At 70.7% G+C, this 56,250-nt stretch carries 52 protein-coding genes (2 of these 52 running past the window's edge); 25 read left to right on the plus strand and 27 right to left on the minus strand.

Going from position 1 to position 56,250, the window contains the following annotated elements; translation table 11 throughout:
• Window positions 1-236 carry the beginning of a helix-turn-helix domain-containing protein gene (locus ACFWHU_RS09220; protein WP_387224497.1) on the minus strand. The gene continues 1,105 nt to the left of window position 1, outside the view, so 236 of the gene's 1,341 nt are visible here — the first part of the coding sequence; the start codon lies at window positions 234-236; its stop codon lies beyond the left edge, outside the window.
• A gap of 108 nt (window positions 237-344) precedes the next feature.
• On the opposite strand from ACFWHU_RS09220, the gene ACFWHU_RS09225 reads away from it, so the two are divergent.
• Window positions 345-2,306, plus strand: coding sequence for a DUF6350 family protein (locus tag ACFWHU_RS09225; protein WP_387224498.1), 1,962 nt, complete (start codon window positions 345-347; stop codon window positions 2,304-2,306).
• Window positions 2,307-2,399: 93 nt separating this feature from the next.
• On the opposite strand, the gene ACFWHU_RS09230 is transcribed toward ACFWHU_RS09225, so the two are convergent.
• The gene (locus tag ACFWHU_RS09230; protein WP_387224499.1) at window positions 2,400-3,440 is read right to left on the minus strand and encodes a hypothetical protein; all 1,041 of its coding nucleotides are present in this window, start codon (window positions 3,438-3,440) and stop codon (window positions 2,400-2,402) included.
• Window positions 3,441-3,793: 353 nt separating this feature from the next.
• On the opposite strand from ACFWHU_RS09230, the gene purN reads away from it, so the two are divergent.
• Window positions 3,794-4,399 (plus strand): phosphoribosylglycinamide formyltransferase, encoded by a 606-nt coding sequence (purN, locus tag ACFWHU_RS09235; protein WP_385791757.1) that lies wholly within the window; start codon window positions 3,794-3,796, stop codon window positions 4,397-4,399.
• Window positions 4,396-5,985 (plus strand): bifunctional phosphoribosylaminoimidazolecarboxamide formyltransferase/IMP cyclohydrolase, encoded by a 1,590-nt coding sequence (gene purH / locus ACFWHU_RS09240; RefSeq protein WP_387224500.1) that lies wholly within the window; start codon window positions 4,396-4,398, stop codon window positions 5,983-5,985. The genes purN and purH overlap by 4 nt, the downstream gene beginning before the upstream one ends.
• A 90-nt stretch (window positions 5,986-6,075) precedes the next feature.
• Here the strand turns inward: purH and ACFWHU_RS09245 are convergent, their stop codons facing one another.
• The 4 genes from ACFWHU_RS09245 to ACFWHU_RS09260 all read right to left on the minus strand — a co-directional run bounded on the left by ACFWHU_RS09245 (window position 6,076) and on the right by ACFWHU_RS09260 (window position 9,863).
• On the minus strand, window positions 6,076-6,642 hold the full coding sequence (locus ACFWHU_RS09245) for a peptidase inhibitor family I36 protein (RefSeq protein ID WP_387224501.1): 567 nt from the start codon (window positions 6,640-6,642) through the stop codon (window positions 6,076-6,078).
• Window positions 6,643-6,753: 111 nt separating this feature from the next.
• Window positions 6,754-8,280: a protein kinase gene (locus ACFWHU_RS09250; protein WP_387224502.1), complete on the minus strand. Its 1,527-nt coding sequence runs from the start codon at window positions 8,278-8,280 to the stop codon at window positions 6,754-6,756.
• On the minus strand, window positions 8,277-9,008 hold the full coding sequence (locus tag ACFWHU_RS09255) for an FHA domain-containing protein (protein ID WP_385791755.1): 732 nt from the start codon (window positions 9,006-9,008) through the stop codon (window positions 8,277-8,279). The genes ACFWHU_RS09250 and ACFWHU_RS09255 overlap by 4 nt, the downstream gene beginning before the upstream one ends.
• A gap of 261 nt (window positions 9,009-9,269) precedes the next feature.
• Window positions 9,270-9,863, minus strand: a complete 594-nt coding sequence (locus tag ACFWHU_RS09260) for a hypothetical protein (protein ID WP_385791436.1) — start codon at window positions 9,861-9,863, stop codon at window positions 9,270-9,272.
• 279 nt (window positions 9,864-10,142) lie between these two features.
• Between ACFWHU_RS09260 and ACFWHU_RS09265 the strand changes: the two genes are divergently transcribed.
• The 12 genes from ACFWHU_RS09265 to ACFWHU_RS09320 all read left to right on the plus strand — a co-directional run bounded on the left by ACFWHU_RS09265 (window position 10,143) and on the right by ACFWHU_RS09320 (window position 24,700).
• Complete coding sequence (locus ACFWHU_RS09265; protein WP_387224503.1) at window positions 10,143-11,009, plus strand: bifunctional methylenetetrahydrofolate dehydrogenase/methenyltetrahydrofolate cyclohydrolase; 867 nt, start codon at window positions 10,143-10,145, stop codon at window positions 11,007-11,009.
• 11 nt (window positions 11,010-11,020) lie between these two features.
• Complete coding sequence (locus ACFWHU_RS09270; RefSeq protein WP_387224504.1) at window positions 11,021-11,650, plus strand: DUF3017 domain-containing protein; 630 nt, start codon at window positions 11,021-11,023, stop codon at window positions 11,648-11,650.
• Window positions 11,651-12,010: 360 nt separating this feature from the next.
• Window positions 12,011-13,057, plus strand: coding sequence for an XRE family transcriptional regulator (locus ACFWHU_RS09275; RefSeq protein ID WP_387224505.1), 1,047 nt, complete (start codon window positions 12,011-12,013; stop codon window positions 13,055-13,057).
• 398 nt (window positions 13,058-13,455) lie between these two features.
• Window positions 13,456-14,445: a malate dehydrogenase gene (locus tag ACFWHU_RS09280; protein ID WP_078075454.1), complete on the plus strand. Its 990-nt coding sequence runs from the start codon at window positions 13,456-13,458 to the stop codon at window positions 14,443-14,445.
• 177 nt (window positions 14,446-14,622) lie between these two features.
• Complete coding sequence (locus ACFWHU_RS09285; RefSeq protein WP_387224506.1) at window positions 14,623-15,804, plus strand: DUF5954 family protein; 1,182 nt, start codon at window positions 14,623-14,625, stop codon at window positions 15,802-15,804.
• Between the two features lie 349 nt (window positions 15,805-16,153).
• A complete protein-coding gene (locus ACFWHU_RS09290) occupies window positions 16,154-16,642 on the plus strand; it encodes a phospholipase (protein WP_385791427.1) in 489 nt (162 codons plus the stop codon).
• Window positions 16,643-16,870: 228 nt separating this feature from the next.
• A complete protein-coding gene (locus ACFWHU_RS09295; RefSeq protein ID WP_387224507.1) occupies window positions 16,871-18,379 on the plus strand; it encodes an aldehyde dehydrogenase family protein in 1,509 nt (502 codons plus the stop codon).
• A 121-nt stretch (window positions 18,380-18,500) separates the two neighbouring features.
• Window positions 18,501-20,054, plus strand: coding sequence for a GMC family oxidoreductase (locus ACFWHU_RS09300; RefSeq protein WP_385791423.1), 1,554 nt, complete (start codon window positions 18,501-18,503; stop codon window positions 20,052-20,054).
• Complete coding sequence (locus ACFWHU_RS09305; protein ID WP_385791421.1) at window positions 20,054-21,118, plus strand: glycine betaine/L-proline ABC transporter ATP-binding protein; 1,065 nt, start codon at window positions 20,054-20,056, stop codon at window positions 21,116-21,118. Before ACFWHU_RS09300 ends, ACFWHU_RS09305 begins: the two co-directional genes overlap by 1 nt.
• Entirely contained in the window at window positions 21,115-23,166 is a 2,052-nt protein-coding gene (locus ACFWHU_RS09310) for an ABC transporter permease (RefSeq protein WP_387224508.1), read from the plus strand. Before ACFWHU_RS09305 ends, ACFWHU_RS09310 begins: the two co-directional genes overlap by 4 nt.
• Window positions 23,167-23,264: 98 nt before the next feature.
• A complete protein-coding gene (locus tag ACFWHU_RS09315) occupies window positions 23,265-24,221 on the plus strand; it encodes a glycine betaine ABC transporter substrate-binding protein (protein ID WP_385791419.1) in 957 nt (318 codons plus the stop codon).
• Window positions 24,222-24,343: 122 nt separating this feature from the next.
• Entirely contained in the window at window positions 24,344-24,700 is a 357-nt protein-coding gene (locus ACFWHU_RS09320; RefSeq protein ID WP_385791417.1) for a hypothetical protein, read from the plus strand.
• Between the two features lie 48 nt (window positions 24,701-24,748).
• On the opposite strand, the gene ACFWHU_RS09325 is transcribed toward ACFWHU_RS09320, so the two are convergent.
• The 5 genes from ACFWHU_RS09325 to ACFWHU_RS09345 all read right to left on the minus strand — a co-directional run bounded on the left by ACFWHU_RS09325 (window position 24,749) and on the right by ACFWHU_RS09345 (window position 29,109).
• Window positions 24,749-25,798 (minus strand): LacI family DNA-binding transcriptional regulator, encoded by a 1,050-nt coding sequence (locus ACFWHU_RS09325; protein ID WP_385791415.1) that lies wholly within the window; start codon window positions 25,796-25,798, stop codon window positions 24,749-24,751.
• A 63-nt stretch (window positions 25,799-25,861) separates the two neighbouring features.
• Window positions 25,862-26,440, minus strand: a complete 579-nt coding sequence (locus tag ACFWHU_RS09330) for a DUF305 domain-containing protein (protein WP_387224509.1) — start codon at window positions 26,438-26,440, stop codon at window positions 25,862-25,864.
• Window positions 26,441-26,531: 91 nt separating this feature from the next.
• Window positions 26,532-27,506, minus strand: a complete 975-nt coding sequence (locus ACFWHU_RS09335; RefSeq protein WP_385791412.1) for a DUF1996 domain-containing protein — start codon at window positions 27,504-27,506, stop codon at window positions 26,532-26,534.
• A gap of 270 nt (window positions 27,507-27,776) precedes the next feature.
• A complete protein-coding gene (locus tag ACFWHU_RS09340; RefSeq protein ID WP_387224510.1) occupies window positions 27,777-28,511 on the minus strand; it encodes an isocitrate lyase/phosphoenolpyruvate mutase family protein in 735 nt (244 codons plus the stop codon).
• Window positions 28,512-28,599: 88 nt separating this feature from the next.
• Window positions 28,600-29,109 (minus strand): carboxymuconolactone decarboxylase family protein, encoded by a 510-nt coding sequence (locus tag ACFWHU_RS09345; protein ID WP_387224511.1) that lies wholly within the window; start codon window positions 29,107-29,109, stop codon window positions 28,600-28,602.
• 191 nt (window positions 29,110-29,300) lie between these two features.
• On the opposite strand from ACFWHU_RS09345, the gene ACFWHU_RS09350 reads away from it, so the two are divergent.
• Window positions 29,301-30,731, plus strand: a complete 1,431-nt coding sequence (locus ACFWHU_RS09350) for a PLP-dependent aminotransferase family protein (RefSeq protein WP_387224816.1) — start codon at window positions 29,301-29,303, stop codon at window positions 30,729-30,731.
• 42 nt (window positions 30,732-30,773) lie between these two features.
• On the opposite strand, the gene ACFWHU_RS09355 is transcribed toward ACFWHU_RS09350, so the two are convergent.
• Window positions 30,774-31,442 carry a CatB-related O-acetyltransferase gene (locus ACFWHU_RS09355; protein ID WP_387224512.1) on the minus strand — a complete coding sequence of 223 codons (669 nt, stop codon included), beginning with the start codon at window positions 31,440-31,442 and terminating at the stop codon, window positions 30,774-30,776.
• Window positions 31,443-31,731: 289 nt separating this feature from the next.
• Between ACFWHU_RS09355 and ACFWHU_RS09360 the strand changes: the two genes are divergently transcribed.
• Together ACFWHU_RS09360 and ACFWHU_RS09365 are read left to right on the plus strand one after the other, a co-directional pair.
• Window positions 31,732-32,013 (plus strand): hypothetical protein, encoded by a 282-nt coding sequence (locus ACFWHU_RS09360; protein WP_385791404.1) that lies wholly within the window; start codon window positions 31,732-31,734, stop codon window positions 32,011-32,013.
• Between the two features lie 20 nt (window positions 32,014-32,033).
• Window positions 32,034-33,215 carry a glutathionylspermidine synthase family protein gene (locus tag ACFWHU_RS09365; RefSeq protein WP_385791402.1) on the plus strand — a complete coding sequence of 394 codons (1,182 nt, stop codon included), beginning with the start codon at window positions 32,034-32,036 and terminating at the stop codon, window positions 33,213-33,215.
• Window positions 33,216-33,279: 64 nt separating this feature from the next.
• Here the strand turns inward: ACFWHU_RS09365 and rocD are convergent, their stop codons facing one another.
• From rocD to ACFWHU_RS09385, 4 genes are all read right to left on the minus strand, one after another.
• Window positions 33,280-34,485 (minus strand): ornithine--oxo-acid transaminase, encoded by a 1,206-nt coding sequence (gene rocD / locus ACFWHU_RS09370; protein ID WP_385791400.1) that lies wholly within the window; start codon window positions 34,483-34,485, stop codon window positions 33,280-33,282.
• A gap of 141 nt (window positions 34,486-34,626) precedes the next feature.
• A complete protein-coding gene (locus ACFWHU_RS09375) occupies window positions 34,627-35,361 on the minus strand; it encodes a hypothetical protein (RefSeq protein ID WP_387224513.1) in 735 nt (244 codons plus the stop codon).
• A gap of 106 nt (window positions 35,362-35,467) precedes the next feature.
• A complete protein-coding gene (locus ACFWHU_RS09380) occupies window positions 35,468-36,373 on the minus strand; it encodes a hypothetical protein (protein ID WP_387224817.1) in 906 nt (301 codons plus the stop codon).
• Complete coding sequence (locus tag ACFWHU_RS09385; RefSeq protein ID WP_387224514.1) at window positions 36,366-37,007, minus strand: RNA polymerase sigma factor; 642 nt, start codon at window positions 37,005-37,007, stop codon at window positions 36,366-36,368. The genes ACFWHU_RS09380 and ACFWHU_RS09385 overlap by 8 nt, the downstream gene beginning before the upstream one ends.
• Window positions 37,008-37,076: 69 nt before the next feature.
• Between ACFWHU_RS09385 and trpS the strand changes: the two genes are divergently transcribed.
• Window positions 37,077-38,096, plus strand: coding sequence for a tryptophan--tRNA ligase (trpS, locus tag ACFWHU_RS09390; protein ID WP_385791394.1), 1,020 nt, complete (start codon window positions 37,077-37,079; stop codon window positions 38,094-38,096).
• A 315-nt stretch (window positions 38,097-38,411) separates the two neighbouring features.
• Window positions 38,412-39,008 (plus strand): 2'-5' RNA ligase family protein, encoded by a 597-nt coding sequence (locus tag ACFWHU_RS09395; RefSeq protein ID WP_078075436.1) that lies wholly within the window; start codon window positions 38,412-38,414, stop codon window positions 39,006-39,008.
• 68 nt (window positions 39,009-39,076) lie between these two features.
• On the opposite strand, the gene ACFWHU_RS09400 is transcribed toward ACFWHU_RS09395, so the two are convergent.
• Together ACFWHU_RS09400 and ACFWHU_RS09405 are read right to left on the minus strand one after the other, a co-directional pair.
• Window positions 39,077-39,832 (minus strand): decaprenylphospho-beta-D-erythro-pentofuranosid-2-ulose 2-reductase, encoded by a 756-nt coding sequence (locus ACFWHU_RS09400; RefSeq protein WP_385791392.1) that lies wholly within the window; start codon window positions 39,830-39,832, stop codon window positions 39,077-39,079.
• A 93-nt stretch (window positions 39,833-39,925) separates the two neighbouring features.
• Window positions 39,926-41,302 (minus strand): FAD-binding protein, encoded by a 1,377-nt coding sequence (locus ACFWHU_RS09405; RefSeq protein ID WP_387224515.1) that lies wholly within the window; start codon window positions 41,300-41,302, stop codon window positions 39,926-39,928.
• 166 nt (window positions 41,303-41,468) lie between these two features.
• Here ACFWHU_RS09405 and ACFWHU_RS09410 point away from each other — a divergent pair, with 166 nt between their 5' ends.
• Window positions 41,469-42,401 (plus strand): YihY/virulence factor BrkB family protein, encoded by a 933-nt coding sequence (locus tag ACFWHU_RS09410; protein WP_385791388.1) that lies wholly within the window; start codon window positions 41,469-41,471, stop codon window positions 42,399-42,401.
• 227 nt (window positions 42,402-42,628) lie between these two features.
• Here the strand turns inward: ACFWHU_RS09410 and ACFWHU_RS09415 are convergent, their stop codons facing one another.
• A complete protein-coding gene (locus ACFWHU_RS09415) occupies window positions 42,629-43,924 on the minus strand; it encodes a D-alanyl-D-alanine carboxypeptidase family protein (RefSeq protein ID WP_387224516.1) in 1,296 nt (431 codons plus the stop codon).
• Between the two features lie 151 nt (window positions 43,925-44,075).
• On the opposite strand from ACFWHU_RS09415, the gene ACFWHU_RS09420 reads away from it, so the two are divergent.
• Both ACFWHU_RS09420 and ACFWHU_RS09425 read left to right on the plus strand, forming a co-directional pair.
• Window positions 44,076-44,390 carry an SCO4848 family membrane protein gene (locus tag ACFWHU_RS09420; RefSeq protein ID WP_385791384.1) on the plus strand — a complete coding sequence of 105 codons (315 nt, stop codon included), beginning with the start codon at window positions 44,076-44,078 and terminating at the stop codon, window positions 44,388-44,390.
• A 36-nt stretch (window positions 44,391-44,426) separates the two neighbouring features.
• Window positions 44,427-45,737, plus strand: a complete 1,311-nt coding sequence (locus tag ACFWHU_RS09425) for a metallophosphoesterase (RefSeq protein ID WP_385791749.1) — start codon at window positions 44,427-44,429, stop codon at window positions 45,735-45,737.
• 43 nt (window positions 45,738-45,780) lie between these two features.
• Here ACFWHU_RS09425 and ACFWHU_RS09430 read toward each other — a convergent pair whose 3' ends face one another.
• Both ACFWHU_RS09430 and ACFWHU_RS09435 read right to left on the minus strand, forming a co-directional pair.
• Window positions 45,781-47,286: a sensor histidine kinase gene (locus tag ACFWHU_RS09430; protein ID WP_387224517.1), complete on the minus strand. Its 1,506-nt coding sequence runs from the start codon at window positions 47,284-47,286 to the stop codon at window positions 45,781-45,783.
• Window positions 47,283-48,014, minus strand: a complete 732-nt coding sequence (locus ACFWHU_RS09435; RefSeq protein ID WP_385791380.1) for a response regulator transcription factor — start codon at window positions 48,012-48,014, stop codon at window positions 47,283-47,285. The genes ACFWHU_RS09430 and ACFWHU_RS09435 overlap by 4 nt, the downstream gene beginning before the upstream one ends.
• A gap of 169 nt (window positions 48,015-48,183) precedes the next feature.
• Here ACFWHU_RS09435 and ACFWHU_RS09440 point away from each other — a divergent pair, with 169 nt between their 5' ends.
• Window positions 48,184-50,700, plus strand: a complete 2,517-nt coding sequence (locus ACFWHU_RS09440; RefSeq protein ID WP_387224518.1) for an MMPL family transporter — start codon at window positions 48,184-48,186, stop codon at window positions 50,698-50,700.
• Here ACFWHU_RS09440 and ACFWHU_RS09445 read toward each other — a convergent pair.
• Window positions 50,660-51,349, minus strand: coding sequence for a TetR/AcrR family transcriptional regulator (locus ACFWHU_RS09445; protein WP_385791747.1), 690 nt, complete (start codon window positions 51,347-51,349; stop codon window positions 50,660-50,662). The two genes, ACFWHU_RS09440 and ACFWHU_RS09445, sit on opposite strands and share 41 nt — an antisense overlap.
• Window positions 51,350-51,481: 132 nt before the next feature.
• On the opposite strand from ACFWHU_RS09445, the gene ACFWHU_RS09450 reads away from it, so the two are divergent.
• The gene (locus ACFWHU_RS09450) at window positions 51,482-52,252 is read left to right on the plus strand and encodes a nucleotidyltransferase domain-containing protein (RefSeq protein WP_387224519.1); all 771 of its coding nucleotides are present in this window, start codon (window positions 51,482-51,484) and stop codon (window positions 52,250-52,252) included.
• Here the strand turns inward: ACFWHU_RS09450 and ACFWHU_RS09455 are convergent.
• The 5 genes from ACFWHU_RS09455 to sdhC all read right to left on the minus strand — a co-directional run.
• Entirely contained in the window at window positions 52,235-52,762 is a 528-nt protein-coding gene (locus tag ACFWHU_RS09455) for a hypothetical protein (RefSeq protein WP_385791374.1), read from the minus strand. The two genes, ACFWHU_RS09450 and ACFWHU_RS09455, sit on opposite strands and share 18 nt — an antisense overlap.
• A 123-nt stretch (window positions 52,763-52,885) precedes the next feature.
• Window positions 52,886-53,665 (minus strand): succinate dehydrogenase iron-sulfur subunit, encoded by a 780-nt coding sequence (locus ACFWHU_RS09460; RefSeq protein ID WP_385791372.1) that lies wholly within the window; start codon window positions 53,663-53,665, stop codon window positions 52,886-52,888.
• Window positions 53,665-55,419 carry a succinate dehydrogenase flavoprotein subunit gene (sdhA, locus tag ACFWHU_RS09465; protein WP_385791370.1) on the minus strand — a complete coding sequence of 585 codons (1,755 nt, stop codon included), beginning with the start codon at window positions 55,417-55,419 and terminating at the stop codon, window positions 53,665-53,667. The genes ACFWHU_RS09460 and sdhA overlap by 1 nt, the downstream gene beginning before the upstream one ends.
• A gap of 20 nt (window positions 55,420-55,439) precedes the next feature.
• Complete coding sequence (locus ACFWHU_RS09470) at window positions 55,440-55,931, minus strand: succinate dehydrogenase hydrophobic membrane anchor subunit (RefSeq protein WP_381794744.1); 492 nt, start codon at window positions 55,929-55,931, stop codon at window positions 55,440-55,442.
• Between the two features lie 4 nt (window positions 55,932-55,935).
• A protein-coding gene (sdhC, locus tag ACFWHU_RS09475) for a succinate dehydrogenase, cytochrome b556 subunit (RefSeq protein ID WP_078075423.1) crosses the window boundary here: on the minus strand, window positions 55,936-56,250 show its 3' portion. Its footprint extends 66 nt past the window's final position; 315 of the gene's 381 nt are visible here — the last part of the coding sequence; its start codon lies off the right edge, out of view — the gene reads right to left on this strand; its stop codon occupies window positions 55,936-55,938.

Raw genomic sequence — 56,250 nt, forward strand, 5'->3', positions numbered from 1 at the left:
CGCTTCTTCTCGTCGAGTTCAGCCGCGTACGCGGCCAGCAGCCGTGCGTACGCCTCGCGCTTGCGCCCCAGGGGTGTCGTACGCCCGGTCTCCCAGGATCTGACGGTCCTTCGGGTGACCCCCACCGCCGTCGCGACCTGTTTCTCGGTCATGTCCATGGCCTCGCGCAGTCTGCGGCGCTCTTTCGGGGAGGGAAGCGTAGGCACCGAAGAGGAACTCGTGGTGCTCTGCGTCATGAAGAACTCCCCGCAGCACTGTACTGGCCGAAAAAGTACATAAACGTATATTGAGCGACACAACGGCTATCCGCCTGTTACGCGGTTTAAGCGCGTGTCGTTGGCAGCATGTGCGCCGTGACCCAAGTGAGCGAGCGCGGCACCACGTTGTCCTCGGCCTCCGCCACCGATGCGGGCAGGGCCGCCGCGCTGACCGCAGCGTTCCTCCGGGGAGCGTTCGCGGCGGCCCTCGGCCTCGGCTCCCTCGCCGCGCTGGTCATCGCGGCGTGGATCAGTTCCCCGTACCCCGACAGCGGTGCCGGTGGAGCCCTGCGCATCGCGGGGGCGCTGTGGCTGCTGGCCCACGGCGCGGAGCTCGTACGGCCCGACACCCTCTCCGGGGTGCCCGCGCCCGTCGGAGTCGTACCCCTGCTGGTCATGGCGCTGCCGGTGTGTCTGGTCTACCGGTCGGCGCGCGACGCGCTGGAGCCGGACGAGGGCCGGCCCCAACTCACGGCGCTCGGCGCGCTGTGCACGGTCGTCGGCGGATATCTGCTGGTCGGCTGGTCGGTAGTGCTCTACGCGCGAGGCGGGGCGCTCTCCACGAACACATTCCGTACGGCGCTCGAACTGCCCCTCGTACCGCTGCTGTCGGCCGCGGCGGGCGTGTGGGTGGCGAATGGCCTGCCGCTGGGGCCGCTGCTCGACCGGCTGCCCGGCCGCGGCCGGCCGGACAAGCCGACGGCGGCGACTGCGGGGAGGCGCCGCCGGGCCCTCGTCGCGATGCGGTCCGCGACCGCCGGGACAGCGGCGCTGCTGGGCGGCGGGGTTCTTCTCGTCGTCTGCTCGCTGCTGTGGCACGCGGACACCGCACAGGAAACCTTCCTGCAACTGGCGGCCGCCTGGTCCGGGCGGATCGCCGTGCTGCTGCTCTCCGTCGCCCTCCTCCCGAACGCGGCGGTCTGGGGCGCGTCGTACGCCCTCGGCCCCGGCTTCGCCATCGGTACGTCGGCGACGGTCACCCCGCTCGCCGTCACGGGCAGCCCGGCGCTGCCGCCCTTCCCGCTGCTGGCGGCCGTGCCCGCCGAGGGGCCCGGCATGGTCGTGACGTGGGCGGCGGGGGTCGTGCCCGTGGCGGCCGCGCTGGTGATCGCCTGGTTCACCGTCGAGGTCGCCGCCCCGCCCTATGCCGAGCGGGACGAGGCGTGGGGCGCGGGCGACACCGCGCTCGTGGCGGCGCTCGCGGGCGCCGGATGCGCGGTGCTGACGGCGGTGCTGGCCGCGGTCGCGGGCGGGCCGATGGGAACGGGGCGGCTGGCCGAGTTCGGGCCGGTGTGGTGGCTGACCGGGGCCGCCGCGCTGGTCTGGACGGTGGGCATCGCCGTACCGGCGGCGCTGACGGTACGGGCCTGGCGGCTGTGGAAGCGGCGCGGGACGGCCGTGGTGGACGCGGCGGGCGAGCCGGACGAGTCGGCATCGGTGGCGGAGATGGCGGAGATGGGAGCGGTGGCGGAGGCAGGCGCGGCGGGTGAGAGCGCGGCCTCGGGGGATGCCCCGCCGGACGCCTTGGCGGATGAGACCGCGACGAAGGGCGCCCGGCGGCGGCGGGCGCCGTGGCGGCGGGGAGCGGGAACGGCGGAGCAGGCCGCGGACGAGGGGTCGGAGCACGAGAAGGGGGACGGTACGGCCGGGGGCGGGGCGGAGGGCCCGCCAACGCCGGACGGCGCCGCCCCGGCGCAGGAGCCGTACGACTTCCTGCCGATGGACGCGTGGCACGACCGGGACGCGCGGGAGACGCGGGAGACGCGTCGGGCGGCGATCAAGCAGGCGTCGGGCGGCCCGATGGTCGACTTCCCGCCGGACGGGGACGGAGACGCGGACGGGGACGCGAAACGCGAGCCGCGCACGGACCCGGACCCGAACCCGGACTCCGAGCCCCACGCGGGCATGGAGCCGGACCCGGACCCGGAGCCCCACGCGGACCCGAACCCGGACCCGAACCCGGAGCCGGAGCCGTCGTCGGAGTCCGCGCCCGACTCCGAGTCCGTGGACGGGCCCTCGCCCGAGCCGGAGACGGAAAAGGCCGACTGACCGACGCCGACACCACTCGAACGAGCGGCGGCCCCACCTCTCCCGATACCGGGACGGGTGGGGCCGCCGACGTGTGTGCCGTGTGTTCCTCGGCTACTTCTGGACCCCGAAGATCGGGACCAGCGAGTCGGGAAGCTTGTCGTTGCAGGCCAGCTGGCCCGTCTTCGTCAGCGCGTCGTTCACGCACGTGTAGTAGTCGCGGTAGACGAGCTGCACGGTGAACGTCGCCGCCACGATCAGCAGCGCGATGGCCGCCGTGACGATCCCGCTCACCGCGGCGGTCGTCTGCGGCTTGTGCGCCGTCGTGCCCTGGGCGGGGGCGCCCGGAGGGGTGCCCGGTGCCGGCGGTGCGCCCGTGGTGGCCGGCGCGGAAGACGTCGTACCGGAGTCGGATCCCGAACCGGCGGCCGTACGCACGTCCGTACCGCCCGCCGCCGGGCCGTCGACCGACGGACGCGGCAGCGGCGCCTTGGCCCGCAGCGAACTGATGCCCCAGTAGAGCGCGAGCGCGCCGAGGAGCAGCGCGATCTCCGGCAGGTCGAAGAGGGCGAAGAAGAACGCCCACATGCCGGAGAGCAGCGCGTACCGGGCGCGCCGCTGGAACGGATCGGTCGGGTCCCAGCGCAGACCGCCCTTGCCCTTGCCGGGCTGGCCCTCCGGACCGTCCTGACGGCCGTTCGGGCCGTTCTGTCCGCCGCCCGGTCCGTTCTGGCTGCCGGGCCTGCCGCCGAAACCGCCCGACGAACGGCCCGGCTGACGGCTGCTCCACTGGCTGCCCCAGGACGAACGGTCACCGCCCGACGACTGGTCGTCCGGCGTCCCGTCCCCGTTCTGGGGATGGCGCGGCTGCCACGGCTGCTCGGGCCTGTTCTCCGGCGGCGGCGCGAACGGATTGTCGTCGGAGGACCCGGAGGACCCGGAGGACCCCGACGACCCGGAGGATCCGGACGACCCCGAACCTCCCGAACTCCCGGAGGATCCCGAAGAGCCTTCCGGCCCCGGAGTTCCGTCCGACCCCGAAGGGCCCTCCGGCCCGGTGGATCCCGCGGACGAGGACTGGCGTTCCCGCAGCAGGAGCACCGGCCCGGTGGGCTGCGGGACATGGAGTGCCGTGCGGTGTCGTCGGTCCGGCATCTGGTGAACGTCTTCCCCTCAGACCCTTGGCGCAAGGGGTCTTGTGTCGTATGGCCCGTCCTGGAGACAGGTCCGTGTCCCCAGACGCTACCTCCCGGCCGCGCCCCCGTCCCCCGGGGGCCGTTCGGTGTGCCGGTATCGTTGCTGACGGTCGGCTCCTTCGTAGAGTTCCCCGATACGGGAGACACGATTCGTTCGTACGACCACACAAAGCCGCACGACCCGCGAGGCTGTGCTCGCTTCCAGAAAGGCGTTCCGCCGTGGCCTCCCCGCCGTCCCCGCCCGCCCCCGACACCCCGGTCGACCCGACGGAACCGGGCTCCCCGGTCGAATTCGGCTCCCCGGCCCGGCTCGTGGTCCTCGTCTCCGGCTCCGGTACGAACCTCCAAGCCCTGCTCGACGCCATCGCCGACGATGCACAGGCGTACGGCGCCCGCATCGTCGCCGTCGGCGCCGACAGGGACTCCATCGCCGGTCTGGAACGTGCCGAGCGCGCGGGGGTGCCGACGTTCGTCTGCCGCCTCAAGGACCACGCGACGCGCGAGGAGTGGGATGCCGCGCTCACCGGGGCCACCGCCGCGTACGAGCCCGACCTCGTCGTCTCGGCCGGCTTCATGAAGATCGTCGGGAAGCGGTTCCTCGCCCGCTTCGGCGGTCGGTTCATCAACACCCACCCCGCCCTGCTGCCCAGTTTTCCCGGTGCCCACGGGGTGCGTGACGCGCTCGCGTACGGGGCGAAGGTCACCGGTTGCACCGTCCACTTCGTCGACGACGGCGTCGACACCGGCCCGGTCATCGCGCAAGGCGTGGTCGAGGTGCGGGACGAGGATCACGCGGACGGTGGCGTCGCTCTCCATGAGCGCATCAAGGACGTCGAGCGACGGCTGCTCGTCGATGTCGTGGGGCGCATCGCCCGGCACGGCTACCGCATTGAGGGACGAAAGGTAACAATCCAGTGAGCGTCGAAGAGACCGCCGGACAGGCCGTCGAAGGTACGAAGCGGCCCATCCGCCGCGCGCTGGTCAGCGTCTACGACAAGACAGGTCTGGAAGAGCTCGCCCGCGGACTGCACGCGGCCGGCGTCACGCTCGTCTCGACAGGTTCCACCGCCGGGCGGATCGCCGCCGCCGGTGTGCCCGTCACCAAGGTCGAGGAGCTGACCGGCTTCCCGGAGACCCTCGACGGCCGCGTCAAGACGCTGCACCCGCGCGTCCACGCCGGCATCCTCGCCGACCAGCGTCTCGCCGCGCACCGCGAGCAGCTCGCCGAACTCGACATCGAGCCCTTCGAGCTGGTCGTCTCGAACCTCTATCCCTTCCGCGAGACCGTCGAGTCCGGGGCCACCCCGGACGAGTGCGTCGAGCAGATCGACATCGGCGGACCGTCCATGGTCCGCGCCGCGGCCAAGAACCACCCGTCGGTGGCCATCGTCACCAGCCCCGCGCGGTACGCGGACGTCCTCGCGGCCGTACAGGACGGCGGGTTCGACCTGACGACCCGCAAGCGGCTCGCCGCCGAGGCGTTCCAGCACACCGCCGCCTACGACGTGGCCGTGGCCTCCTGGTTCGCGGCCGACTACGCCGCCGCCGACACCTCGGGACTCCCGGACTTCGTCGGCGCGACGTACGAGCGCAAGAACGTCCTGCGCTACGGCGAGAACCCGCACCAGCCCGCCGCGCTCTACACCGGCGGCTCCGGCGGAGGTCTCGCCGAGGCGGAGCAGCTGCACGGCAAGGAGATGAGCTACAACAACTACACGGACACCGACGCCGCGCGCCGTGCCGCGTACGACCACTCCGAGCCGTGCGTCGCGATCATCAAGCACGCCAACCCGTGCGGCATCGCGATCGCCGACGACGTCGCCGAGGCGCACCGCAAGGCCCACGCGTGCGACCCGCTGTCCGCGTTCGGCGGTGTGATCGCCGTCAACCGGCCGGTCTCCGTCGAGATGGCCGAGCAGGTCGCCGAGATCTTCACCGAGGTCATCGTCGCGCCCGGCTACGAGGACGGTGCCGTCGAGGTGCTGTCCCGCAAGAAGAACATCCGCGTGCTGCGCTGCGAGGGCGGTCCTTCGGCCCCCGTCGAGGTGAAGCCCATCGACGGCGGGGCGCTGCTCCAGGTCGCCGACCGGCTCCAGGCGGACGGCGACGACCCGTCGACCTGGACGCTCGCGACCGGCGAAGCGCTGTCGGCGGCCGAACTGCACGAGCTGGCCTTCGCGTGGAAGGCCTCGCGCGCGGTCAAGTCCAACGCGATCCTGCTCGCCAAGGACGGCGCGAGCGTCGGCGTCGGCATGGGCCAGGTCAACCGCGTGGACTCGGCGAAGCTCGCCGTGGAGCGCGCTGGAGAGGAGCGGGCCCGTGGGTCGTACGCGGCCTCGGACGCGTTCTTCCCGTTCCCGGACGGTCTGGAGATCCTGCTGGACGCGGGGGTCAAGGCCGTGGTGCAGCCGGGTGGTTCGGTGCGTGACGAGCTGGTGATCGAGGCGGCGAAGAAGGCCGGCGCGACGATGTACTTCACCGGGACGCGGCACTTCTTCCACTGACGTCGCGTCGGTCCCGCAACGCGTGAGTCTCCGTACGGAGATGGCCGCCCCCGTCGCGCCGGGGGCGGCCACCGTTCGTTCCGGCGCCTGTCAGCCGTGTACGGAGCTTGCCTTGTTGTCGAAGGAGCCGAGCGAGGAGGCGTACGCCGGGGCCGTCAGGCTGACGCGGGTGCCGCCGCCGTCGTTGAACTGGGCCAGCGAGGCGCTGTCACCGCGGTTCTGGTTGTTGCGCCAGGACGAGGTCTTGTTGTCGAAGCCGTAGTTGCCCAGGTTGTCCCAGTACTCGTCGCTGAAGATGAGGCGTCGGCCCTCACCGTTCGTGTACTGGTACAGGCACACCCAGCCGTTCGCGCACGCCGGGACGGCCCGCGCGCCGCGATCGCCGGCGCGTGCCGCCAGCGGGTCGGTGGCACGGTCGTAGCCCGACGCCCGGTCGGCTGCTTTCGTCGTGTCGTAGCAGCGGACGTCGTTCTCCGCGAACACGGCACACGCCCGCGCGCCCTGCCAGCCGTCCGCCAGGTTGATCCCGCGGCCGTCGAACGTGGCCCGGACTCCCTGGTCGGCCGTGGGGCCCGCCTGTGCGGTCCCGGCCAGGCCGGTGAGGGCGAGCGCGGCGCCGATCGAGAGCCCCGCCACCGCCGTACGGATCTTGCGCATGGTTTCTCCTCCCGCACCACCCGGTCCGGTGGTGCTTCCCCGTCGCGCCGCCCCCTTGGCGGCACGGCTTCATCGTTCCGCCGGGGGCTCGGGGGAGGTACCTCGGACATCTCAGGGTGCGGTGGCCGTGGTGGGTGCGGTGGCCGGGACGGCGGCGGTCGGTGCGGTGGGTGCCGTCCGGGGTGGTGGCGCGTAGTGGTGTGTCGAGCAGCTGGGGATCCATTTGTGCGACAGCGGGGCGTAGAAGCCGGCCAGATTTCCCTGGACGTCGACGTTCGTGCAGCCGATCCGTTCGTCGCCGTCGGCCGGGCGCGGCTTCCACTCCGGCTCCCAGAAGTACGCCAGGGCGTGATTCCTCTTCCGCTCACGGTCGTTGTTGAACACCGACTTGACCGGCCGGTCCCTGGTCCAGGAGCAAGTCTCCTCACCCGTCAGCCAGTTCATGTCGTCGTTCGTCCAACTGCACATCTCCCCCTCGCCGTTCCGCTCGCTGAAGAAGCAGGCCGAGCCGGCGGGGCAGCGCTCGTAGCCGTACGCCGACGTGTGCGGCGGTGGATCCCGCAGGGCCAGTACGGCGGCGGCGCCGAGCACGGCCGCAGCGGTGGTGACCGCGAGGCCCGCGCGGGGGCGCGCCGGCGGTCGCGGGCGCAGCCGGGGCAGCCGTGGTGCGCGGGAGGTGCCCGCCGCCCGTTCCGCCCGGCGGAGCAGGGACGCGGCGCCGTGCGCGGCGCGCTCCTCGTGGGTGCGTGCCAGACAGTCCGTGACGATCTCCCGCCAGGGTCCGGTCAGTTCGGGCGAGAGCCGTAACTCCTCCTCACCGCGTGCGTAGCGCAGCAGCGTCTCCTTGCGGGCGGTCCGGGTGGCGCCCGGCAGTGGCAACGTGTCCGTCAGGACGAGATGGGCGAGAACGCCGAAGGCCCAGATGTCCGTGCTGGGGCGGGTCCGCAGGCCGCGCTCGTTGATCTCCGACCACAGCAGCTCGGGCGGGGTGTAGTCGGAGGTGGTGAACATGGGGGAGTAGGCGTGCGTGCCGTCCAGCTCCGCCGCGAGATTGAAGTCGCCGAGGCGGGCGGTGCCGTCGGCCATCAGCAGCACGTTGCCGGGTTTGATGTCGCCGTGGACCCATCCCGCGTGGTGGAGCTGGTGCAGCCCCTCGCAGATCTGGGCGAGGAGAGCGGGCCCGGCGGCGGGCCTCGGGGCGCGGGAGAGCAGGGTCTCGAGGGAGCCCTCGGCCCGCTCCAGGACGAGCACGGTGGCGCCGTCGAGTTCTGGCGATTCGGGCGCGGAGACCGTCAGGGCCTCGTACATCCGGATCAGCCGTGGACGCTTCAGCCTGCGGTACGTCTCCAGCTCGCGGCGGGTGAGCTCCTGGAGATGGCGCAGCTGGCGCGGTGTGCGGGTGCCGGTGGGCAGGAACTTGAGCGCGGCGTGGGAGGGGAGGGCGTCGTCGCCGGGGTCGCCTGGGGTGCCGGTGCCGGTGCCGGTGCCGGTGGCGGTGGCCTCGGCGTCGGTGGCGTCCGTCGTGCGCCGGGCCGCGTACACACTGCCGAAGGCGCCCGAGCCGATCGGCTCACGCACCTCCCACGCACCGACGCGGAAGCCGTACGGGACGGAGACGGCCAGCGACTCCCGCCTCATGGCGCCGACGCCCCCGCCTCCAACACGGCCAGCTCCGCCTCCCGTACGAGATCGAACCGGAGCGCGAGCGAGACCAGGGACTCCTTCTTGCCGTTCAGCCGCGGCCCGCAGTCCGCCGACTCCGGCGGCTGCTTGAGCCGGAACTTGACCGCGAGATAGTCGATGTTCCACTGGACGGCCGTGCGGCTCGCGGCCGGCCAGACAGGGCGCAGCCGGTCCACGACCTGGTCGGCCGTGGGCGGCGGGGCGTGCGGGGCGCCGCGCAGGCGTGGCTCGCAGAGCGCGGCGAGAACGAGGAAGTACCGCTTGGTGCGGTCGAGCGGGAACGCGTGCGTGGTCGGCTCACCGCCGTGTTCGTCACCGGCCTCGTCCGCGTAGTCGTGGCGCGGGGCCCAGATGTCGAAGCTCAACAGGTCGGCGGCGGCGGGCAGGACGACCCTGGAGAACTCGAACGGGATGGGCGCCTCGATCCGCCCCGGCGCGATCTTGATGTGCTCCCCGGCGCCTTCCGGGTTCTCCACGACATACGTGGACGTACGGCTGAGGTTGCTCAGTGTCCAGTACGACCCGGCTGCGGTGATCTCGCCCGCCCGCCGGGACACACCGTGATGAGGGATGGTCAGGAACGCGGCGGGGCCGTCGGCCGAGGTGCGGCCGAATCGCAGGGTCTCGCCCGGAGCGAGCCGCAGCTGCTCGTCGGGACCCGATGTGTCGTCCGGCACGACGATGACGCTGTACGCCGCGCGACCGCTGTCGCTGCCACCACTGTTGCCGCTGCCGTACGCCCTGCCGTGTGCCCTGCTCACGGTGATCCTTCCCCCGACGGAATCCTTGTCAGGATAGGAAGCCGCCGGGGCGCCGTCAGTTTCTTGGCGACCATCCGCCACCGTGTGGGGCGACAAACGCCAGAAGGCCGTAAACCACGTCGGTACGACGGGTGTTACGGCCTTCTGGCATGCGCACGGATTCGCTCCCGCGCGCGGCGCTTCTCAGTAACGCGGGCGGTTGAACCACGCCGACGCCTGCGAGTTCACCATCGAGGCGAGGATGATGCCGCCGATGGCGAGGCTGATGAGGCCGCCGACCGCGCCGGTCGCCTGACCGGACGTGAAGTTGGCGAGCGAGCCCAGGATGATCAGCGACGCGTAGACGATGGTGCAGACGCGGATCGCCGTGCCGCCGCTGGAGAACTTCACGGCGAGGAGTATCGACACACCGGCGATGACCAGCAGAAGGACGACACCGATGAAACCGATACCGGCGAGGGCGTCACCGGAGTCGGAGTCGGCCACGTCCGAGACGGCGGCCAGAGCGATGGCGAAGATGATCGCGGCGATGATCTGGAACCCGGCCATGATGTACATGAGGACGCGGGCCGCGGTCATCAGTCCGGGCATGGACTGCGGGACACCGGCCGGGCCACCGGGGTAGCCGTAGCCCGGCTGGACCGGGGGCGCCTGCGGGTAACCGTAGTTGGCCGGAGGCTGCTGGGGCTGGCCCTGCTGCGGGTAGCCGTAGCCCGGCTGTCCCTGAGGCTGCTGGCCCTGCTGTCCGTAAGGGTTGTTCGGGTCGCCAAAGCTCATGGCGGGATTCCTCCGTTGGTAACGCGGGGACATCGCGGATCCGGGGGAGGAACGTCACAAAACCAAGCGGTTTGCCCCCCAACACTGACCGCGTACTGCGCGGCTCATCGTGCGGTTCACACGGACTTTTTGTCCAGTCGGTATTCCTATGTGTTGTGCAAGTGCAACCTGGCGGCACGTCGTTGATCTTGACCCCGCGATCTTGTGCCGGGCCCCGCGCCGACCTCGTGGATGACCTTGGATTGGAACAGCGGTGGGGTCATCCGCGAAGATGGACGCATGACCGCCCAAATTCTCGATGGCAAGGCCACCGCAGCCGCGATCAAGTCCGACCTGACCGCCCGCGTGGCGGCCCTCAAGGCGCAGGGCATCACCCCGGGTCTGGGGACCCTGCTCGTCGGGGACGACCCGGGCAGCCGCTGGTACGTCAACGGCAAGCACCGCGACTGTGCCGAGGTCGGCATCGCCTCGATCCAGCGTGAGCTGCCCGACACCGCCTCCCAGGAGGAGATCGAGGCAGTCGTACGCGAGCTGAACGCGAACCCCGACTGCACGGGCTACATCGTGCAACTCCCGCTCCCCAAGGGCATCGACACCAACCGTGTCCTGGAGCTCATGGACCCCGAGAAGGACGCCGACGGGCTGCACCCGATGAGCCTCGGCCGGCTGGTGCTGAACGAGACGGGGCCGCTGCCGTGCACCCCGTACGGCATCATCCAGCTGCTGCGCGCGCACGGTGTCGAGATCAAGGGCGCGCACATCGTGGTCGTCGGGCGCGGGATCACCGTGGGCCGCTCGATCCCGCTGCTGCTCACCCGTAAGTCCGAGAACGCGACCGTGACGCAGTGCCACACCGGCACCCGTGATCTCTCCGCGCATCTGCGGCAGGCCGACATCATCGTGTCTGCCGCCGGGGTGCGCCACATCATCAAGGCGGGGGACGTCAAGCCGGGCGCGGCCGTCCTCGACGTCGGCGTCAGCCGCGACGAGAACGGCAAGATCGCCGGCGACGTCCACCCGGACGTCGCGGGAGTGGCAGGCTGGATCTCGCCGAACCCCGGCGGAGTGGGCCCGATGACCCGCGCGCAGCTGCTGGTCAACGTCGTCGAGGCGGCGGAGCGCGCCGGAAGCGGAAGCGGAACGTGAAAGGGGCACCCATGGGTGCTGGTACGAGTGCGGCCGCCGAGCCCGGCGGTGACGGTGGTCCTGCCGTGAGCGAGCCGGTGGTGGCCGAGGCCGTGGCGGCCCCGGAGGCGGACGAGAAGACGGCCGGCGAGAAGAAGGCCGGGGAGACGAAGGCGGACGGGGACGGGCACGCGGACGGGGACGGGCCCGCGGACGGCCACACGGACAAGGGGGACGACGCGGGCGACGCCCACGCGGCCACCGGCACCTCGCGGCGTTTTCCGACCGTCACACAGGACACCGCGCGCCCCGAGGGCGGCGGCCGTGCCGCTCCCGGCGACGCGCCCGCGCCCGCCCGTCAGTGGCCGCTGCTCACCGTGCTCGGCGCGACCGGTCTCGGGCTGCTGATCGTCGGGCTCGCACCGTTCGAGCAGTCGTTCCGCGTCGGCACGATACTGATCGGTGTGGCGTTGATCACCGGCGCGATCCTGCGGCGGATCATGCCGTCGGTCGGCATGCTCGCCGTACGGTCGCGCTTCACCGACATGGTGACGTACGGCCTGCTCGGAGTCGCGATCGTGCTGCTGTCGCTGATGACGCAGCCGGGTCCGTGGCTGGAGATCCCGTTCCTGGAGGACGTGGTCCACTCCACGGTCCCGTAGCCCCCGCCCATAAGCAGAGACGGCGCCCATCCCCTCCCCCGAGTCAGGACGGGCGCCGTCGGCATGTGGCAAGCGTCATGGACGCGCCAATCGGCTTCAAGGTCCGGCGGATGCCTGTGGCACGGAAGTGACCATTCCGCCATGGTGTGATCGTCGGGCAACGGATGCGAGACTGGGGGACGGAATCGAGGGCGGCGCGCGAGGGGGCGCGGGGACTGTCCCGAATGCTCCGGTGCACTCCCATTTCTGGAACTGACACCCTGGCTCCGCGCATCCCTTGGGGTAGTCGTCGGCCGGCGTGGGGGCGCGGCAGACGCGGAGCACATTCAGGATCGCGTGCGGGGGGACAAGGGGGAAGTAATGCCTCGTTGGAAGGCACTACCGGAGGAGCTCGACCCACAGGTCAGGGAGTTCGCCACACAGCTGCGCAGGCTTGTGGACAAGAGCGGCCTGAGCATCGCCGCCGTGGCGGACCGCACCGGTTACAGCAAGACGTCGTGGGAGCGGTATCTCAACGGGCGGCTGCTCGCGCCCAAGGGCGCGATCGTGGCGCTCGCCGAGGTGACCGGCACGAATCCGCTGCACCTCACGACGATGTGGGAGCTGTCGGAGCGGGCGTGGAGCCGGTCCGAGATGCGCCACGACATGACGATGGAAGCGATCCGGATCACCCAGGCGCGGGACGCGCTCGGTGAGTTCGGCGGCGACGTCGGCCCCGGCCGGTCCGGGGGCAGCCGCCCCGGCGGACGTACGGCGACGCCACCGGGTGCGGGTGCGGGCGCGGGGGGCTACGCCGGCGCGAACCGTCCCCCGACCGGTGCCCCCCAGGGCCCGCCGCCCGGCTTCCCGCCGTCGGCCCCGCCCGGGGCGCCCGTGCCGTCCGGCCAGGGAAATGGGCGCGGCAAGCGCCGGACGACGATATTCGTGGCGGCTCTCGTCTGCGCGGCGCTGGTGATAGGCGGGGCCGTACTGCTGACCGACCTCGGCGGTGGCGGCGACAAGAAGCCGGTCGCCCAGTCCCCGTCGGCGAAGCCGACCACGAGCGCGCCCGAACTGCCCGCCGGAGTCAAGTGCGCGGGCGACGACTGTACGGGCGAGGACCCCGAACTCATGGGCTGCGGAGGCGAGTTCGCCGAGACGGCGACGACCGCGACGGTCGGCACGGCGGTCGTCGAGGTCCGCTACAGCGAGACGTGCGGGGTGGCCTGGGCCCGTATCACGCAGGCGGCGCCCGGCGACACGATAGAGATAGCGGCGGACCAGGGCGAGGGCAAGCCCCAAACGGGCACGGTCAACGCGGACAAGGACGCGTACACACCGATGGTCGCGGTGGCCACTGCGGACGAGGCGAAGGCCTGCGCGACGCTCACGACGGGCGTGGAGGGCTGCACGACGGCGAGCGGGTGAGACACACGGCTGCGGGGTCGCCTCCGGCGGGGTTGGTGGTGCGGGCCGGTGTCCGGGTGCCGCTCCGGGGTCATGCCCGGACGGCGTGATTTACGCCGCGTGGACAAGACGCCGCATCGGGTCCAACGAACGGGGCACGCGCCGTAAATCACGCCGTCCGGACATACCCCTTCGGAGGCCCCGCACCCCGCCCCCGGCAACGAGAACCGCAGCCCAGCAACCGCCGGACGGCAACCGGCCCGCGCCCCGTCGCGCCCCGCCCCCTCCCCGTCGGATAGCCTGACCGGCGGTTGTCTCTTCACGTCAAGACAAGATTCACCCGCCGTCGGAGAGATGGCCCGCACCAGGGGCAGGGCCCCTGCCGCCCGCCGTTCCACCGCTGTCTAACGGAGACCGCCATGACCCGCACTCCCGTGAATGTCACCGTCACCGGCGCAGCCGGCCAGATCGGCTACGCGCTGCTCTTCCGCATCGCCTCCGGCCAACTGCTCGGCGCGGATGTGCCGGTCAGCCTGCGTCTGCTGGAGATCCCGCAGGGCCTGAAGGCCGCCGAGGGCACCGCCATGGAGCTCGACGACTGCGCCTTCCCGCTGCTCCGCGGCATCGAGATCACCGACGACGCCAACGCCGCGTTCTCCGGCGCCAACGTCGCGCTGCTCGTCGGCGCCCGCCCCCGTACCAAGGGCATGGAGCGCGGCGATCTGCTCTCCGCCAACGGTGGCATCTTCAAGCCGCAGGGCAAGGCCATCAACGACAACGCCGCGGACGACATCAAGGTCCTCGTCGTCGGCAACCCGGCCAACACCAACGCCCTCATCGCCCAGGCCGCGGCCCCGGACGTACCGGCCGAGCGCTTCACCGCGATGACCCGGCTCGACCACAACCGCGCGATCTCGCAGCTCGCCGCGAAGACCGGCGCGCAGGTCACGGACATCAAGCGGCTGACGATCTGGGGCAACCACTCGGCCACCCAGTACCCGGACATCTTCCACGCGGAGATCGCGGGCAAGAACGCCGCCGAGACGGTCAACGACGAGCAGTGGCTGGCCGACACCTTCATCCCGACCGTCGCCAAGCGCGGCGCGGCGATCATCGAGGCGCGCGGCGCGTCCTCGGCGGCCTCGGCGGCCAACGCGGCCATCGACCACGTCCACACGTGGATCAACGGCACCCCCGAGGGCGACTGGACCTCCATGGGTATCCCGTCGGACGGCTCTTACGGCGTCCCGGAGGGCATCATCTCGTCCTTCCCCGTGACCACGAAGAACGGCGCCTACGAGATCGTCCAGGGCCTGGACATCAACGACTTCTCCCGTGCGCGCATCGACGCCTCGGTGAAGGAGCTCACGGAGGAGCGCGACGCGGTTCGCGAGCTCGGCCTTCTCTGACCCGTAGCCGTACGTCGTCAGCAGGCGTACGTAGTCGGTAACACGAAGCTCCCGGCAGCCCCCCGGCCGCCGGGAGCTTCGTCGTGCCACGGGACGCGGGTCAACCCCCGTACACCCGCCGGGTGTTGATTTGCCGTTCGGCTCCACCGGCCGCGACCGTTCGAGCACACTGAGTGCATGAACGCATACGGAGAGGGGTTGCCCGCGTACCGGACCATCCGCATGACGGTGCAGGAGGGTCCGATCGCGGCATTCGCCGACGAGGAGGCGTGGCGGGCACGGGAGCGGTATCCCACGATCGTGGGCATGGGGCTGCCGGTCTTCGTCGCCGCGACGGAGTCGGAGCGCGGCGGCTGGGAGGTCATGGGCTCCGCCGGCGACACACCGCAGGGGGTCCGAGACTGGCTCGGCTCGCACTTCCGCCGGCTGGCCAAGGACGCCGCGGAGGCCGGGCGCGCCGGGGACCGCAAGAAGTACCGCGCGGCGTACGAGAAGCTCGACCGGGTCGCGGTGGACGAGTTGCGGGTGCTCGGCACGCGGTACCGCGTGGTGCGGGTGGAGCAGTTCATCCGGCTGGGTCCGGACGGGCCCGAGCCGCCGAGGCCGTCGGACCCGGACCCGGGCGAGGTGGGGGAGGCGCACCGGCTGCCCAGCCGGATCAAGGGGTTCGTCATCGATCCGTACATCGGTACGGGGATGGCGGAGGGGCTGCTCAAGTTCGATCTGATGCAGTTCGTACTGAAGGCCGGGACCGCGCCGCCCGACGTGCGCGGCGATTCGCTGCGGGCCGTCGAGACGCATCCGGGCGGGGTGTTGCTGCCGGCGGAGTTCGCGATCGCCGAGTGCGGCGGGGACGGGCAGTGGAAGCCGCACTCGGGTGCGGCGCCGAGCCCGCAGGCCGCGCGGGACCGGCTGGCGGTGGACTTCCGCGTCATGACGCCCATTCAGCAGAGGCTGAGCGAGGCGGAGCGCGAGGAGTACGCGCGGGCGGCGGACCGGCTGGACGAGAAGCGCGGGGCGGGCGTCGCGGTGGCAGGGCGGCGCTACCGGGTGGCGCGGGTGGAGCAGTTGGTACGGATCGGGCCCGACGGACCGGAGGGGCCCAGGCCGTCGGACTTCGACCCGGATCCGCCGATCGAGGCGCATACGAAGCAACTGCGCGAGCAGGGCCTGCTGGACGAGGAGGACGAGGACGCGTCCCTCGAACTGAACGAGGAAGTGCGGGAGATCAAGCGGCTGATGGAGAAGGAGGAGGCGAGGCGGGCCGCGTGGAAGTTGCGGCGGCAGGAGCGGAAGAAGGCCGCGAAGCCTTCGGAGCCGGGGCGGGAGGAGCCGGAGCCGGAGCAGGGACCGGAGTAGGGGGCCGGGACCGGGCAACCTCCCGTGGCGCGGCGGCCCTTGAGGCTCGTGGACCGTGCCGCGTTGAGAACCCGTACGGCGATAGCGGACGAACCGGCCACCAGGCGCGCGCCGGTGAGTAGGGGGCGTGCCCGTCGAACACCAAGTTGCGCCGAATGTCGACGAGTTGGGCCCCTGTTTTCCAGTTGTTTCGTCATGAGCATGGTTACAACGCGCTGCTTCTGGGGGACCATTCCCGCGTCGGTCATCGCGCGTAGACCCGTGCGGCGACCGCGCCGCTCGCTCTGAGGGAAGCTCCGTGTCACCGGACACGGAGCGTCAACCTGTCTCCCCACCGGAGGTTTCCGAAATGCGCCGACGTCTGGCGATGCCGCTCGCCGCTCTCGCTCTCGCTCTCCCCGCCACCCTGATGTCGGCGAGCTCCGCCGCCGCAGCGCCGGCCGACAAGCCGCAGGTGCTCAGCAGCTGGACGCAGACCAGCGCCGCCAGCTACAACTCGTGGGTCTCCGCGCGCGGCAACCAGGGCGCCTGGTCCGCGTACGGCTTCGACTGGTCCACGGACTACTGCTCGTCCTCGCCGGACAACCCCTTCGGCTTCCCGTTCCAGACGTCCTGTGCGCGCCACGACTTCGGCTACCGCAACTACAAGGCGGCCGGTTCCTTCGACGCCAACAAGGCGCGGCTGGACAACGCGTTCTACTCGGACCTGAAGCGGGTCTGCGCCGGTTACTCGGGCGCGACGAAGGCCTCCTGCGACGGCACGGCGTGGACGTACTACCAGGCGGTCAGCATCTTCGGTCGCTCCGCCGCGGTCGACGGCACCAAGTCGGTCGTCTGACCGGACCCGCGGCGGCCCGAGCCGCTGTGCCCCGATACTCGAAGGCCCCTCGTTCCCCCCGGCGAGGGGCCTTCGTGCCGCCCGGGGCGCCGTGAGGGGCCGGCCAGAAGTGACCCTGAACACTTTCGGCCATCGAACACGCATGCTTCCTCGATCCCGGGGCAGGCGCCCAGATCGCCAGTTGTTGCTGGTGGAGGTGCATATCGGGAACGGAAGGCAAAACGCGACGTGTCGGCACAACAGACCATCTTTGTGGACGGAGAGTGGCGCGAAGCCGCCTCCGGTGCCACACGCGAGATCCTCGACCCCGCCGACGCCAAGCCGTTCGCGGTGGTGTCCGAAGGCGGCGCCGAGGATGTCGACGCGGCCGTCGACGCCGCACGCGGAGCCTTCGACGGCGGTGCGGGGATCTGGCCGCGCACGGCCGTCACCGAGCGGGCCGCGCTGCTGCGGCGGGTCGCCGGGCTGTTGCGGCGGGACCGGGAGGCGCTCGGGGCGCTGGAGAGCCGGGACGCGGGCAAGACCGTCGAGGAGGGGCGGGTCGACGTCGACTGCGTCGCCGACGCCTTCGCCTACTTCGCCGACCTCGTGACGAACGAGAGCGGCGGCCGGGTCGTGGACGCCGGGTCCCCGGACGTCCACAGCGTCGTCGTGCACGAACCCGTCGGTGTCTGCGCGCTCATCACCCCATGGAACTATCCGCTTCTCCAGGCGAGTTGGAAGATTGCCCCGGCGCTCGCCGCGGGCAACACCTTTGTCGTCAAGCCGAGCGAGATCACCCCGCTCAGCACCGTCGCGCTGATCGACCTGCTCACCGAGGCCGGTCTGCCGCCGGGCGTCGCCAATCTCGTGACCGGCGCCGGAGACCCCGTCGGCGCCCGCATGGCCGAGCACCCCGACGTGGACCTCGTGTCGTTCACCGGCGGACTGGCCAGCGGTACGAAGGTGATGCGGGCCGCCGCGCCCGGCGTGAAGAAGGTCGCGCTGGAGCTGGGCGGGAAGAACCCGAACGTCGTCTTCGCCGACTCCTGCGCCACCGACGAGGGCTTCGACACCGCCGTCGACCAGGCCCTGAACGCCGCGTTCATCCACAGCGGCCAGGTCTGCTCCGCCGGTTCGCGCCTCATCGTCGAGGAGTCGCTGCGCGAGCGCTTCGTCGCCGAACTCGCCCGCCGCGCAGCCAGGATCAGGCTCGGCCGGGGCACCGGCGAGGGCGTCGAGTGCGGACCGCTCGTATCGGCGGGACAGCTGGCGAAGACCGAGGAGTACGTCGCCTCCGCCCTGGCCGACGGCGCCGTGCTGCGGGCCGGCGGCAAGCGGCCCGAGCCGGGTGAGCAGCGGCCCGCCGCCGGGTACTTCTACGAGCCGACCGTCCTCGACCAGTGCCACCGCGAGATGCGGGTCGTCCGCGAGGAGGTCTTCGGCCCCGTACTGACCGTCGAGACCTTCCGTACGGAGGACGAGGCCGTCGCGCTCGCCAACGACACCGAGTACGGGCTGGCCGGCGGCGTCTGGACGGCGGACCCCGGACGCGCGCGGCGCGTCGCCGGGCGGCTGCGGCACGGCACCGTCTGGATCAACGACTTCCACCCCTATCTGCCGCAGGCCGAGTGGGGCGGCTTCGGCAAGTCCGGCATCGGGCGCGAGCTGGGCCCCGCCGGTCTCGCCGAGTACCGCGAGGCCAAGCACATCTACCAGAACCTCGCGCCACGGCCCGTGCGCTGGTTCGCCGGCTGAACCGAGCGGCGTACGGGCCCGTCAACCGGTGTACGGGGAGCCTCATCACGCCTCAGCCCCAGTACGCCCCATCACGCGGAAGAACCTTGAAGCACCCTAGGAAGTGGAGTGGACGACGCCCATGGCCGAACACGACGCCGCATACGACTACGTCGTCGTCGGAGGCGGCACCGCGGGATCGGTGATCGCCTCCCGGCTCACCGAGGACCCCGACGTCACCGTCGCCGTCATCGAGGGAGGGCCGTCCGACATCGACCGGCCCGACGTGCTGACGCTCCGGCGCTGGATGGGGCTGCTCGGCGGCGAGCTGGACTACGACTACCCGACGACCGAGCAGCCGCGCGGCAACTCCCACATCCGGCACAGCCGGGCCCGGGTCCTCGGCGGCTGCTCCTCGCACAACACCCTGATCGCCTTCCGGCCGCTGCCGTCCGACTGGGACGAGTGGGCCGAGGCCGGGGCCGAGGGCTGGGACGCGGCGTCCATGGAGCCGTACTTCGGTCGGCTGCGCAACAACATCGTGCCGGTGGACGAGCGGGACCGTAACCCCATCGCCCGCGACTTCGTCGACTCGGCGCAGGCGGCGCTCGGTGTCCCGCGCGTGGAGGGCTTCAACAAGAAGCCCTTCCACGAAGGAGCCGGCTTCTTCGACCTCGCCTACCACCCCGAGGACAACAAGCGGTCGTCCGCCTCCGTGGCGTATCTCCACCCGTTCCTGGACCGGCCCAACCTCCGGCTGCTGCTGGAGACCTGGGCGTACCGGCTGGAGCTCGACGGAACGCACGCGACAGGCGTGCGCGTACGGGCGGCGGACGGCACCGAGTCGTATCTGCGCGCCCGGCGTGAAGTCCTCGTCTGCGCCGGCGCCGTCGACACACCCCGGCTGCTCCTGCACTCCGGCATCGGGCCGCGCGCGGACCTTGAGGCGCTCGGCATCCCCGTCGTACACGATCTGCCGGGCGTCGGTGAGAACCTGCTCGACCACCCCGAGTCGGTCATCGTCTGGGAGACCGACGGGCCGATCCCCGAGAACTCGGCGATGGACTCCGACGCGGGCCTCTTCGTCCGGCGCGACCCGGACATCGAGGGCCCGGACCTGATGTTCCACTTCTACCAGATCCCGTTCACGGACAATCCCGAGCGCCTGGGGTACGAACGCCCCGCGCACGGTGTCTCGATGACGCCGAACATCCCCAAACCGCGCAGCCGCGGCCGCCTCTTCCTCACCAGCGCCGACCCGGAGGTCAAACCGGCCCTGGATTTCCGCTACTTCACCGACGAGGACGACTACGACGGCCGCACCCTCGTGGACGGGATCCGGATCGCCCGGCAGGTCGCCGCCGCCGAACCGCTCGCCAACTGGCTGACCCGCGAGGTCTGTCCGGGCCCGGACGTCACCTCCGACGACGAGCTGAGCGAGTACGCGCGCAAGTGCGCCCACACGGTCTACCACCCGGCCGGCACCTGCCGGATGGGCGCCACGGACGACGAACAAGCCGTGGTGGGACCCGATCTGACGATCCGTGGACTGACAGGCATCCGAATCGCCGACGCCTCCGTCTTCCCCACCATGCCGGCCGTGAATCCGATGATCGGCGTCCTGATGGTCGGCGAGAAGTGCGCCGAACTGCTCACCTCGACAACCAACACAACCGCACCGGGAGGTGATGCGTGATGACCGCCACCGAACCGGTCTTCTCCGTACGCGATCTGTGGAAGGTCTTCGGACCGAAGGCCGAACGGATACCGGGCAACAAGGAGTACGCGGCGCTGTCCGCCGAGGAGCTGAGGGCGCGGACCGGCTGCACCGCCGCCGTCCGTGACGTCTCCTTCGACGTCCGCAAGGGCGAGGTCTTCGTCGTCATGGGCCTCTCCGGCTCGGGCAAGTCGACCCTCGTACGCTGTCTGACCCGGCTCATCGAGCCGACCAGCGGGCAGCTGGCCATGGACGGCGAGGACGTCATCGCCATGGACAAGACCCGGCTGCGTGAACTGCGCAGGCACCGCGCCGCGATGGTCTTCCAGCACTTCGGTCTGCTGCCGCACCGCTCCGTCCTCGACAACGTCGCCTACGGCCTCGAAATCCAGGGCATGAGCCGCCCCGAGCGGCGCGCCAAGGCGGCGGAGATCGTCAGCAAGGTCGGCCTCGAAGGACTTGAGGACCGGCGCCCCGGCCAGCTCTCCGGCGGTCAGCAGCAGCGCGTCGGGCTCGCCCGCGCGCTCGCCGTGGACCCCCAAGTGCTGCTGTTCGACGAGCCGTTCAGCGCGCTGGACCCGCTGATCCGCCGCGACATGCAGGAAGAGGTCATCCGGCTGCACCGTGAGGAGGGCCGCACGATGGTCTTCATCACCCACGACCTCAACGAGGCGCTGCGCCTCGGCGACCGCATCGCGCTGATGCGCGACGGCGGGATCGTCCAGCTCGGCACCCCGGAGGAGATCGTCGCCAACCCGGCCGACGACTACGTACGCGACTTCGTCCGTGACGTCCCGCGTGAGCAGGTCATCTCCGTACGCCGCGCCATGCGCCCGGCGCGCGACGGCGAGGGCGAGTCGGGCGTCGCCCTGACGCCCGACACGCTGGTCTCGGACGCGATCGAGGCCGTCGCCCGCAGCGGCGCGTACTGCCGGGTCGTGGACAACGGCCGGACGCTCGGCGTCGTCGGCTACGAGGAACTGCTGGCCGTCGTCGCGGGACTGGACGACGAGGCGGAACCCAAGGAGGTGGCGGCGGTATGAGCGCCGCTCCCAATCCGGTGTTCCAGAAGACCGACCGGACCCCGCGGGACGCGGGCGCCGTGGACGACGTACGTACGGCGAAGGTCGACACCTCCGACGGCGCCGTCCCCGGGCCGTGGGCCCGCCTCGTCGGCAACCCCCGCGCGATGCTCCTCGTCGCCGCCGTCCTCATCGCGATCGTCAGCGCCGCCGTCACGAGCAGCGGAGCCTGGCCGGCCGACCTGACCGTCGACGTGCGCTCGCCCCTCGACGACCTCAACCGCTGGCTCGTCGACAACCGCACCACCCACCCCCTCTTCCTCTACTTCCTCCTGCACATCAGCAACACCGCCGAAAGCTCGGTCGACGGCGTGTTCAGCGTCCTGGAGAGCCTCGGCTTCATCGGCGTGAGCGTCGCCGCCGTCCTCATCGCCTGGTACGCGGGCGGCGCCGGTCTGCGCCGCCGCGCGCTGCGCACCGCCGCCACCGCGCTCGCCACCTTCGCGGTGATCGGGCTGCTCGGCATGTGGGAACCGGCGATGGAGACGCTGGCCCTGATGGTCGTCGCCGTCACCGTCTCCGCGCTCGTCGGCGCGCTGCTCGGGCTCGCGGCCGGTCTCTCCGACCGGTGCCAGCGCGTGCTGCGGCCGGTCTTCGACACGATGCAGGTGCTGCCCGCCTTCTCGTACCTGCTGCCGTTCGTGCTGCTCTTCGACATCGGCATCCCGTCGGTCTTCGTCGCGACCGTCATCTACGCGGCCCCGCCGATGGCCCGGCTCACCGCGCTCGGGCTGCGCGGCGCCGACGCCGCCGCACTGGAGGCGTCCGCCTCGCTGGGCGCCAGCTCCTGGCAGCGGCTGATGACGGCGCGGCTGCCGCTCGCCCGCAAACAGATGCTCCTCGGCCTGAACCAGACGATCATGATGTGTCTGTCGATGGTCGTCCTCGCCTCGATGATCGGCGCCGGCGGACTGGGCGACGAGATCTTCACAGCCCTCTCCACCGTCGACGTCGGCCTCGCGCTGCCCGCCGGAATCGCCGTCGTCCTGCTGGCGATCTGGCTGGACCGTACGACGGCGGCGGCCGGGGAACAGCTCGAGGACCCCGCCGCCGGGCGCCCCGCCAAGTGGTGGGTCCTGTGGCCCGGCATCGTGGCCGCCGTCGCGGGCGGCGCGGTGCTCGGAGCCGTACTCGGCCGCAAGGAGTGGCCCGAGGCCTGGACCGTCGCGATCAGCGAACCCGTCAACACCGTCGTCGACTGGATCGAGCGCGAACTCGGCTCCGGCGTACCGGTGCTGGGCGGCACCCTCACCTGGTCCGAGGGCTTCGCGAACTGGGTCATCAACCCGGTGCGCGACGCGCTGCTGGCCACGCCCTGGTGGGCGCTGCTCCTCGTCGCCGGTGTGCTGGCGCTGCGCACCGGCTGGCGCGCCGTCGTCACGGTGGTGCTGTCGCTGGCCGCGATCGGCGCGATGGGACTCTGGGACCGCTCGCTCGACACGCTCTCGCAGGTACTCGCCGCGCTCGTGGTGACCCTGCTGCTCGGCTTCGCCATCGGCATCCTCGCGGCGCGCGTCGCACGGGTCGAGCGGGTGATCAGGCCGGTGCTCGACATCATGCAGACGATGCCGCAGTTCATCTATCTGATCCCGGTGATCGCGCTGTTCAGCGGCGGCCGTACGGCGGCCGTCGCCGCGGCCGTCGTCTACGCGCTGCCCGCCGTCGTACGCATCACCACCCAGGGGATCCGGCAGATCGACCCCTCCGCCCTGGAGGCCGCGCGCTCACTGGGCGCCGGTACGGGACAGCAACTGCGCCAGGTGCAGCTGCCGTTGGCCCGTCCCGCACTCCAACTCGCCGTCAACCAGGGCGTGGTGCTGGTCCTGGCCATCGTCGTCATCGGCGGCATGATCGGCGGCGGCGCGCTCGGCGTCGACGTCGTGAAGGGCCTGGCCAAGGGCGATCTCGGCCTCGGTATGACGGCCGGTATCGCGATCGTGTGCCTGGGGCTGCTGCTGGACCGGATCTCGCAGCCGAGCGCGGCGGCCAAGGAACGCGCCCTGGTGTGAACGCCACGGACAACGCCACCGAAGACACCCCCGTCGGCGCCCCCTGCCGGCACCACAACTGAATCCACAACTGAAACCGCGACAGAAAGAACAACGACGTGACCCACAGCAAGCGGATACGCACCACCCTGGTCGCCGGAGTCGGCGCGCTCGGCATGCTCGCGCTCAGCGCGTGCGCCGCCGACACCGAGTCGAAGTCGGCGTCCGACGAGATCACCCTGACCGTGCCCTCCTGGGTCGGCGCGCGCGCCAACGCCGAGGTCGCCAAGGTGATCATGGAGCAGGAGCTGGACGTGAAGGTCGAGCTCCAGCAGCTCGACGAGCCGGTCGCCTTCGACGCGCTCAACAACGGCAAGGCCGACGCGATCCTGGAGGACTGGGGCGGCTCTCCGAAGAAGGAGAAGCTCTACGTCGAGGACAAGAAGACCATCGTCAAGGGCGGCGACCTCGGTGTCGTCGGCCACATCGGATGGTTCGTCCCCAAGTACTACGCGGACGCCAACCCCGAGGTCACGGACGCGAAGAACCTCAACAAGTTCGCCAAGGACTTCAAGTCCGCGAACAGCGGCGACCTGGGCGAGTTCCTCGGCGCGGCGCCCTCGTACACGACGTACGACGAGCACCTGGTCAAGAACCTCAAGCTGAATCTCAAGATCAAGGAGACGGGCAACGAGGCCGCCCAGATCAAGGAGATCCAGCAGAAGTACCGCGACAAGCAGCCCTTCATCACCTACTGGTGGGACCCGCAGTGGCTCAACGCGGACATCGACCTGGTCGAGGTGAAGCTGCCCGCGTACGCGGAGGGCTGCAACGTCCCGGAGACGGCGACGGACTGCGCGTACGCCAACACCCCGCTCCAGAAGTACCTCAACGCGGACTTCGCGAAGGACGGCGGTGACGCCGCCGAGTTCATCAAGAACTTCAAGTGGACCACCGAGGCGCAGAACGAGGTCGCCAAGGCGATCGCGAAGGACAAGATGAGCGGCCCGGACGCGGCCGAGAAGTGGGTCAAGGCGAACAAGTCCACCTGGGAGGCCTGGCTCCCCAAGAAGTAGCCCGACCACGCCGCACGGACGGCCCGGAGCGCTCACCGGCTCCGGGCCGTCCGGCGTTCGCATACCTCAGAACTGGCTCAACTCTCTTGAGATCGGGAGTCCGCGGCGGACAGGATCCGAAGATGAAGCTATTCGGGCAGGACAAAGAGGAGTTCACGGTACTCGTCGTGCGCGAGGCCGACGAGGTCGCCGAGGCCGTGGACCAGGCGCTGAGGACCGCGGGACCCGAGGAACGGCCGGGGCTGGAGCGCGCCGCCGCGCTGCTCGCCGCCGCCAGGACGGCCACCGACGGTGAGCTGCGCGGGAACTGGGCGCGCCGGAAGATAGCCGAAGCGGGGGTGAAGGGGCGCGCCGACTCGGTAGGGGCGGTGAAGGCGCTGCGCGAGGCCGAACCGGGACTGAGTCTCCTCCAGGCCGTACGGCTCTCGCAGGAGGCCGCCGCGCTGGAGGACGAGGAGCGCCACGGCCGAACCGCCTGAACGATCAACGGAGTTGAGCCTGCGACGGCGTTGACGCGTTGACGGGCGTTACGCGGACTCCCGCACCACCAGCGTCGGCGTGAAGATCATCGACGGCAGCGGACCACTCGGCGCGGCGATCTGCTTCAGCAGCAGCCTGGCCATCTCCGCGGACATCTCCTCGACCGGCTGACGCACCGTCGTCAACGCCGGATCGCAGGTCAGCGCCGCGTTGCTGTCGTCGAAGCCCACCACGGCCACGTCGTCGGGCACCTGCCTGCCCGCCCGGAGCAGCACCGGCAGCGCGCCCAGTGCCATCAGGTCGGACGCGATGAACACCCCGTCCAGATCCGGGTGTTCGGCCAGCAGCCGCCGCATCGCCGCCGCGCCGCCCGTATGTGTGAAGTCCCCTTCCGCGACCGCCACGTCCTCGATCCCGTACGTGGCCATCGCCGCCCGGAACCCGGCGAGCCGTTCCTGCCCCGCCGGCATGTCCTGCGGCCCCGCGACCGTACCGATCCTGCGCCGCCCCAGCCCCGCCAGATGCCCGGCCGCCAGCCGCGCGCCCGCCGCCTGGTCCGCCTCGACATACGTGAGCGGCGACGGCTGTCCGGGCCGGCCCGCAAGCACCGCGGGCAGCCTTGTCTCGTGGACCAGCCGGGGCAGCGGATCCCCGGCGTGCGAGGAGATCAGGACGATGCCGTCGACATGGCCCTGGCGCAGATACGACAGCAACTGGTCACGGGAGGCGGCGTCGTCCGCCAGCATCAGCACCATCTGGACACCGGCCGGCCGCAGCACGTCGAGCAGCCCGCCCACGACCCTGCCGAAGTACGGGTCCGAGAACATCCGGCCCACGAACGGCTCGGCCACCGACCGCCGTTCCTGCTCGGAGACGACCAGCGCGACCGAGTCGGTACGACGGGTCACCAGGGCGCGCGCGGCGCGGTTCGGCACGTAGTGCGTGGTGGCGATGGCCTCCTCGACGATCGTGCGCAGAGCGGGATCCACCGTCGGCGCTCCGTTGATCACGCGCGACACCGTGGCACGTGAGACGCCTGCCACGGCGGCCACGTCCTCCAGGGTCGGGCGCGCGGGCGGGGAGGCGTCGGCAGTCATGCAGCCTTTATACCGGTTGGTACTCGGCGCCCGGACGGGGTCCCCGGGCAGCCGGGGGCGGCGCTACGCGGTGATGCGCTTCAGGCCGGCGAGTTCGCCCCGCCGCGCCTCGACCAGCGCGGCGGCGAGCTTCTTGGCCGCCGCCTCGCTGCCCGCGTCGACCTCGGAACGCGACACACGCGCGGAGTGCTCCAGATGTTCGCGGATCTGAATGACGAAGACCTTCTCGAAGGCCGCACCTTCGGCGGCACGCGCCTGTGTGAGATCGCCGGGCGTCACCATGCCCGGCATCTCATGGCCCTCGTGGACATTCGTGGACGGCAGGCCCAGCTCCTTCAACAGCGGTCGCATACGGCCGAGTTCGGCGCGGTGCGCGGTGGCCAGATCGTTCGCCCAGTCGCGCAGACGAGCGTCGGCGGCCCGGTCGGCGGCCATCGTCAGCAGCTCGACCGCGCCCTCGTTCATGGGCGTCATGAGCTGGATCCACGCGGCGTCGGTCGCACCGGAGAGGGTGCCGACGGGGCTGGGGACTACGGGAGTTGATGCCGCGAGTGGCTTCTTGTCCACCGACGGGGTGGCGGAGCAGCCCGTCACCACCAGGAGGGCGAGGAGCGCCGCCGCCGTACCGCGTACCGCCTTCATGGGGAGTCCTCGGGTGAGGGAGTGGGGGAGTGGGGGGCTCGGTGTCTGTCCGGGGCCGTGCCGCCCCGGACAGACACCGGGCGTGGTTCGGTCAGGAAGGCCGGCCGTCCGCACCGCACTTGATGATGGGACGGATGCAGTCACGTACGCGCCGCTCCATCTCCGCCGCGGGCCAGACGTTGAAGAAGTCGCCGTGCATCGTGTAGCCGCGGCCCGACGCGAGCTTGAACCGCGCCGGATCGCCGTTGACCGGATACCTCAGCACCTGCCGCAGCTTCGGCACCGGCACCGGGTGGGTCGACGGGCACGCGCCCGCCACCGGGTACGACATATGGCTCTTGTGGTCGGCCGAGTCGAGATCCCGTCCGTTCCAGCACTGCGGGAAGTCCAGATACGACTCCAGCATCGCGCCCGCCGGACAGTTGACGAAGTCGGTGGACGGATTGACCTCGCCGTGGTGCAGACACGACCAGCGCGCCCGCGTGTTGTCGTTCGGGCCGGTCGCCTTGGCGTTGCCCGCCACGATCCGCAGTCCGTACGGCAGCGGCTGGGTCTGGGCGATGATGTCGTCCCGTACGCCCTCACCCAGGTAGTAGAAGGTGGTGCCGGTCGGCTCCACCTCCCTCGTGCCGTCGTACAGGGTCGGGACCCAGTACGACGAGAGGTCTTCCTTCGGGGCGCAGGTGGTGCGGCCCTGCGCCAGGCTGTTGACGTCGGAGCGGCCGTTGGTCGTGTCGTTGCCGAAGAAGCTGTGCATGTGCGAGGCGCCGGGCAGCCCGGGGAAGACGATCGGGTCGTCCGGGAGGCGGTGGCTGTACGGACACTCGGCGAGGAACTCCGACACGCGGACGACGGCCGCGCCCTTGGTGCCCGGCTGAGCCTTCTCGGCGGCGACGGACCCGGTGCTGGCGCTGCTCATGTTGGCCTGGAGCAGGGAGGCGGTGAGCGCGACGAGGGCCAGGGCGACGACGCGTCGGCGCCAGGACGCCAGTCCGGTGCGGAGGGGGTTGAAGGTGCGGGGCGTGCGGGGGGTGCTGGGGCTGCGGGAGGGTCTTCTGCGGAGCACGGCACTCCAATCTGAGGAATCGGGGGCCTTGATCACGTTAGAGAGCGCTCTCTGGCGCTGAACGTAGAAGCGGGCCGCAGGGGTGTCAATAGATGCGGCAAGCCCGGTCAAGTGGCGCCATATCTAGGGCAGTTGAGGTGTACGAGAGTTGGAGAGCGCTCTCTCATGGCTGCTGCCCGAGATGGGTGATTCGCGGCCGTGAACCGTGAGCCGTGAGCCGGGCGGCGGCTGTGGGCCGTGAGCCGTCGCCCGGCTTGTCGACGGCGCGGCTCAGGCGCGCAGCCGCGCCGCGCCCTCCCGTACCGCCGCCATCGCCTGCCGCTGGAGCCCCGGACCGAAGGTGACGCGTGTCGCGCCGAGCTTGCCCAGTTCCGACAGTTCCGCCGCACCGCCCGGCGCCGCCCCGACGTTGATCGGGCCTTCGATCCCCGCCCGCAGCGCCGGGATCGCCTCTCGCGGGGCACCGATCGGGTACACGCAGTCCGCGCCGGCCGCCACGTACAGAGCCGCGCGGGCGATCGCCTCCGCCGGATCGCCCACACCACGGATGAACGTGTCGACGCGGGCGTTGAGGAACAGCCGGTCCCCGGCCGCCGACCGGACCTCGGCCAGCCAATCGGCGTGCCGCCGCGGGTCCTTGAGGCGACCGTCGGCGGAGTCCTCCAGATTGCAGCCGACGGCGCCCGTGTCGAGGAGCCGGGCGACCAACTCGGCCGGGGCGAGCCCGTAGCCGTCCTCGATGTCGGCGGTGACGGGCACAGCCGTGTCGCCGGTGGAGACGGCCCGGACGATCCGGGTCACCGCAGCGAACATCTCGTCCGCCGGGGTGGCGCCGTCCTCGTAACCGAGCGACGCGGCGACGCCCGCGCTCGGCGTGGCGAGTGCCGGGAACCCGGCCTCCACGTAGACGCGGGCGCTGCCCGCGTCCCACGGCCCCGGCAGGACGAGCGGGTCCTCGGCGGCACGGTCGTGGTGCAGGGCGCGGAAGGTGGTCAGGAGCGTCATGGCTGATTCGTATCCCAGCTGAGGAGGCGGATGCGGCGGTGGTCGTGTGCGTGTCGCGCCGGACACGACATGGGCGTGTCCGGCGGGCTCACTTCTGCCGCGCCACCGGCGTGTAGTGCCCGGGGGCCATCCTCGATGTCACCGCGAAGCGGTTCCAGGAGTTGATGACCGTGATCGCGGCGATCAGATAGGCGAGTTCGGTCTCCTCGAAGTGTTCCGCCGCCCGTCCGTACACCTCGTCCGGTACGAAACCGTCCGTCAGCACGGTGACCGCCTCGGTGAGTTCGATCGCCGCGATCTCCCTCGGCGAGTAGAAGTGGCGCGACTCCTGCCAGGCGCTGAGCTGGACGATCCGCTCCACCGACTCCCCGGCGGCCAGCGCCTCCTTCGTGTGCATGTCGAGGCAGAACGCGCAGTGGTTGATCTGCGAGGCGCGGATCTTCACCAGTTCGTACAGCACGGGGTCGATGCCCTGCCGGACCGCCTTCTCGAAGCCGTACATCGCCTTGGAGACATCGGGCGCGAGCTTCGCCCACGCCAGGCGCGGCTCGTGTTCGGGGACGCGGTCGTGCTGGTGATCGCTCTCGTTCGTTGTCATGGATACGACGCTACGCGGCCGGTGGCGCAGCGGTATGGTCCATTTCCATGATGGATTCATGGGCCAATGCGGCGAGCGCCGAGGAGCCGGACGGTGAGGGGCCGGTCAGTGGGAAGCCGCAGGTCACCGCCGTCACGGTCGGCGCCGACCTCCATCTGGAGCTGCGCGGTCCCGGACTCCGTACGGGGCTGATGGACGCCCTGCGCGAAGCCGTCCGCACCGGACGGCTGGCCCCCGGCACCCGGCTGCCCTCGTCGCGTACGCTCGCCGCCGATCTGAGCATCGCGCGCAACACCGTCGCCGACGCGTACGCCGAACTCGTCGCCGAAGGCTGGCTGACCGCGCGGCAGGGCTCGGGGACGCGGGTCGCCCGGCGGGCCGCGCCGCGCACGCGGGCGCCGAGCGGCCCGCCGGCCCGACCGAGCCGCGGCCGGCCCACGCACAATCTGCGGGCCGGCTCCCCCGACCTCAGCTCCTTTCCGCGCGCCGAATGGCTCGCCTCCGCCCGCCGGGCCCTGGCGGCGGCCCCGCACGACGCGTTCGACTACGGCGACCAGCGGGGACGCGTAGAGCTGCGTACCGTCCTCGCCGACTATCTGGCCCGGACACGGGGGGTGTACGCCGACCCCGATCGGGTCGTCCTCTGCTCCGGGTTCGTCCACGGTCTGACGCTGATGGCCCAGGTGCTCGCGGCCCGGCGGGGGAGGGCGGGGGCGAGGAGCGGAACTAAGACGGTCGCGAAGGCGGTCGCGAGGACGGGCAGCAGGGCGGGCAGCAGGGCGGGTACGAAGGCTCGGGCGGTGGCCGTCGAGTCGTACGGGCTCGACTTCCACCGCGACATCCTCACCGCCGCTGGGCTGCGCACACCGGCGCTCCCGATCGACGAACTCGGCACCCGCACGGATGAGTTGACGTCCGCAGTGGGTGAGTTGCGGGGCGTCGACGCGGTGCTGACGACTCCGGCGCACCAGTTCCCGACCGGTGTCGCGCTCCATCCCGACCGGCGTGCGGCGGTGGTGGACTGGGCGCGCGGCGCGGGCGGGCTGATCCTGGAGGACGACTACGACGGGGAGTTCCGCTACGACCGCCAGCCCGTCGGCGCGCTCCAGGGCCTGGATCCGGAGCGGGTGGTGTACATGGGCACGGCGAGCAAGTCCCTGGCTCCGGGGCTGCGGCTGGCGTGGATGGTGCTGCCCAGGGCGCTGGTGGGGGAGGTGATCGAGGCGAAGGGCGATGTCGCGGCGGTGCCGAGCGCCATGGACCAGCTCACGCTCGCCGAGTTCATCACCTCCGGCGCGTACGACCGTCATGTGCGGTCCATGCGGCTGCGCTACCGCCGGCGGCGCGACCAACTGGTGGAGGCGCTGGCCGAGCGCGCGCCGGAGTCACAGGTGACCGGCATCGCCGCCGGGCTGCACGCCGTGGTCGAACTCCCGCCCGGCACCGACGAACGCGCCGTGATCCAGGCGGCGGCCTGGCAGGGTCTGGCGATCCGAGGTCTCTCCGCCTTCCGGCACCAGTCGGTCCCACCGGGGCGCGACGCGCTGGTCGTCGGCTACGGCGCCCCGACGGACAGCGCCTGGGCCGGTGCGCTGGACGCGCTCTGCCGCGTACTGCCGTAGCCCCCACGCCTCACGCCCCACGAAGATCCGCCGGACAGGGTCTCAGGCCCCGTCCGTCGGGGTGGCCGCCTCCAGCGCGTCGACGCTGCCGGACATGACCGTGCGCAGGTGCGTCGTGATGTGCTCGACCGGCCAGTCCCACCAGGCGATCGCCAGCAGCCGGTCGACATCGGCGTCGTCGTATCGGCGCCGGATGAGCTTGGCCGGATTGCCACCGACGATGCCGTAGTCCGGTACGTCGTCCACCACGACCGCGCCCGAGGCGATGACCGCTCCATGGCCGATCCGGACACCGGGCATGACCGTGCTGCGGTAGCCGAACCAGACGTCGTTGCCCACCACCGTGTCTCCCCGGCCGGGCAGCCCGGTGATCAGATCGAAGTGCTCGCTCCACGAACCGCCCATGATCGGGAAGGGGAACGTCGACGGGCCGTCCATCCGGTGGTTGGCGCCGTTCATGATGAACCGCACCCCCTCACCCAGCGCGCAGTACTTCCCGATGACCAGCTTCTCCGGCCCGTAGTGGTAGAGCACGTTCCGTGTCTCGAACGCCGTCGGCTCGTCCGGGTCGTCGTAGTACGAGAAGTCCCCGACCTCGATCAACTCGGAGTTGATCAGCGGTTTCAGCAGCACCACCCGGGGCTGACCGGGCATCGGATGGATCACCGTCGGATCGGCGGGAAGGGAGGGAACAGCGGGATCTGCGGGCATGGTGAATCGGTCTCCTGGTCTGCTCGGCGAATCCGTGCATCCTGCCTGAGCGGGTGATCGCGACGACAACGATTAATCCCGGCCCGCCCAGGGCGAGTCCGGTGACATATCGCCACCGCCGCAGCGCCGGTCCGAGCGAACAGATCCTTACAAAGGACTCATAAGGAATCTAGTTGAGGAGAGTTCATGGACCGCCTGTCCCCGCGCGGCCGCCAGCCATCTAATGTGTGCGGCGAGCACGGGATTGACGGGTCGACGGATCGACCTGCAGACGGGGGAGGACGGGGCCATGGCCGCCGTAAAACAACGCAGGCTGCGGTCGAGCACGGTGGTGCTCGGCGGCATGGGAATACTCGCACTGACGATCACCTCGTGTGGTTCGGAACCGGACAAGCGCTGTGCCGACCGGAGCACCTATGAGGAACTGTCCAATTCCGACTGCGACAGCACCGGCACAGGCTCGTACTACTACGGCGGCAAGAGCAGCAACGGCCGTGTGTACGACGGCAGTTTCGACAAGTCGGCGGTCGACCGCGGCGGCTTCGGCTGCTCGTCCACCGGCGGCGGCTGAGCCGGCGCAGGCGCACGATGATGCAGCGTCGGACCATCGAGCCACGCCCCGGCTGGCAGCAGACGGTCGAGGAGCAGGGGCTCGTCTATCCGCTCACCCGCTACCCGGACGACTCCCTGCGGCCGTACTGGGACGAGAGCGCCTACTACGTCTTCTCCCTTCCCGAGGTCGAGGCACTCGAAGTCGTCGTCGAGGAACTGCACGCCATGTGCCTCGCCGCCGCCGGGCACATCGTGAAGAACGACCGCTTCGCCGATCTCGGCATCACCGACCCCCGACTGGTCGCGCTGATAGCCGAGTCCTGGCACCGCCGGGACGAACTGCCGTCCATCTACGGCCGGTTCGACCTCCGCTACGACGGAACCGGCCCGGCCAAGATGCTGGAGTACAACGCCGACACCCCCACGTCCCTGGTCGAGGCCGCCAGCCCCCAGTGGTTCTGGATGGAGGAACGCTTCCCCGGCGCCGACCAGTGGAACTCCCTGCATGAACGGCTCATCGACGCCTGGCGCCGCCAGGCACACCTCCTTCCGCCGGGACCTCTGCACTTCGCCCACTCCGACGGGGACGAGCTGGGCGAGGACCTGATGACCGTCGCGTATCTGCGCGAGACGGCCCAGCAGGCGGGTCTCGAAACCGAGGCCCTGTCCGTCGAGCAGATCGGCTGGGACAAGCTGACCGGCCGTTTCGTCGACGACCGGCTGCGCTTCATCCGCAGCTGCTTCAAGCTGTATCCGTGGGAGTGGCTGACCACGGACCGCTTCGGCCCCCAGGTGCTCGACACCCTCGACAACGGTGGCGGCACCGGCAGCACCTGCTGGATAGAGCCCGCCTGGAAGATGCTGCTCTCCAACAAGGCGCTGCTGGCGATCCTCTGGGAGCTCAACCCGGACCACCCGAATCTGCTGCCCGCCTACCTCGACGGGCCGCGTGAACTCGCCCTCGACGGGGGCTATGTCTCCAAGCCCCTGCTCGGCCGCGAGGGCGCCGGAGTCACCGTCCACGAGCCCGGTCACGCCCCGGTGGTGCGCCAAGAGGCCTGCTGCTACCAGGCGTTGGCGCCCCTGCCCGACTTCGACGGCAACCGTGTCGTACTCGGCGCCTGGGTCGTCGAGAACGAGGCGGCCGGCCTCGGCATCCGGGAATCGTCGGGCCTGATCACGGACGAGTACGCCCGCTTCCTCCCGCACGTCATCCTGTAGGCGGGGGTCGGCGGCCGGCCCCGCCGGCCACCGCCCCGTGCCCCGCGCCCAGCGGGCCCGACACCTACCGGGCCAGAACGGCCCGCAGCTGCTCCAGGCCCCAGTCCAGGTCCTCCTTGCTGATCACCAGCGGCGGGGCGATCCGGATCGTCGACCCATGGGTGTCCTTCACCAGCACCCCCCGCCCCATCAGCTTCTCGGAGATCTCCCGGCCCGTGCCGTACGACGGAGAGATGTCCACCCCGGCCCAGAGCCCCCTGCCGCGCACCGCCTCCACCGCGCCGCCGGTCGCCATCAGCCCCAGCTCATGGTGGAGATGATCACCCAGCTCCGCCGCCCGCTGCTGGTACTCACCCGTGCGCAGCATCGCGATCACCTCAAGGGCCACCGCACACGCCAGCGGATTCCCGCCGAACGTCGAACCGTGCTCCCCGGGCCGGAACACCCCGAGGATCTCGCTCGACGACACCACGGCCGACACCGGCACCACACCGCCGCCGAGCGCCTTGCCCAGCACATACATGTCGGGCACCACGCCCTCGTGCTCACTGGCGAAGGTCTTACCGGTCCGGCCCAGACCGGACTGGATCTCGTCCGCGATGAACAGCACGTTCCGCGACCGGGTCAGCTCACGTACGCCCGCGAGATAGCCCGGCGGCGGCACCAGCACCCCCGCCTCGCCCTGGATCGGCTCCAGCAGGACGGCGACGGTGTTGTCCGTCATCGCGGCGTCGAGCGCGGCGAGATCCCCGTATGGAACGATCTCGAAGCCCGGCGTGTAGGGCCCGTAGTCCGCGCGGGCCTCCTGGTCGGTGGAGAAGCTGATGATCGTGGTCGTACGGCCGTGGAAGTTGTCCGCCGCGACGATGATCTTGGCGGTGCCGTCCGGCACCCCCTTCGTCCGATAGCCCCACTTGCGGGCCGTCTTCACGGCGGTCTCCACCGCCTCCGCGCCCGTGTTCATCGGCAGCACCATCTCCATGCCGCACAACTCGGCGAGCTGGGTGCAGAATTCGGCGAACCGGTCGTGGTGGAACGCCCGTGAGGTGAGCGTCACCCGCTCCAACTGGGCCTTGGCGGCGTCGATGAGGCGCCGATTGCCATGGCCGAAGTTGAGCGCCGAGTAGCCGGCGAGCATGTCGAGGAAGCGTCGCCCCTCGACGTCGGTCATCCATGCGCCGTCCGCCGAGGCGACGACGACGGGCAGCGGGTGATAGTTGTGCGCGCTGTGCGCCTCCGCAGAGGCGATGGCACTCTCCGTTGTCGCCACGGGTTCTCCGTTCGGTCGAGCCAAGCCATCCGGTCAGGGCGCGGTGGCGCCCCTGTTTCTATCGTCACTCGCCAGTGTGGACGAAGAAACCTTGCCCCCGGCGTGCCCTGGGAGACAACCCCGCAGGCAGGTCGGGTTGGATCACACGTCCAGCAGTTGCCCGCGCGGACCCGCCTCGGGCCTTCCCCCGCCCCGTCGATACGGCGGTCGAGGCAGTCGTCCCGCGAGCGGTCGCAGCACCAGACCCAGCACCACTCCGGCCCCCAGCGCCGGTATCGCCCACCACCAGCCGTCCGTGCCGCCGGACGAGACCCCGGCCACCTCGTCCACCTCGTCCGTCTCGCGTGTCGCCTCCGTCTTCTCCGTCTCCCCGGCGGGTGGCACCGCCGCGCCGGCCCCCTGCGCGGTCTTCTCACCCATGACGCCGATCTTCTTCAGCAGCGCCCGCAGCGCGGCCGGCTCCTCCGCCCGGTGCCATACGCCGGTCTCCGTCCCCCGCATGTCCGTCGACGTATGTATCCAGATCTCCGAGGTGTCCGCGCTCGGATACACCCGGTCCAGTCGCCAGGGCTGCACATCGTGGACCATCCACGTCACATTGATCTGCCGTGAGCCCATCGCCGAGTCCAGCGACCCCGGCCGCTTCTTCCGGCCCTCCGGCAGCGCCCCCATCCCCTCACCGCCGAGCTGCCGCGACAGCGCCTCGTACTCCGCGTCGCTGTGGTACAGCGAGGCCGTCTCCGCGCTCTCCGGAGAGGCGATCAGCACGCTCGTGGGGCCACCGGCCACCGCGCTCGGGGCGAACACCCAGGTCAGCGCCGTCACCGCGATGAGAGCCGCGAGCCGTCGAACCGTGCTCGTACGTCGAAGTCGCATGATTCCCCCTGCCGACGCCGGGCCCGGACCCTCCGGACCGCCTTCGCGTCACTTCCTGTACACCGCCCGAGCCGAACCGGTTCCCGATCGCCTTCACCGGCTTCGGTCAGCGCGTCGACCGCGCGACAGCCGTCGCGCGCTCCATCGACTCCACGCCCTCCAGCCGCAGTGTCAGCGGCTCGCCGCTACCGCTCGGGCCGCTGTCCTCCCACAGCAATGTGGGGCCAGCCGTCCGCGCCGACCGTGTCCAGCCCTCACCCCGGTTGTCGATCAACCGGAATCGCAGCAGATGAGGATCGGCGAACCACAGACCCGTCGACTCGTTCAATTCCCCCGGGTGCAGGACCAGCCACTGAGGCATCTGCCGAACCTGCTTCGAGAACCCCAGGTCCAGACCGGCCCGGAACTCCTCCAGCCGTATGGTCCGGCCGCCGGAGTCCGTCCAGCACAGACTCACCACCGGACGACCCGCCGACACGCCGTCCAGCGACACCTGGTCAGGCTCTCCGAGCCCGGCCGGGATCCGCGGTGCGAATCCGGCCCGCCGCTCCACCTCCGCGATCGGCATCGGATCGCCGCAGCCCGGCACCGGCGCGCGCGGGCCGGGCGTCGCCGTCGGGTCGTACCGCACCTGGACCCCGCCGAAGTCGAACCAGTCGGCCACGGCCGCACGCACCGGCGGTGTCAGCACCAGCACGACCAGCAGTCCCGAGACCCCGGCCGCCAGCGCTCGCCATCTGCCGCGCAGCAGTCGGCGCAGCCGCGCCGACCGAGCCGCCCACCCGGAGACCCGAGCCGAGGCCGGGCCGGATACCGGGTCGCGTGTCGGGTCGGATACCGGATCGGATGCCGGTGCCGGTGCCGGTGCCGGTGCCGGTACGGGCGCCGCGTCGGCGAGGAGCTGGGCCAGAACACGCTCGGCCATCGTCTCTCCGTCGACATCCGGGACCCGCATACCGCGCCCCAGCGCCCGCAGCTCCTCGGCAAGATCCTCACGCTCGCCGTCATCCATGTCCGTCACCCCCTCCCTTCTTCGACCTCGTCTCCCACTCGGACTCGGACGCCAGCAGCCCGCCCATCAGCTTCAGCGCGCGACTCAGCCGCGACTTCACCGTGCCGCGCGGCCAGCCCAGCGCCTCCGCCGTCTCCGCCTCGTTCATCTCCAGCAGATAGCGGCACGCCACCACATCGCGGTGGTCGTCGCTCAGCTCGTCGAGCGCGGCCCACAGCTCGGCGCTCCGCTCCTCCTCCATCGCGGCAACCGCGGGATCGGCCGATTCCGGTATCAGCGGCTCACCCCGCGACAGCGCCGCCTCGCGCCCCGCCACGGCGCGCAGCCGGACCGCCGACCGCACGGTGTTCCTCGTCTCGTTGGCCACGATCCGTATCAGCCAGGGGCGGAACGACGCGCCGTCCTTGAAGCTACCCAGGGACAGATACGCCTTGATGAACGCGGACTGCACCACGTCCTCGGCGTCCGCCCCCGCGCCGCAGGCCACCGCCACCCGCAGCGCGATCCCCGTATAGGCGCGCACCAGCTCCGCGTACGCCTCCCGCTCCCCGGAACGCACACGCGCGATGACAGTCGATTCATCCGCAACCGTCAGGATGCGGCCCCCCTCCAGGGTCCCCTCCCGTGTCCTCACTCTTTTGATACACCGCTCACCCCAGATCGGTTCCCAGCCTGTCCCGACCTGGCGGCCCCACCTGAGAGAATGTCCAACATGGCCACTCGTCCTCGCGCGCTCTCCGGTATCCAGCCCACCGCAGGCTCGTTCCATCTCGGGAACTACCTCGGTGCGATCCGGCAGTATGTGGCGCTGCAAGAAGATCACGACGCGTTCTACATGGTCGTGGACCTGCACGCGATCACCATGCCGCAGGAGCCCGCCGACCTGCGCGCCAACACCAGGCTCGCGGCCGCGCAACTCCTCGCCGCCGGTCTCGACCCGCAGCGCTGCACGCTGTTCATCCAGAGTCACGTACCCGAACACGCCCAGCTCGGCTGGGTGATGAACTGTCTGACGGGCTTCGGCGAGGCCTCCCGCATGACGCAGTTCAAGGACAAGTCCGCGAAACAGGGCGCCGACCGCGCCACGGTCGGACTCTTCACGTATCCGATCCTCCAGGTCGCCGACATCCTGCTCTACCAGGCGGACTCCGTCCCGGTCGGCGAGGACCAGCGCCAGCACGTCGAGCTGACACGTGACCTCGCCGAGCGCTTCAACACCCGCTTCGGGAGTACGTTCACGATCCCGAAGCCGCACATCGTCAAGGAAGTCGCGAAGATCTACGACCTCCAGGACCCGTCGATCAAGATGAGCAAGTCGGCGTCCACGCCGAAGGGCCTGGTCAATCTGCTGGACGACCCCAAGGTCACCGCGAAGAAGATCAAGAGCGCCGTCACCGACACGGGCACCGAGATCCGCTTCGACGCCGCGGACAAGCCCGGCATCAGCAACCTCCTCACGATCTACTCCACGCTCACGGGCGCGAGCATCGCGGATCTGGAGAAGAAGTACGAGGGCAAGGGCTACGGCGCCCTGAAGGTGGACCTGGCCGAGGCCACGGTCGACTTCGTCACACCCTTCCGCAGCCGCACCCAGGAATATCTGGACGATCCGGAGACGCTGGACTCGATCCTGGCCGAGGGCGCGGAGAAGGCCCGCACGGTCGCCGCGGAGACGCTTGCCCAGGCGTACGACCGGATGGGCTTCCTGCCCGCGAAGCACTGAGACGCACCGGGGCGGGCGTGCCGATCCCGGCTCGCCCGCCCCGGCCGACCGTCGGCGCCGCCATACCGCATACGCGCCGTCCGCGTACTGCTGACCAAGGACCCTGGCCAGAAGAACGGTGTGCGCGCGACACTGGCGCAGGGACGGAATCGGCCACACCCGGACCGCACCACGCACCACCGCCACACCCGCAGCACCAGCACCGCCCGCACGAAGCATCACCGCCGCACCGCACCACCGGCACACCGCACCACCGGCATACCGCATCACCGGCATACCGCATCACCGGCACACACAAGGACTGAGGAGAACGACGTGGGGACCGTAACGCTCGGCGTTTCGATCGCGGTCCCGGAGCCGTACGGCAGCCTGCTCCAGGAGTGCCGCGCGGGCTTCGGCGACCCTGCCGCGCACGGCATTCCCACCCACGTCACGCTCCTGCCGCCGACCGAGGTCGACGCCTCGACGCTGCCGACGATCGAGGCGCACCTCGCCTCGGTCGCCACGGCCGGCCGGCCCTTCCCGATGCGGCTCTACGGCACGGGCACCTTCCGCCCGCTGTCGCCGGTGGTCTTCGTCCAGGTCGTCGAGGGCGGCTCGGCGTGCACCTGGCTCCAGAAGCGGGTCAGGGAGGCGTCCGGGCCGCTGGTACGCGAACTCCAGTTCCCGTACCACCCCCACGTGACCGTGGCGCACGCCATCTCCGAGGAGGCGATGGACCGGGCGTACGAGGAGCTGGCCGACTACACGGCCCGCTGGAGCTGCACGTCCTTCGGGCTGTACGAGCAGGGCTCGGACGGTGTGTGGCGGATGCTGCACGAGTACGTCTTCGGCGGCGGCACGGAGATGACGGGAGTGCCCTCCCAGAGCACCCCCGTCGACCTGCCCGCTACCTCTTCGCTGCGTCAGTAGCCGTACGGAGGGCCGTACCGACCCCGTACCGACCTCCGTACGAAACTCGTCCTGTCAGCCGTACGGACTCAGATCGGCAGCCGCCGGAACAGCGGCCTCGGCAGATGCCGCAGCAGCGACATCGCCACCCGCAGCGCCCCCGGCACCCACACCGTCTCCGAGCGGCGCCGCAGCCCCAGTTCCACGGCCGCCGCCACCGCCTCCGGCGTGGTCGCCAGCGGTGTCTCCTCCAGCCCGGCAGTCCTCCTCGTCCGTACGAAGCCGGGCCGCACGACCATCACGTGCACACCCGTGCCGTGCATCGCGTCCCCGAGCCCCTGCGCGAACGCGTCCAGGCCCGCCTTGCTCGACCCGTAGATGAAATTGGCGCGCCGCGCCCGCTCGCCGGCGACCGACGACAGCACCACCAGCGAACCGTGCCCCTGCGTCTGCATCGCCGCCGCGCACACCAGACCGGCCGAGACCGCGCCTGTGTAGTTCGTCTGCGCGACCCTGACGGCCGCCGTCGGATCCGCCTCGTCGTGCGCCTGGTCGCCGAGGACACCGAAGGCGAGCAGCGTCATGTCGATGTCGCCCTCCGCGAAGACCTTGCCGAGCACTTCCGCGTGCGAGGCCGGGTCGAGCGCGTCGAAGTCGACGGTGCGGACGTCCGCGCCCTGGGTGCGCAGCTGCTCGGCCGCGGTGTCGAGCGCGGGCGACGCGCGGCCGGCCAGCCAGACCGTGCGGGTGCGGCGCGCGATCAGCCGGCGCGCCGTGGCCAGCGCGATCTCGGACGTGCCACCGAGGACGAGCAGGGACTGCGGGATGCCGAAGGCGTCCTTCATGGTGCGGTGCTCCTTGCAGCGAGGGTGCGGGATGAGCCTCATGGGGGCTGAGGCGGGGCCGGGACGAGGATTTCGGGGCGGGTGGCCGAGGCGTCAGATCGAGAGACGGCGGGAGAGGTCGGAGACGAAGACCGCGCGCGGGTCCAACTCGGCCCGCAGCGCCCGGAACTCCTCCAGTCGCGGATACATCGCGGCCAGCAGCTCCGGCCGCAGCCGCGAGTCCTTCGCGAGACAGACCCGGCCCCCGGCGGCGGCGACGTCCTGGTCCAGCTCGTCGAGGAAGGAGCCGAGGCCGGCCGGGCCGGTGGGGACGTCCAGCGCGAGTGTCCAGCCGGCCATGGGGAAGGACAGCCAGCCGGGATCACCCGCGCCGAGACGCTTGAGCACGGCGAGGAAGGAGGGGCAGCCGCGCCTGACGATGCGTCGCACGATCCGGATCAGCGCCTCCTCCTGACCGTGCCCGACGGCGAACTGGTACCGGACGCAGCCGCCGCGCCCGTACAGACGGTTCCAGTGCGGCACGCCGTCCAGCGGATGGAAGAAGGCGGGGACGCGCCGGAGTTCGCCGGTCCGCCGGCGCGGCGCCCCCCGGTACCAGAGCTCGTTGAACAGCTCGGCCGTCTTCCGTCGCAGCAGCCCCTCGGGTACGTAGGAGGGCGCGCCGGGGAGCCGGGTGGGCCGGAAGGCGAGCGGCCGTCTGCGGGACCGCGCGGGCAGCTCGGCGAGTGGCGTGTGGTTGCCACGGGTGAGGACGGAGCGTCCCAAGGAGGAGCCGCGGGCGAGCAGATCGATCCATGCGACCGAGTAGCGGTACGCGTGGTCCGACGTGGTGAGACGGGCCATCAAATCGTCGAGGTCCGCGGCGCGTTCGGTGTCGACGGACATCAGCGAGGTCTCGACGGGGTGCAGCCGGAACGTCGCCGCCAGGATCACTCCCGTCAGCCCCATACCGCCCGCCGTCGCGTCGAAGAGCGGCGTGCCGGGGACGACCTTATGTACGGAGCCGTCGGCGGTCAGCAGGTCCAGGGACAGTACGTGGCGGGAGAACGAGCCCGACACATGGTGGTTCCTGCCGTGGATGTCGGCGCCGATCGCGCCGCCGACCGTGACCTGGCGGGTCCCGGGCGTCACCGGCACGAACCAGCCGAGCGGCAGCAGCACCTCCATCAGCCGGTGCAGGCTGGTCCCCGCCTCGCAGCTGACGGTGCCGGCCTCGGTGTTCACGGACAGGACGCGGTCCAGGGCGGTCATCTCGATGACGGAGCCGCCGGCGTTCTGCGCGGCGTCGCCGTAGGCGCGGCCGAGTCCGCGCGGGATGCCGCCGCGCGTACCGCAGTCGCGTACGGCCCGCGCCGTCTCCTCGTATGAACGCGGCCGTACGAGACGGGCGGCGGCCGTAGGGGCGGTGCGGCCCCAGCCGGTGACGGAGACGAAGTCGTCGGTGACGGGCTCGGCGATCTCGGCAGACATGGTCGAGACGGTATCGCCCTAAACGTAATTCTCTGCGTTATAAGCCGTATTTGCTGCCGTACTCGTATGAATGGGTGGTTGGGTGAGTCATGTCGAGTGCTGACGTGAGAATCGGCATCCGGGGTACCCGACCGTTGGTTCTCCGATCCGAGGGCAGGTCTCCGTCATGGACTGGCTGAAAAAACTCCCCGTCGTCGGGCCGCTCATGGCCCGGCTGATGCTGACGCACGCCTGGCGTTCCTACGAGACCCTCGACCGGACGCACTGGTCCCGGCTCGCGGCGGCGATCACCTTCATCAGCTTCCTGGCGCTCTTCCCGCTGATCACCGTGAGCGCCGCGATCGGGGCCGCGCTGCTCAGCAAGGACCAGCTCGACCGGCTCCAGGACAAGCTCACCGACCAGGTGCCCGGCATCTCCGACCAGCTCGATCTCAACTCGCTGGTCGCCAACGCGGGCACGGTGGGCCTGGTGGCGGGCGCGCTGCTGCTGTTCACCGGCATCGGCTGGGTCGGCTCGATGCGGGAGTGCCTGCGCGCCGTGTGGGAGCTGGACGACGCGGACGAGGGCAACCCCTTCGTACTCAAGGCCAAGGACGCGGTCATCCTCGTCGGCCTCGGCGTCACCGCGCTCGCCTCGATCGGCGCGTCGGCCCTCGGCTCGACGGCCGTCGGCTGGAGCGCCGACCGGCTCGGCATCGCGGAGGGCGGCGCGGGCGGTGTGCTGCTCCAGATCGCGGCGATCGTCGTCGCGGCCGTCGCGGGCTTCCTGATCCTGCTGTACGTGCTGACGCTGCTGCCCGGCGTGCATCCGCCGCGGCGCCGGCTGATCGTCGCCGCGGTGATCGGCGCGATCGGCTTCGAACTGCTCAAGCTACTGCTTGGCGGCTATGTGCGCGACGTGGCGGGCAAGAGCCTGTACGGCGCGTTCGGGGTGCCGGTCGCGCTGCTGCTGTGGATCAACTTCACGGCGAAGCTGATGCTGTTCTGCGCCGCCTGGACGGCGACGCCGAGCAAGGACGAGCCGTCCGAGGGGGAGCGGAACACCTCCGGGACGGACGACGACGCGACGGATTCGGCGGCGGTCGCCCCGGGCGGGTAGTGATGTGGGCCCGGGGCCTGACCGGCCCCCGAAGATCCGCCGGACACGACCTCGGCCGTGTCTTCAAAGTCCCGCCTGGCCCGCGACGCCTGGCACGGCACCTCGCCGCGTTGTCGGAGTCGGCCAAGTACGCCCAGTACGAACACGATCCTCCGCCTTGCGATGCACCGCACCAGCCACCGCGGGCCCCGCCCTGCGGGCGGACGGCGCTACTTTGAAGACACGACCTAGCGGCCCGGCAGGCGCTTGACCAGGTCCGGGAGGGGCCAGCGGCGGTTCACCAGGAACACCGCCGCCGCCAGCAGCAGCAGCGCGCCGCCCGTGATGGCCACCGCGATCCCCATGCCGTTCGAGCCCGACGACGCGGAGGCCTTGTCGCCCAGCGAAGCCTGGTCCGTCCCGCCGTCGCCGCCGGCCTCGCCCTTGCCGCCCGATTCCTTGTCCCCGACGGCCTCCTTGTCGGAGCCGTCGCCGGCCGATCCGGGCTTCACCAGTTCGCCGATCGGCTGGACCTTTCCTGCGGCGGTGAAGCCCCAGTCCATCAGCCGGGCCGTCTCCTGATAGACCGCCAGGCTCTCCTCCCCGGACGGATTCATGACCGTGACCAGGAGGACCTTGCCGTTGCGCTCGGCGACGCCGGTGAAGGTCGAGCCCGCGTTGGTGGTGTTGCCGTTCTTGACGCCGGCGATGCCCTTGTAGGGGTCCAGGCCCGCGTCACCGGTCAGCAGCCGGTTGGTGTTCTGGATCTCGAAGGTCTCGCGCTTCGGGGCCTTCTTGCCCTTCTTCGCCTTCTTCTCCTCGCCGGGGAACTGCACCCTGACGGTCGACGAGTACTCTCGGAAGTCCTTCTTCTGGAGCCCGGAGCGGGCGATCAGGGTGAGGTCGTACGCGCTGGAGACCTGCCCCTTCTCGTCGTAACCGTCCGGCGAGACGACGTGCGTGTCGAGCGCCTTGAGCTCGGCCGCGTGCTTGTTCATGTCGGCGACCGTCTTGGGGACGCCGCCGTTCATCTCGGACAGGACGTGCACGGCGTCGTTGCCCGAGCGCAGGAACACGCCCATCCACAGATCGTGGACGGTGTACGTGCTCTCCTCCTTCACGCCGACGAGGCTGCTGCCCTCACCGACATCGGCCAGATCCGCGCTCGTCACCTTGTGTGACTGGTCCTTCGGCAGCATGGGCAGGACCGTGTCGGCGAAGAGCATCTTCAGCGTGGACGCGGGCGGCAGCTGCCAGTGCGCGTTGTGCGAGGCAAGGACGTCACCGCTCTCGGCGTCCGCGACGATCCAGGACCTGCCGGTCAGCTTCTTCGGCAGGACCGGCACACCGGCGGCGAGATTCACCTGGGTGCCGGGTTTGCCGAGCAGGGTGCCGCCGACCGTCGACATCGCCGCCGGCGGCTTCGGCTGCTTGTCCTGCGACTTGTCCGTGTCCGCGTCGTCCGCCAGGACGGGCGCGGCGGTCAGAACGGGCAGCAACGCGGCGGCGAGGACCGTCAACGCGGTCTTTTTCAATGCGGACACGGTCGGAAACGTACATGGCCTGACGGTCGATCCGAACACCGGCGGCCGGACCCGCCGCTTCCACCGCTGGGACAGACCACTTTCCGGCCATCGACCCTCGTCGGGCAGCCCCCGGCGAAGCGGTGGCGCGGGCTCCGGCGATACTGGATCCATGAAGCTCAGCCGCCCCGTGTCCTGGTTCCTGCTCGCCTTCGGGGTGTGGAGCTGGTTCATCTGGATCACTTTCGTCAAGAATTTGTGGCAGGACGGCAGCGGACTCGCCTTCGACGACGCCGGTGACCCCACGGGCTACTTCTGGGTGCATCTGCTGCTCGCCATTACGTCCTTCCTTCTGGGGACGGGAGTTGGGGCGGTGGGGTTCCGTGGAGTCCGCGCCTTGCGCCAGGAGTCGTGCCGTGAATCCCGGCACGAGCCGAGGAACGAACCCGGCGACGAGCACGTAGTACAGAGACAGCGACAGGGATAAAAAGGGGACCGGCTTGTGATCGTCGTGGTTGTTCTGATGGCGCTCGTCGCCGTCACACTGGTGGCGGGCGCGCATTACTACATATGGCGGCGCCTGGTCCGCGACACGACAGTGGCGGGCGGTACGGCCCGCAAGGCGGGCACCGCCGTGATGATCCTGCTGCCGGTCCTGACCGTCGCCGGCGTGGGGGTGGGCCGCGGTGAGACGCCGTTCGCGCTGAAGCAGATCCTCGGCTGGCCCGCGTACATGTGGCTGGCGACGCTGCTGTACCTGCTGCTGGCACTGCTGGTGGGCGAAGCCGTACGACCGGTGCTGCGCCGGGTGCTCGACCGCCGGGCGGCGGCATGCAGGACCCCGGAGACCGCGCCCGTCGAGGAGCCGGCGACCGTCGGCGCGCCGGCGCCGTCGAACGCACCGGCCACCTCCGGTCCCGACGCCGACAAGGGCGCGGACACGGACAAGGGCACCGACAAGGGCGCGGACACCGCCACCCCTGAAAACCCCGCGGCCCCGGCCCCCGATCCCTCCCGGCGGCTCTTCGTCTCCCGTGTCGTCGGCGGCGCCGCGGCCGCGGCCGCGCTCGCCACCGTCGGATACGGCGCGTCGAACGTGCTGCGCGGCCCCAGCGTCAAGCGCGTCACGGTGCCCCTCGCGAAGCTGCCGCGCGCCGCGCACGGCTACCGGATAGCCGTCGTCAGCGACATTCACCTCGGCCCGTTGCTGGGCAGGGCCCACGCGCAGCGCGTCGTCGACACCATCAACTCCACCAACCCCGACCTCGTCGCCGTCGTCGGCGACCTGGTCGACGGGACCGTCGCCGACCTGGGGTCGGCGGCCGAGCCGCTGGCCGGGCTGCGGGCGAAGCACGGCTCGTACTTCGTCACCGGAAACCACGAGTACTTCGGCAATGCGGGCGAATGGGTCGACCACGTACGGGAGTTGGGCCTGCACCCGCTGGAGAACGCCCGCGTGGAGATCGCCGGGTTCGATCTGGTGGGCGTCAACGACATCGCGGGCGAGGAGGAGGGCGAAGGCCCCGACTTCCAGAAGGCGCTCGGCGGACGTGACCCGGCGAGGGCGTCCGTACTCCTCGCGCACCAGCCCGTCGTCATCCACGACGCCGTCAAGCACGGCATCGATCTTCAGCTGTCGGGACACACGCACGGCGGCCAGATGTGGCCGGTGAACTACATCGCGCAGGCGGCCAACCCGACCCTGGCCGGTCTTGAGCAGTACGGCGACACCGCGCTCTATGTGACGCGCGGTGCCGGGGCGTGGGGCCCGCCGGTGCGGGTCGGGGCGCCCGCGGACATCACCGTCGTGCAGTTGGCGTCCCGCCAGGCGTGAGGGCCGGCCGGCGGGCCCGCCTCAACAATCGGGCGGGCCCGCCTCAGGAGCCGACCGGACCACCCGCGGTGTCCTCGGCCGCCGGACGGGCCCGGGGCAGCGTGACCGTCACCGTCAGGCCCGTCCCCGGAGCCGTCCGTACCGACACCGCGCCGCCGTGCGAGCGCACCACCGCGTGCACGATCGCCATCCCGAGCCCGCTGCCCGCACCGCCGCCACCGGCCCGGAAGAAGCGGTCGAATATCCGGTCCGCGTCCTCGTCGCTCATCCCCGGCCCCTCGTCGCGGACGCGCAGCCGCACCTCGCCCGTGTCCGAGCGCCCCAGCTCCACCCGGACCGGCGAGCCGGCGGGCGTATGGACACGGACGTTCGTCAGCAGGTTGCCGATGACCTGCCGGAGCCCGGACTCGTCCGCCTGGACGAGCACCGAGCCCGCCGCCGACACGTCGAGCGGCCGCTCCGGCTGCTGCGCGCGCAGGTCGTCGGCGGCGTCGCGGACCAGCCGGCTCAGATCCACGGGCCGCAGCCGCAGCACCGGCCGCTGGTCGAGCCGGGCCAGGGTGAGCAGCTCGTCAACGAGCCGGGCCATCCGGTCCGCCTCGTCGGTCATCCGGGCCAGCGCGCGGGCGTGCTCCGCCTCTCCGCTCAGCATCCCCTTCTGGGACAGCTGGAGATAGCCGCGGATCGCGGACAGTGGCGTACGCAGCTCGTGCGACGCGTCCGCGACGAACCGCCGCAGTTGCGCCGCGCTGCGCTCGCGCGTCACGTACGCGGACTCGACCTGCTGGAGCATGGCGTTCAGGGCGAGCCGCAACTGCTCCGTCTCGGTGACCGGATCGTGGCGGCCGGGCACCCGGCGGGTCAGATCGCCCTCGGCGATGGCCGTCGCCGTCTCGACCATGTCCCCGAGCGGGCGCAGCGTACGGTTCGCGTTCACCAGGGTGATCAGCGCGAGCAGGACGAGCAGCAGTCCGCCGACGGCGGCGTCGAACTTGAACGCGAGCAGCAGGGACTTGTGCACCGCCTTGGTGGACGTCGAGATCAGCACCGTGGAGCCGTCGCCGAGCCGGGCTCCCACCACCCGGTACGGGTCGCCGCCCATCTTCACCTCGCGCACGCCCCGTTCCCGGCTCAGGGCCGTCGGGTCGGTGACCGTACGGGCGAGTTCACGCTGCCGCTCGCTCGGGACGACACCGGCGAAGTTCAGCGCCCTGCCCTGCGGGTCGACCGCCACGAAGACGGAGTCGGGCGCCGGCAGTGAGCCCGCGCCCGGCCTGCGGGGCGAGATCTTCTCCACTATCGCGGCGAGCGAACTGAGTGACTCGATCTGATTTATCGTCAGTTCGGTGCGCTGCAACCCGTCGCGTGACGTGGTCAGTTCGGAGTCGATGGAATCCAGCAGATAGTGCCGCAGACCGAAGAGGCTGACCGCGGTCGCGATCGTGATGCCCAGCGCGAGCAGCACCACATTGACCAGTGTGAGCTTCGAACGCAGCGAGCGCGTACGGTGCTTGGGCCCGCGGAACGGCACCCGCAAGCGCGGAGTCACGGGGAGCCCGGACTCGCGAGACCGTAGCCGACCCCGCGTCTCGTCATGATCAACGGCGGCCCGTGCACGTCGAGTTTGCGCCGCAGATAGCTGATGTAGGTCTCCACCACCGTGGACTCGGCCGCGTGCTCGTACCGCCAGACGTGCCGCAGCAACTGCTCCTTGGTCACCACCGCACCGGCGTTGCGCACCAGGAACCGCAGCAGCGCGTACTCGGTCGGGGTCAGGTCCACCGTGCGGCCCGCCCTGCGCACCGTGTACGTCGCCTCGTCCAGCTCCAGATCGCCGTGCCGCAGCGGCGGCCGGACGGCGAGCCGGTCGGCCGGCCGGGTCCTGCGCAGCACCGCCCGGAGCCGGGCGACCACCTCGTCCACGTTGAACGGCTTGGTGATGTAGTCGTCGCCCAGCGAGAGCCCGCCGACGATCTCCGCCGGCGCGTCCCGCGCGGTGAGGAAGACCACCGCCATCTCCGGGTGCGACAGCCTCAGCTGGTGCGCGATGTCGCGGCCGTCGCCGTCCGGGAGCATCACGTCGAGCAGCGCCACGTCCGGGCGCGCACGCCGTACGGCCTCCGCCGCCTCCCGTACCGACCCCGCGGCCACCACCTCGAACCGGTGGTAGCGCAGGGCGATGGTCAGGACGTCGGCGATGCTCGGCTCGTCCTCGACCAGGAGCACGGTCGCCGTCGCGTCCGTCGTGGCTCCGGCGGTCATCGCTCCAGCAGTCATGGCTCCAGTATCCGCGCGCGGCCCGCGCCGACCGGCCCCCGCCGCCTTGGAGTTCCTTGAGAGTCACCTCCGCGACCCCGCCCGCGCCGGTGCGCCGACCCGATTCTGGGGTCCTGACCTGACCCGGAGGACACGGAGCCGGGCACGTCACGAGCGGAAGGAACAGACAGTGGAGGCATGGGCACGGTGGTGCTACCGGCACAAGCTGGTGGTCCTGGTGCTGTGGGTGGGGGCGCTGACGGGAGTGGGCGCGGCCGGCAGCGCCGCGGGCGGCGACTACGCCAACATGTTCGGCATCCCGGGCACCGACTCGTCGCGGGCCTACGAGCGGATGGCCGAGGTCTTCCCCGAGAGCGCGGGCGACTCGGTCAGCGTCGTGTGGCGCGTCGACTCGGGCGCCGTCGGCGACGCCGCCGTACGGGACAGGCTGGAGCCGGTGCTCGCCCGGATCGGTTCCCTGCCGGGTGTCGGGGACGTCGCGGGCCCGTACGGAGCGGGGCCCGGCGGCGCGGCGCGGATCAGCGAGGACGGGCGGACAGCGTACGCGCAGGTGACCTTCGCCCAGCGGGCCGACGCCGTACCGAAGGAACTCGTCCAGGACGTCGTCGACACCGCGCAGGGCGCGGAGCGCGCCGGTCTCCGGGTGGAGCTCGGCGGGCAGGCGATCGACCGCATCGCCGAACCGCCCACCGGCATGGCCGAGTTGGTCGGGATCCTCGCTGCGGGCGTCGTCCTCTTCCTCGCCTTCGGCTCGCTCTTCTCCATGCTGCTCCCGATCACCGTGGCCGTCTTCGGTGTCGGCACGGGGCTGATGTCGACGCTGCTGCTCAGCCATGTCGTCGAGGTGCCCGAAGTGGCCTCGCTTCTCGGCTCGTTGATCGGTCTCGGCGTCGGCATCGACTACGCGCTGTTCATCGTCACCCGGCACCGCCGGGGCATTCTCGGCGGCCGATCGCCGGAGGACTCGGCCGCCCTCGCGCTCAACACGGCGGGCCGGGCCGTGCTCTTCGCCGGCGGCACCGTCTGCGTCGCGCTCGCGGGCATGCTGGTGACGCGGATGAGCTTCCTCCAGGGCGTCGTCCTCGCGACGTCGCTGACCGTCGTCCTGAGCGTGCTGGCCGCCATCACCCTGCTGCCCGCGCTGCTCGGACTGCTCGGTGACCGGGTGCTGAGCCGCCGGCAGCGCCGCCGACTGGCGGCGGAGGGACCCGAACCCGTCGAGGCCAAGGGCACGGCCGCCCGCTGGTCGGCCACTGTGCAAAGACGCCCCAGGGCGATCGCCGCCGTCGCCGTCGTCGTGATGGCCGCGCTGGCGATCCCGGTCCTGTCGCTGCGGCTCGGCGCGACCGACCAGGGCAACCACCCGGAGGACCGGACGACCCGGCAGGCGTACGACCTGCTCGCCGAGGGCTTCGGGCCCGGCTTCAACGGACCGCTCCAGCTCGTCGCGGAGACGGGTGCGCTCGGCGGCCCCGGCGACCCGGCCACCAAGGCGGCCGTGGACGCGCTGGTCGAACGGGTCGCCGCCGACGACGGCGTGGCGATGGCCGCCGCGATGCCCGCGCCCTCGGGCCCGACCGGCTCCTCCGGCGCCTTTGAGTTGTCCGTCACGGTCATCCAGGTCGTCCCGACCACCTCGCCGCAGGACGTGCGGACCGACCAGCTGATCGACCGGCTGCGCGAGGACGTCATCCCCGACTCCGGCATCGAGGCCCATGTCGGCGGAGTGACCGCCGTGTTCAAGGACTTCTCGTCGGTCACCGCCGACCGGCTTCCCGTGTTCGTCGCCACGATCATCGGCCTGGGCTTCCTGCTGCTGCTCCTCGCGTTCCGTTCGCTCGTCGTGCCGCTGACGGCCGCCGTGATGAACCTGGTCGCCGCGGCCGCGTCGTTCGGTGTGCTGGTCGCGATCTTCCAGTGGGGCTGGGGGGCCGAACTGCTCGGCTTCGGCAAGGAGGGCCCGATCACCGCGTTCCTGCCGGTGATCATGCTGTCGATGCTGTTCGGGCTCTCGATGGACTACCAGGTCTTCCTCGTCAGCCGGATGCACGAGGAGTGGGTGCACACGAAGGACAACGCCCGCGCCGTACGGGTCGGGCTCGCCGAGACCAGCCGCGTCATCAACTCCGCGGCCCTCATCATGATCTGCGTCTTCGGCGCGTTCGTGCTGAGCGGTGACACCGAGGGGGCGGTGGCCGGGGTCGGTCTGGCCGCCGCCGTCGCGCTGGACGCGTTCATCCTGCGTACGGCGCTGGTCCCGGCCGCGATGCAGTTGCTCGGACGCGCCAACTGGTGGCTGCCGGGATGGCTGGACAGACGGCTCCCGCATCTGGCCGTCGAGCCGCCCGAGGCCGCCCCGCCGACGCCCGTTCAGGAGCTTCCCAAGGAGGAGGGCATCTCCGGCGCGACCGTCGTGCACGGCTTCGTCCGTACGGAGGAGGGCGCGCCCGTCGCCGACGCCGTACTGACCCTGCTCTCGCCCGGCGGCGAACAGCTCGACCGGGTGGGGACGCTCGCCGACGGCTCGTACATCCTGAGCGCCCCCGCCGGGGGCTCGTACCTGCTGGCCGTGGTGTCACGGGAGTACGAGCCGTGGACCCGGCACATCATGGTCGGCGGCGAACCGCTCATCCATGATCTGACGCTCACCCCTTCGGAGGCCGCCTCTCCATCGCACCCGGCATGAACTCCACCAGCAGATCGTGGAGTTGACGTACGACAGGGCGCAGCAGCCGGTATCGGGAGAGTGCGATCACACGGGCGACGACCGGTGTGGCACGCTCCACGAGCCGGCGGCTGCGCGCGGCGTCCTCCGTGCGGTCGTACACCCAGAACAGCACGAGACCCATCTGCGTCAGCCACAGCAAGTACGGCAGCCGCTCGCCCAGTTCGGGGTCGATCCGGGCCGACGACCCGGCCAGTACACGCTCGTGGATGGAGACGGCGGCCTCGCGCGCCGGGGCTGAGTCCGGCGAGAAGGGACTGAGCGGGCTGTCGGGGTCGGCGGCGTTCTTGAAGAACTGCGCGGCGAAGCGGTGGTACGGCTCCGCGATGTCCAGCCACGTCAGCAGGACGCCCCGGAGACGGGCGGTCAGATCCCTCTCGCCTTCGAGCACGGGCCGGACGGCCGCCTCGTGCTCGGCGGCGATCCGGTCGTAGAAGCCCTGGACGAGATGTTCCTTGGAGGCGAAGTAGTAGTACGCGTTCCCGACGGAGACCCCGGCCTCCTTGGCGATGACCCGCATGGTCGTCCGGTCGTAACCATTCTCCTGAAAGAGGCGCAGCGCGGTTTCGAGGATGAGGGTGCGGGTCTGCTCGCTCCTGGAGGGCTTGATGTCGGTCCTGTCCGTCGTCGCTGCGGGGCCCGCCGCTTCCCTCGCACGGTCCGGACCCGAACGGTGGAGGCACGCCGCCCCACCCACGGAAATATGATGCCGCCCGCCGCCCCATCGGGAAGAGTCGGGCCCATGATGAGTGCGGAGGATGTGCTGGCCGTCCTGGATCTGCTCGACCGGGCGGGCATCGAGGTCTGGCTCGACGGCGGCTGGGGCGTGGACGCCCTGCTGTGCGAGCAGACCCGCCCCCACGAGGACCTGGACATCGTCGTACGCGCCGAGAGCCTGGGCCACTACGGGCGCACGATGCGTGACCACGGCTTCCGGCTGTTCCGCGACGACGGGCCGTACAACCACGTGCTGGTGGACGAGGGCGGCCGGCTGGTCGACGTCCACGGGGTGGACCTGGGCGCCACGCGCAGGGACGAGCGGGGTGTCGAGGTGTACGGCCCCGGCGGTCTGCCCTATCCGGTGGGTTCGCTGGCCGGCGGCGGGCGGGTCCGGGGCCGCCGGGTCGGCTGCGGCACACCGGAGTTCCAGGTCGCCTCGCACACCGGATACGCGCTCGACGAGGACGACGAACGGGACGTACTGGCCCTGCACCACCGCTTCGGCGTACCGCTGGCCGGCCGGGTGCGCGCATGGCACGAGGAGGAGGGGTGGGGCGTGCTGGACGCCGACAACCTCCGGCAGGACGTATGGGCGCACTTCTCGGCCGTCGCCGGTGAGACCGGTGTCGAACCGGTGGTGGGCCAGGCCGTCACGTTCTCCGTCGAGGAGGCCGAACAGGACGGCTACCGCCGACGCGCGGTGACGGTCTGGCCCGAAGGCACCCAAGGCACCGCGGGCACCGGGAACGAGGCGGGTACGACCGCGCCCCTCCCGTCACATGCTGCTGAGTGAGCGCGCGTACGCGACCTGCCCCATGACCTGCTGGAACGAATCCGGCCCGGTGGCCTGGACCATGGTCGAGTGGTGCTTGCCGCCGCTGGTCACCATCACCTGGATGAAGCCGGTCGTCCTGCGCTCCTTCATCAGGAGGAAGAGCAGACCGAGCAGACAGAAGAGGAAGAAGATGACCGCCAGGATGATGGCGTGCGTCGGGATCTTCTCCTCCGTACGCGACATGTCCGTCGCGTTCCACACCGCGCCGCGCAGCGGCAGCGTGCCGGACGGTGTCACGATCCCGTGGTTCATGACGGTGATGTCGCCGATCGACACCAGCGGTGCGCCGCCGCCCGCCTGCATGGCGGGAACGGGCTGGCCGGCCATCGTCGGGTCGTAGCCCTGACCGCCGGGACCGGGATAGCCGTATCCCGGGGCCGGGTTCGGATAGCCGTATCCGGGCTGGGTGGGGCCCCATCCGTAGGCGCCGTCCCCCTCCGGATTCGGGTTCGGATTCGGCTGGCTCATGTCTCCCCGCTTCCCCTGTTACTGGTCTGACTGAATCCTGGCACAGAAAGGGCCCGTCCCGTACGGGCCGTTACGGCTTTGTACGGAAACGGGCCCACGCCCGGCACGCCGGGCGCGCCGCGCTCAGAAGCGCCGGGTGATCAGCGCGCGCTTGACTTCCTGGATCGCCTTGGTGACCTCGATACCGCGCGGGCAGGCGTCCGTGCAGTTGAACGTCGTGCGGCAACGCCACACGCCGTCCTTGTCGTTGAGGATCTCCAGGCGCTGCTCGCCCGCCTCGTCACGCGAGTCGAAGATGAACCGGTGCGCGTTGACGATCGCCGCCGGGCCGAAGTACTGCCCGTCGTTCCAGAACACCGGGCACGACGACGTGCACGCCGCGCACAGGATGCACTTCGTCGTGTCGTCGAACCGCTCGCGGTCCTCGGCCGACTGAAGGCGCTCGCGCGTCGGCTCGTTGCCGCTGGTGACCAGGAACGGCATCACGTCGCGGTACGCCTGGAAGAACGGGTCCATGTCCACGATCAGGTCCTTGAGGACCGTGAGCCCCTTTATGGCCTCGACCGTGATCGGCTTCGGGTTGCCCGTCTTCTTGTCGAACGACGTGATGTCCTTGATCAGCGTCTTGCACGCGAGCCGGTTCTTGCCGTTGATCCGCATCGCGTCCGAGCCGCAGATCCCGTGCGCGCAGGAGCGCCGGAAGGTCAGCGAGCCGTCGACGTCCCACTTGATCTTGTGGAGGGCGTCGAGCACACGCTCCTTGGGGTCGATCTCGATCGAGAAGTCCTCCCAGCGGGACTCGTCGGAGACCTCCGGGTTGAAGCGGCGGATCCGCAGCGTCACCGTGATGTACGGCGAAGTCGCGGACTCGTCCTCGACCTTGTCCAGTAGGGGAGTTGCCATCAGTACTTACGCTCCATCGGCTGGTAGCGGGTCTGGACGACCGGCTTGTAGTCGAGACGGATGGACTCCGTGCCGTCGTCGCCGACCTCGCGGTACGCCATGGTGTGGCGCATGAAGTTCACGTCGTCCCGGTTGGGGAAGTCCTCGCGGTAGTGACCGCCACGCGACTCCTTGCGGGCGAGCGCCGACACGGCCATCACCTCGGCCAGGTCGAGCAGGTTGCCCAGTTCGACGGCCTCCAGCAGATCCGTGTTGAAGCGCCGGCCCTTGTCCTGGATGGACACTCGCAGATAGCGATCGCGTAGCTCGCCGATCTTCTCGACGGCCGTCTTGATCGTCTGCTCGGTGCGGAAGACCATGACGTTCGCGTCCATGGTCTCCTGGAGTTCGCGGCGGATGTCCGCCACGCGCTCGTCGCCCGTGGAGTCACGCAGCCGCTTGATCTGCGACTCGACCAGTTCGGCCGGGTTCTCCGGGAGTTCGACGTGCTCGCTCTTGGCCGCGTACTCGGCGGCGGCGATCCCCGAGCGCTTGCCGAAGACGTTGATGTCGAGCAGCGAGTTGGTGCCGAGCCGGTTGGCGCCGTGCACCGACACGCACGCGACCTCGCCGGCCGCGTACAGACCGGGCACGACCGTCGTGTTGTCGCGCAGGACTTCGCCCTGGACGTTGGTCGGGATGCCGCCCATCGCGTAGTGCGCGGTGGGCTGGATCGGGATCGGGTCCGTGTACGGCTCGATGCCCAGGTACGTACGGGCGAACTCGGTGATGTCCGGGAGCTTGGCGTCCAGTTGCTCCGGCGGCAGGTGCGTCAGGTCGAGGTAGACGTGGTCGCCCTCGGGACCGCAGCCGCGGCCCTCGCGGATCTCGGTGTAGATCGACCGCGAGACGACGTCACGCGAGGCGAGGTCCTTCATGACGGGCGCGTACTTCTCCATGAAGCGCTCGCCGTCCTTGTTACGGAGGATGCCGCCCTCACCGCGGGCGCCCTCCGTGAGGAGGATGCCCATGCGCCAGATGCCCGTGGGGTGGAACTGGAAGAACTCCATGTCCTCCAGCGGCAGTCCGCGCCGGTAGCAGGCAGCCTGGCCGTCACCGGTGAGCGTGTGCGCGTTGGACGTCACCTTGAAGAACTTGCCGGTGCCGCCGGACGCGTAGATGACCGACTTCGCCTGGAAGACATGGATCTCGCCGGTGGCCAGCTCGTAGGCGACCACACCCGCCGACGTCTTGACGCCGTCGATCTCCACGATCAACTGGTCGAGGACGTAGAACTCGTTGAAGAACTCCACACCCTCCTTGACGCAGTTCTGGTAGAGCGTCTGGAGGATCATGTGGCCGGTGCGGTCCGCCGCGTAGCAGGACCGGCGGACCGGGGCCTCGCCGTGGTTGCGGGAGTGGCCGCCGAAGCGGCGCTGGTCGATGGTGCCGCCCGGCGTCCTGTTGAACGGCAGGCCCATCTTCTCCAGGTCCAGGACGGCGTCGATGGCCTCCTTCGCCAGGATCTCGGCGGCGTCCTGGTCGACCAGGTAGTCGCCGCCCTTGATGGTGTCGAAGGTGTGCCACTCCCAGTTGTCCTCCTCCACGTTGGCGAGCGCGGCGGCCATACCGCCCTGCGCGGCGCCCGTGTGGGACCTGGTGGGATACAGCTTCGTCAGCACGGCGGTGCGGCTGCGCTTCGTCGACTCGATGGCCGCGCGCATACCGGCGCCGCCGGCGCCGACGATGACGGTGTCGTACTTATGGATCTTCATTGCTCTCGTCAGCCCCGGCTTCAGCGGATGTTCGGGTCGAAGGTGAAGATCACCAGCGTGCCCAGAAGGATGGTGAACACCGTGGCGGTGTACAGCAGGCCCTTGAGCCACAGGCGCGTGTTGGCACGCTCCGCGTAGTCGTTGATGATCGTGCGCATGCCGTTGGCGCCGTGCAGCATCGCCAGCCACAGCATCAGCAGATCCCAGGCCTGCCAGAACGGGGACGCCCAGCGGCCGGCCACGAAGGCGAAGCCGATCTTGGTGACGCCGCCGTCCAGCACGAGCTGGATGAGCAGGTGGCCGATGACCAGGACGACGAGGACGACGCCGGACAGGCGCATGAACAGCCAGGCGGCCATCTCGAAGTTGCCGCGCGTCGCCTTGGGGGTCTTCGCGGTGCGCTTGCGCGGCGGCTCGATGAGCGGCGCCGGGTTGTCGACGTCGTAGACGCTCACGCTCTCGACGGGACTGATCGCGGCGGTGGAACCGGTCGCGGTGGTGTCTGCGGACATCGGGTCAGTTCCCCCAGAGTTCGCGAGCGGCGTGGCCGAGCACGGGGTAGATGGCGCCCAGCATGAGGACGAGCCAGACACCCACGACGCTCCAGAGCATCTGCTTCTGGTAGCGCGGGCCCTTGGACCAGAAGTCCACGGCGATGACGCGCAGGCCGTTGAGAGCGTGGAAGAGGACGGCGGCCACGAGGCCGTACTCCATCAGGCCGACGAGAGGCGTCTTGTAGGTCGCTACGACGTCGTCGTAGGCCTCGGGGGAGACGCGGACGAGTGCGGTGTCCACCACATGGACGAACAGGAAGAAGAAGATGGTGACGCC

It is taken from the genome of Streptomyces sp. NPDC060366 (assembly GCF_042725135.1).
In the GTDB taxonomy this organism is placed as follows: domain Bacteria; phylum Actinomycetota; class Actinomycetes; order Streptomycetales; family Streptomycetaceae; genus Streptomyces.

Coding starts and splice junctions, on each gene's coding strand:
- ACFWHU_RS09230 (WP_387224499.1), bottom strand. CDS start 3,440: ATGCCGGACCGACGACACCGCACGGCACTCCATGTCCCGCAGCCCACC.
- ACFWHU_RS09360 (WP_385791404.1), top strand. CDS start 31,732: ATGGCCGCCGTAAAACAACGCAGGCTGCGGTCGAGCACGGTGGTGCTC.
- ACFWHU_RS09260 (WP_385791436.1), bottom strand. CDS start 9,863: ATGAGCTTTGGCGACCCGAACAACCCTTACGGACAGCAGGGCCAGCAG.
- ACFWHU_RS09305 (WP_385791421.1), top strand. CDS start 20,054: ATGACCGCCACCGAACCGGTCTTCTCCGTACGCGATCTGTGGAAGGTC.
- ACFWHU_RS09280 (WP_078075454.1), top strand. CDS start 13,456: ATGACCCGCACTCCCGTGAATGTCACCGTCACCGGCGCAGCCGGCCAG.
- ACFWHU_RS09350 (WP_387224816.1), top strand. CDS start 29,301: ATGGACGCCCTGCGCGAAGCCGTCCGCACCGGACGGCTGGCCCCCGGC.
- ACFWHU_RS09275 (WP_387224505.1), top strand. CDS start 12,011: ATGCCTCGTTGGAAGGCACTACCGGAGGAGCTCGACCCACAGGTCAGG.
- ACFWHU_RS09380 (WP_387224817.1), bottom strand. CDS start 36,373: ATGGATGACGGCGAGCGTGAGGATCTTGCCGAGGAGCTGCGGGCGCTG.
- ACFWHU_RS09290 (WP_385791427.1), top strand. CDS start 16,154: ATGCGCCGACGTCTGGCGATGCCGCTCGCCGCTCTCGCTCTCGCTCTC.
- ACFWHU_RS09340 (WP_387224510.1), bottom strand. CDS start 28,511: ATGACGCTCCTGACCACCTTCCGCGCCCTGCACCACGACCGTGCCGCC.
- ACFWHU_RS09375 (WP_387224513.1), bottom strand. CDS start 35,361: ATGCGACTTCGACGTACGAGCACGGTTCGACGGCTCGCGGCTCTCATC.
- ACFWHU_RS09420 (WP_385791384.1), top strand. CDS start 44,076: ATGAAGCTCAGCCGCCCCGTGTCCTGGTTCCTGCTCGCCTTCGGGGTG.
- trpS (WP_385791394.1), top strand. CDS start 37,077: ATGTCCAACATGGCCACTCGTCCTCGCGCGCTCTCCGGTATCCAGCCC.
- ACFWHU_RS09410 (WP_385791388.1), top strand. CDS start 41,469: ATGGACTGGCTGAAAAAACTCCCCGTCGTCGGGCCGCTCATGGCCCGG.
- ACFWHU_RS09435 (WP_385791380.1), bottom strand. CDS start 48,014: ATGACTGCTGGAGCGATGACCGCCGGAGCCACGACGGACGCGACGGCG.
- ACFWHU_RS09450 (WP_387224519.1), top strand. CDS start 51,482: ATGATGAGTGCGGAGGATGTGCTGGCCGTCCTGGATCTGCTCGACCGG.
- ACFWHU_RS09425 (WP_385791749.1), top strand. CDS start 44,427: ATGGCGCTCGTCGCCGTCACACTGGTGGCGGGCGCGCATTACTACATA.
- ACFWHU_RS09330 (WP_387224509.1), bottom strand. CDS start 26,440: ATGAAGGCGGTACGCGGTACGGCGGCGGCGCTCCTCGCCCTCCTGGTG.
- ACFWHU_RS09250 (WP_387224502.1), bottom strand. CDS start 8,280: ATGAGGCGGGAGTCGCTGGCCGTCTCCGTCCCGTACGGCTTCCGCGTC.
- ACFWHU_RS09285 (WP_387224506.1), top strand. CDS start 14,623: ATGAACGCATACGGAGAGGGGTTGCCCGCGTACCGGACCATCCGCATG.
- ACFWHU_RS09400 (WP_385791392.1), bottom strand. CDS start 39,832: ATGAAGGACGCCTTCGGCATCCCGCAGTCCCTGCTCGTCCTCGGTGGC.
- ACFWHU_RS09345 (WP_387224511.1), bottom strand. CDS start 29,109: ATGACAACGAACGAGAGCGATCACCAGCACGACCGCGTCCCCGAACAC.
- ACFWHU_RS09270 (WP_387224504.1), top strand. CDS start 11,021: ATGGGTGCTGGTACGAGTGCGGCCGCCGAGCCCGGCGGTGACGGTGGT.
- ACFWHU_RS09320 (WP_385791417.1), top strand. CDS start 24,344: ATGAAGCTATTCGGGCAGGACAAAGAGGAGTTCACGGTACTCGTCGTG.
- ACFWHU_RS09300 (WP_385791423.1), top strand. CDS start 18,501: ATGGCCGAACACGACGCCGCATACGACTACGTCGTCGTCGGAGGCGGC.
- ACFWHU_RS09325 (WP_385791415.1), bottom strand. CDS start 25,798: ATGACTGCCGACGCCTCCCCGCCCGCGCGCCCGACCCTGGAGGACGTG.
- ACFWHU_RS09460 (WP_385791372.1), bottom strand. CDS start 53,665: ATGGCAACTCCCCTACTGGACAAGGTCGAGGACGAGTCCGCGACTTCG.
- ACFWHU_RS09455 (WP_385791374.1), bottom strand. CDS start 52,762: ATGAGCCAGCCGAATCCGAACCCGAATCCGGAGGGGGACGGCGCCTAC.
- ACFWHU_RS09355 (WP_387224512.1), bottom strand. CDS start 31,442: ATGCCCGCAGATCCCGCTGTTCCCTCCCTTCCCGCCGATCCGACGGTG.
- ACFWHU_RS09265 (WP_387224503.1), top strand. CDS start 10,143: ATGACCGCCCAAATTCTCGATGGCAAGGCCACCGCAGCCGCGATCAAG.
- ACFWHU_RS09405 (WP_387224515.1), bottom strand. CDS start 41,302: ATGTCTGCCGAGATCGCCGAGCCCGTCACCGACGACTTCGTCTCCGTC.
- ACFWHU_RS09470 (WP_381794744.1), bottom strand. CDS start 55,931: ATGTCCGCAGACACCACCGCGACCGGTTCCACCGCCGCGATCAGTCCC.
- ACFWHU_RS09310 (WP_387224508.1), top strand. CDS start 21,115: ATGAGCGCCGCTCCCAATCCGGTGTTCCAGAAGACCGACCGGACCCCG.
- sdhA (WP_385791370.1), bottom strand. CDS start 55,419: ATGAAGATCCATAAGTACGACACCGTCATCGTCGGCGCCGGCGGCGCC.
- ACFWHU_RS09245 (WP_387224501.1), bottom strand. CDS start 6,642: ATGCGCAAGATCCGTACGGCGGTGGCGGGGCTCTCGATCGGCGCCGCG.
- ACFWHU_RS09365 (WP_385791402.1), top strand. CDS start 32,034: ATGCAGCGTCGGACCATCGAGCCACGCCCCGGCTGGCAGCAGACGGTC.
- ACFWHU_RS09225 (WP_387224498.1), top strand. CDS start 345: ATGTGCGCCGTGACCCAAGTGAGCGAGCGCGGCACCACGTTGTCCTCG.